41 protein-coding genes and 1 pseudogene are annotated in these 43,422 nt (G+C 59.4%); 15 read left to right on the top strand and 27 right to left on the bottom strand.

The window, feature by feature from the left end; all coding sequences use genetic code 11:
• The 5 genes from YY7_RS53970 to YY7_RS53975 form a co-directional block, all read left to right on the top strand.
• A partial coding sequence (locus tag YY7_RS53970; protein ID WP_035691865.1) for a GDP-mannose 4,6-dehydratase occupies positions 1-361 on the top strand: 361 nt, incomplete at its 5' end.
• 453 nt (positions 362-814) lie between these two features.
• Positions 815-1,552: an ABC transporter permease gene (locus YY7_RS0137020; RefSeq protein ID WP_051397119.1), complete on the top strand. Its 738-nt coding sequence runs from the start codon at positions 815-817 to the stop codon at positions 1,550-1,552.
• Positions 1,549-2,298, top strand: a complete 750-nt coding sequence (locus YY7_RS0137025) for an ABC transporter ATP-binding protein (RefSeq protein WP_028167608.1) — start codon at positions 1,549-1,551, stop codon at positions 2,296-2,298. The genes YY7_RS0137020 and YY7_RS0137025 overlap by 4 nt, the downstream gene beginning before the upstream one ends.
• 22 nt (positions 2,299-2,320) lie before the next feature.
• Complete coding sequence (locus tag YY7_RS0137030; protein ID WP_028167609.1) at positions 2,321-4,600, top strand: glycosytransferase; 2,280 nt, start codon at positions 2,321-2,323, stop codon at positions 4,598-4,600.
• Entirely contained in the window at positions 4,597-6,243 is a 1,647-nt protein-coding gene (locus tag YY7_RS53975) for a glycosyltransferase (RefSeq protein ID WP_051397114.1), read from the top strand. Before YY7_RS0137030 ends, YY7_RS53975 begins: the two co-directional genes overlap by 4 nt.
• A 55-nt stretch (positions 6,244-6,298) precedes the next feature.
• Here YY7_RS53975 and YY7_RS0137040 read toward each other — a convergent pair whose 3' ends face one another.
• From YY7_RS0137040 to YY7_RS57020, 9 genes are all read right to left on the bottom strand, one after another.
• Complete coding sequence (locus YY7_RS0137040) at positions 6,299-7,426, bottom strand: glycosyltransferase family 4 protein (RefSeq protein ID WP_028167610.1); 1,128 nt, start codon at positions 7,424-7,426, stop codon at positions 6,299-6,301.
• A 271-nt stretch (positions 7,427-7,697) separates the two neighbouring features.
• Entirely contained in the window at positions 7,698-9,791 is a 2,094-nt protein-coding gene (locus YY7_RS0137045) for a hypothetical protein (RefSeq protein WP_155255469.1), read from the bottom strand.
• A gap of 166 nt (positions 9,792-9,957) precedes the next feature.
• Complete coding sequence (locus YY7_RS0137050) at positions 9,958-10,557, bottom strand: class I SAM-dependent methyltransferase (RefSeq protein WP_028167612.1); 600 nt, start codon at positions 10,555-10,557, stop codon at positions 9,958-9,960.
• Positions 10,558-10,665: 108 nt separating this feature from the next.
• Positions 10,666-11,370: a class I SAM-dependent methyltransferase gene (locus tag YY7_RS0137055; RefSeq protein ID WP_028167613.1), complete on the bottom strand. Its 705-nt coding sequence runs from the start codon at positions 11,368-11,370 to the stop codon at positions 10,666-10,668.
• A gap of 42 nt (positions 11,371-11,412) precedes the next feature.
• On the bottom strand, positions 11,413-12,186 hold the full coding sequence (rfbF, locus tag YY7_RS0137060; protein ID WP_028167614.1) for a glucose-1-phosphate cytidylyltransferase: 774 nt from the start codon (positions 12,184-12,186) through the stop codon (positions 11,413-11,415).
• On the bottom strand, positions 12,183-13,235 hold the full coding sequence (locus YY7_RS53980) for a glycosyltransferase family 2 protein (protein ID WP_051397115.1): 1,053 nt from the start codon (positions 13,233-13,235) through the stop codon (positions 12,183-12,185). Before YY7_RS53980 ends, rfbF begins: the two co-directional genes overlap by 4 nt.
• Before the next feature lie 16 nt (positions 13,236-13,251).
• A complete protein-coding gene (locus YY7_RS0137070) occupies positions 13,252-14,274 on the bottom strand; it encodes an NAD-dependent epimerase/dehydratase family protein (protein WP_196237381.1) in 1,023 nt (340 codons plus the stop codon).
• 100 nt (positions 14,275-14,374) lie between these two features.
• Positions 14,375-15,466, bottom strand: a complete 1,092-nt coding sequence (gene rfbG, locus YY7_RS53985) for a CDP-glucose 4,6-dehydratase (protein ID WP_051397120.1) — start codon at positions 15,464-15,466, stop codon at positions 14,375-14,377.
• Positions 15,467-16,889: 1,423 nt separating this feature from the next.
• Positions 16,890-17,930, bottom strand: a complete 1,041-nt coding sequence (locus YY7_RS57020; RefSeq protein WP_028167617.1) for an FkbM family methyltransferase — start codon at positions 17,928-17,930, stop codon at positions 16,890-16,892.
• A 53-nt stretch (positions 17,931-17,983) separates the two neighbouring features.
• On the opposite strand from YY7_RS57020, the pseudogene YY7_RS0137090 reads away from it, so the two are divergent.
• A pseudogene (locus YY7_RS0137090) lies at positions 17,984-18,238 on the top strand (integrase core domain-containing protein); the annotation flags it as partial.
• A gap of 577 nt (positions 18,239-18,815) precedes the next feature.
• On the top strand, positions 18,816-19,244 hold the full coding sequence (locus YY7_RS58975; RefSeq protein WP_080664010.1) for an HAD-IIIA family hydrolase: 429 nt from the start codon (positions 18,816-18,818) through the stop codon (positions 19,242-19,244).
• On the opposite strand, the gene YY7_RS0137100 is transcribed toward YY7_RS58975, so the two are convergent.
• Positions 19,210-20,751 (bottom strand): O-antigen ligase family protein, encoded by a 1,542-nt coding sequence (locus YY7_RS0137100; protein WP_155255470.1) that lies wholly within the window; start codon positions 20,749-20,751, stop codon positions 19,210-19,212. The two genes, YY7_RS58975 and YY7_RS0137100, sit on opposite strands and share 35 nt — an antisense overlap.
• A 253-nt stretch (positions 20,752-21,004) precedes the next feature.
• Here YY7_RS0137100 and YY7_RS54000 point away from each other — a divergent pair, with 253 nt between their 5' ends.
• Positions 21,005-21,667 (top strand): acyltransferase, encoded by a 663-nt coding sequence (locus YY7_RS54000; protein ID WP_063623421.1) that lies wholly within the window; start codon positions 21,005-21,007, stop codon positions 21,665-21,667.
• A gap of 11 nt (positions 21,668-21,678) precedes the next feature.
• Here YY7_RS54000 and YY7_RS0137110 read toward each other — a convergent pair whose 3' ends face one another.
• The 4 genes from YY7_RS0137110 to YY7_RS0137125 all read right to left on the bottom strand — a co-directional run bounded on the left by YY7_RS0137110 (position 21,679) and on the right by YY7_RS0137125 (position 25,195).
• Positions 21,679-22,314: a D-glycero-alpha-D-manno-heptose-1,7-bisphosphate 7-phosphatase gene (locus YY7_RS0137110; RefSeq protein WP_155255471.1), complete on the bottom strand. Its 636-nt coding sequence runs from the start codon at positions 22,312-22,314 to the stop codon at positions 21,679-21,681.
• Positions 22,315-22,681: 367 nt separating this feature from the next.
• Positions 22,682-23,149 carry a hypothetical protein gene (locus YY7_RS54005; protein ID WP_245287533.1) on the bottom strand — a complete coding sequence of 156 codons (468 nt, stop codon included), beginning with the start codon at positions 23,147-23,149 and terminating at the stop codon, positions 22,682-22,684.
• A gap of 119 nt (positions 23,150-23,268) precedes the next feature.
• On the bottom strand, positions 23,269-24,396 hold the full coding sequence (locus YY7_RS54010; RefSeq protein WP_051397116.1) for an ERF family protein: 1,128 nt from the start codon (positions 24,394-24,396) through the stop codon (positions 23,269-23,271).
• A complete protein-coding gene (locus YY7_RS0137125; RefSeq protein ID WP_433994551.1) occupies positions 24,380-25,195 on the bottom strand; it encodes a YqaJ viral recombinase family protein in 816 nt (271 codons plus the stop codon). Before YY7_RS0137125 ends, YY7_RS54010 begins: the two co-directional genes overlap by 17 nt.
• Positions 25,196-25,492: 297 nt before the next feature.
• On the opposite strand from YY7_RS0137125, the gene YY7_RS0137130 reads away from it, so the two are divergent.
• Complete coding sequence (locus YY7_RS0137130) at positions 25,493-25,879, top strand: hypothetical protein (RefSeq protein WP_028167622.1); 387 nt, start codon at positions 25,493-25,495, stop codon at positions 25,877-25,879.
• Positions 25,880-26,019: 140 nt separating this feature from the next.
• Here YY7_RS0137130 and YY7_RS60995 read toward each other — a convergent pair whose 3' ends face one another.
• The gene (locus YY7_RS60995) at positions 26,020-26,319 is read right to left on the bottom strand and encodes a hypothetical protein (RefSeq protein ID WP_155255472.1); all 300 of its coding nucleotides are present in this window, start codon (positions 26,317-26,319) and stop codon (positions 26,020-26,022) included.
• A gap of 116 nt (positions 26,320-26,435) precedes the next feature.
• Positions 26,436-26,693: a helix-turn-helix domain-containing protein gene (locus YY7_RS0137140; RefSeq protein ID WP_028167623.1), complete on the bottom strand. Its 258-nt coding sequence runs from the start codon at positions 26,691-26,693 to the stop codon at positions 26,436-26,438.
• Between the two features lie 173 nt (positions 26,694-26,866).
• Between YY7_RS0137140 and YY7_RS0137150 the strand changes: the two genes are divergently transcribed.
• From YY7_RS0137150 to YY7_RS63760, 3 genes are all read left to right on the top strand, one after another.
• Complete coding sequence (locus tag YY7_RS0137150) at positions 26,867-27,889, top strand: restriction endonuclease (RefSeq protein WP_155255473.1); 1,023 nt, start codon at positions 26,867-26,869, stop codon at positions 27,887-27,889.
• A 352-nt stretch (positions 27,890-28,241) separates the two neighbouring features.
• On the top strand, positions 28,242-28,547 hold the full coding sequence (locus YY7_RS0137160) for a hypothetical protein (protein ID WP_155255474.1): 306 nt from the start codon (positions 28,242-28,244) through the stop codon (positions 28,545-28,547).
• Between the two features lie 8 nt (positions 28,548-28,555).
• A complete protein-coding gene (locus YY7_RS63760; RefSeq protein ID WP_051397118.1) occupies positions 28,556-28,804 on the top strand; it encodes a sunset domain-containing protein in 249 nt (82 codons plus the stop codon).
• 166 nt (positions 28,805-28,970) lie between these two features.
• Here the strand turns inward: YY7_RS63760 and YY7_RS54020 are convergent, their stop codons facing one another.
• The 5 genes from YY7_RS54020 to YY7_RS0137190 form a co-directional block, all read right to left on the bottom strand.
• Positions 28,971-30,305, bottom strand: a complete 1,335-nt coding sequence (locus YY7_RS54020) for a site-specific DNA-methyltransferase (protein ID WP_035691873.1) — start codon at positions 30,303-30,305, stop codon at positions 28,971-28,973.
• Between the two features lie 81 nt (positions 30,306-30,386).
• On the bottom strand, positions 30,387-30,830 hold the full coding sequence (locus YY7_RS0137175; protein ID WP_028167628.1) for a hypothetical protein: 444 nt from the start codon (positions 30,828-30,830) through the stop codon (positions 30,387-30,389).
• A 20-nt stretch (positions 30,831-30,850) separates the two neighbouring features.
• Entirely contained in the window at positions 30,851-31,360 is a 510-nt protein-coding gene (locus YY7_RS0137180; RefSeq protein ID WP_028167629.1) for a DUF5681 domain-containing protein, read from the bottom strand.
• Positions 31,344-31,877: a hypothetical protein gene (locus YY7_RS61000; RefSeq protein WP_155255475.1), complete on the bottom strand. Its 534-nt coding sequence runs from the start codon at positions 31,875-31,877 to the stop codon at positions 31,344-31,346. Before YY7_RS61000 ends, YY7_RS0137180 begins: the two co-directional genes overlap by 17 nt.
• 445 nt (positions 31,878-32,322) lie before the next feature.
• On the bottom strand, positions 32,323-33,552 hold the full coding sequence (locus YY7_RS0137190) for a phenylacetate--CoA ligase family protein (RefSeq protein ID WP_028167631.1): 1,230 nt from the start codon (positions 33,550-33,552) through the stop codon (positions 32,323-32,325).
• Positions 33,553-33,654: 102 nt separating this feature from the next.
• Here YY7_RS0137190 and YY7_RS0137195 point away from each other — a divergent pair, with 102 nt between their 5' ends.
• Positions 33,655-34,797: an AGE family epimerase/isomerase gene (locus tag YY7_RS0137195; RefSeq protein ID WP_433994552.1), complete on the top strand. Its 1,143-nt coding sequence runs from the start codon at positions 33,655-33,657 to the stop codon at positions 34,795-34,797.
• A 14-nt stretch (positions 34,798-34,811) separates the two neighbouring features.
• Here YY7_RS0137195 and YY7_RS0137200 read toward each other — a convergent pair whose 3' ends face one another.
• The 6 genes from YY7_RS0137200 to YY7_RS0137225 form a co-directional block, all read right to left on the bottom strand.
• Positions 34,812-35,651 (bottom strand): ABC transporter ATP-binding protein, encoded by an 840-nt coding sequence (locus YY7_RS0137200; RefSeq protein WP_028167633.1) that lies wholly within the window; start codon positions 35,649-35,651, stop codon positions 34,812-34,814.
• A gap of 141 nt (positions 35,652-35,792) precedes the next feature.
• Entirely contained in the window at positions 35,793-37,076 is a 1,284-nt protein-coding gene (locus YY7_RS0137205; protein ID WP_028167634.1) for an ABC transporter substrate-binding protein, read from the bottom strand.
• Positions 37,077-37,125: 49 nt separating this feature from the next.
• Entirely contained in the window at positions 37,126-38,199 is a 1,074-nt protein-coding gene (locus YY7_RS0137210) for a branched-chain amino acid ABC transporter permease (protein ID WP_028167635.1), read from the bottom strand.
• 2 nt (positions 38,200-38,201) lie between these two features.
• The gene (locus YY7_RS0137215; RefSeq protein WP_028167636.1) at positions 38,202-39,095 is read right to left on the bottom strand and encodes a branched-chain amino acid ABC transporter permease; all 894 of its coding nucleotides are present in this window, start codon (positions 39,093-39,095) and stop codon (positions 38,202-38,204) included.
• A 223-nt stretch (positions 39,096-39,318) separates the two neighbouring features.
• Positions 39,319-41,247, bottom strand: a complete 1,929-nt coding sequence (locus tag YY7_RS0137220) for a long-chain fatty acid--CoA ligase (RefSeq protein WP_028167637.1) — start codon at positions 41,245-41,247, stop codon at positions 39,319-39,321.
• Positions 41,244-42,065, bottom strand: a complete 822-nt coding sequence (locus YY7_RS0137225; RefSeq protein ID WP_035691877.1) for an ABC transporter ATP-binding protein — start codon at positions 42,063-42,065, stop codon at positions 41,244-41,246. The genes YY7_RS0137220 and YY7_RS0137225 overlap by 4 nt, the downstream gene beginning before the upstream one ends.
• Before the next feature lie 333 nt (positions 42,066-42,398).
• Here YY7_RS0137225 and YY7_RS0137230 point away from each other — a divergent pair, with 333 nt between their 5' ends.
• Positions 42,399-43,073 (top strand): Crp/Fnr family transcriptional regulator, encoded by a 675-nt coding sequence (locus tag YY7_RS0137230; RefSeq protein ID WP_028167639.1) that lies wholly within the window; start codon positions 42,399-42,401, stop codon positions 43,071-43,073.
• 152 nt (positions 43,074-43,225) lie between these two features.
• On the top strand, positions 43,226-43,422 hold a 197-nt coding region (locus YY7_RS0137235), incomplete at its 3' end, for a GDP-mannose 4,6-dehydratase (protein WP_028167640.1).

Below are 43,422 nucleotides of genomic sequence, written 5' to 3' on the forward strand. Positions count from 1 at the left end.
CAGGATCCTGCAGGCGGATGCTCCTGACGATTTCGTGCTGGCGACTGGCGAGACGCGCTCGGTGCGCGAATTCGTGGAACTTGCGTTTGCCGAAGTCGGCCGCGGAATCGAGTGGCGCGGGACGGGCGTTGACGAGATCGGGGTCGACACAAAATCCGGCAAGACCGTGGTCCGCATCGATCCAACCTATTTCCGGCCGACCGAGGTCGATCTTCTTATCGGCGACGCCAGCAAGGCGCGCGCAAAGCTCGGCTGGCAGCCGAAGACCGGCTTTGCCCAGCTCGTGAAGGAGATGGTTGCAAGCGACCTCGCCGAGGCCAGGCAGGAGGCTGCAAGGGCAACAGACGAAGATGATAAATGAACTGAAGCAAAGGTCCGAGCCGCGGTCTGACGCCGCCCGGAGCTCTGCGCGACGAACAAAAGTCTTATTCAGTTCATAGGCACTGCTATGAAGCTGCAGAAGGTCGCGGTTCCAGTGGAACTCGCGAGTTAGTTTCTTGAATGATCAGCGGTTTTTTGGGTCGGGAAAGATTGTCGGCGGGCATGGCCAGAGGCAAGGCTCCGCCTATAATGCGAGATGTGTCAGAGCCAGGGAGGCAGGTCCACGGTCCTTTGCTGGGGCGCCTCCCGCGTTCGACCCGAACGTCCTTTGTTAATCTGCTCCGCACGAGCTCGATTGGGGTTCAAGATGGCCATAGCGTCGTACAGCTCCGGTGATCGGTTCCACGAGCCGGCGAAGATCAAACCGTCATCTGCATCTGATTTGTCCAGTTTTGGCTACATCCGCGGCATTTGGGAGGCGCGTCATTTCTGGATGCACCTCTCATTGTCAGATCTTCGCGCCAAATGGCGACGGTCCTTCTTCGGCATCTTTTGGACCATTATCCAGCCCCTTGGTCTGACGATCCTCCTGTCGATCGTATTCGGCAAGATATTCCACAGCGATATCGCCGACTATGCTCCTTTCATATTGTCGGGAATGATCCTATGGGACTTCGTGGTCACCTCCGCCGTGGGCGGTTCCCTGACCTTCGTGCAGGCCGACTCATACATCAAGCAATGCAGACATCCTCTGGCCATCTATAGCTTGAGGACGGTCCTGACCAATCTCATCGTGTTTCTGTGCGCGAGCACGAGCCTGCTCGTATGGGTGCTGATCTGGCGTCCCCAGAATTTCGGTTGGGCGTGGATCGCTGTGCCCACCGTCATTCCGCTTCTGGTGCTTATTGCCTGGCCGCTCGCGACCTTGCTCGGTTATGTCGGTGCGCGGTTCCGGGATCTGCCACATGCGCTCGGCCTTGTTCTGCAGGCGCTGTGGTTCATTTCGCCCATCTACCTCGAGCCAAAGGTGTTTCGGGGCGGGGGGCTCCACTTATTGGTGGACGCAAATCCGATCTACCATTTGCTTCAGATCGTTCGCGCTCCCCTGCTGCAGGGCGAGTGGGCGACCTGGCAGAACTACGGCTTCAGCTTCGGCCTGGTCGCGGTGCTGACATTGCTGGCCGTCCTGGTCGGCCGCTCCGCCGAAAAGAAGGTCATCTATTATCTATGAACCGGATATCGTTGAATAACGTCGATCTCCATTATCATTCGGCGGCCTTCAGGGAACGCTCACTGAAGAGCCTCCTGGCAGGCGCAGTTACGGGAAAGAAGATCCGGCAGGGACAGATACACCACATTCACGCGCTGAAAGGCGTCAGCGTCGAGATCAAGGCCGGCGAGAGGGTCGGATTGCTCGGACACAACGGAGCCGGCAAGTCAACGTTCCTCAAGATGGTCGCAGGATTGTATCCGATCTCGGGCGGAGAGCGGATCGTCGAGGGCAGGATCAGATCTCTCTTCGATCTCAGCCTTGGGTTCGAGCCCGATGCATCGGGTCGGGAGAATATCCTCTATCGTGGCCTGCTGCTAGGCATGTCGCCGAAGAAGATGCGCGAGATCGAAGACGAGGTCGTGCGCTTCGCTGATCTTGGAGAGTTTATCGACTACCCGATCAAGACCTACTCGGCGGGCATGCAGGTGAGACTGGCTTTCGCGGTATCGACGGCAGTGGAAGGTGATGTGCTCCTGCTCGACGAAGTCATCGGGGCGGGCGATGCGGCATTCATCACGAAAGCTCAAAATCGCATCCGCGCGCTGATCGAAAAATCCGAGATTTTGGTCCTGGCGTCTCACGACTTTGCATCGCTCAAATCGATGTGCGATCGAGGGTTGGTATTTCATCATGGTGAGATCGTTTTCGATGGAAGCATCGAAGCCTCGATTGCCCAGTACAAATATATCAACGGCTTGGGTTAGCAACCGATCCTGGAGTGTGCGAGTGAAGAGCCGTCCTCTACGCGCGATGTGGTTGCTCAATCATACCACCGCCAGAAAATTCGAAGTCCCGATGCTAAAGCGGGTTGGGATAGAGGAGATATTCCTGCCAAAGAAGATACCGTCCGACCCTTCATTTAGGTCAGGCTCGGTAGATTGGTCGGAAGACGAGAATCTGACGATCCCGAAGCAAGATCTGGCGATATTGAACGCTACCGACTGGTATGATGAACCCAGCGCCGATGCCTGGCGGATCGCAAACGAGCATTTTCAACTGATCTTCTTTATCCTCCTGAACGCAGATTTCTTCAGGTCGATAATGCGCAATTTTTGCGGAGCCAAAGTTTGGCGGGCATACGGTCTCTCGGACCCGCCGCTAAGCTATGCGCGAATATTATCTCATTATGGTTGGCGTAAAGGACCAAGCTGGTCCGCTCATGCAGCAGCGTCTCTTTGGTTCGGCCAGGCGTACAGCCATCTGGCGGAAGTCGAACCGCGTTGGCTGGCCGACCGAGCCATCTACTTGCCAGCCGGCCTTGAGAGCGCAGACCTTCGGGACGATTGGATTGGCAGTGACCGGCGGATTTTCTTTGTCTGTCCGGATCTCGCGTTCAACGATTACTACCAGGACGTTTATCGAGATTTTAAGCGGACATTCGCAGGCCTTGCCTACGTGGTGGCCGGCGCCCAACCGCTCCGGGTCGAGGACGAGCATGTCCTCGGCTATGTCTCGGGTGAGCAGTATCGCCTGAACATGCGATCATTCGCTGTCATGTACTACCATAGTTCCGAGCGATACCACGTGCACTATCATCCCTTCGAGGCGGTCCGCGCCGGAATGCCGCTGGTCTTCATGGGCGGTGGCTTGCTCGACAGATTGGGCGGCCTCAAATTGCCGGGACGATGCAAGACGCCTCAGGAGGCGAGAAGCAAGATCGAGCGGATCCTGGCAGGTGACAAGCAGTTGATTGGGCAGATCAGGGAGTCACAAGCGGTCCTGCTCGACTCGATGAAGGCTGAACACTGTGAACCGATCTGGCGCTCGGGGATCGAACTGATCCTCAAGAGGACGGCGGAAGCGCGCTCCACAGCTCCGATCGTTCGAAAGAAGCGGGTCGCCGTCATCCTGCCTGTCGCTTATCGCGGAGGCAGTCTCAGGGGCGCAAAGCTGCTCGCGCACGCCGTAGCAATTGGTAGTCAACACTTCGGCTCACCGGTGGATGTTGTCTTCGGACATCTCGATGATCCGACCTCTTATCCGGATCGAGAGTTTGATGATCTACCCGATCATATTGAGCGGCGGGCATTTCATTGGCGAACGCTGCCTCAGGGCCAGGCGATTCGAGCGTGCGCCTACGCTGGCGTGGAAGGACCACTATTGCCGACGACCTATGCCGTGCCGGATGATGGAATCAATCAATTCCTTGATTGCGATCTGTGGATATTTATCTCCGACCGGCTGCAGTTTCCTATCCTTCCTGTTCGCCCTTATGTGCTCATGATCTACGACTATCTGCAGCGGTATGTTCCCATCATGGATGAGAACGCCCGTCAGCGTGTCATCGATAGGGCCCATGCTGCTGAAGCGGTCTTGGTCACGACCGACTTCACGGCGAATGACGCGCGCCAGTTTGCTGGGTTGCCAGCCAAGAAGGTGAGGAAAGTTCCACTTCTCGTGCCCGCATTCGGCGGGAAGGGCGGTTCGGCTCAAGGTGGGCCTCCGGCGTCGAAGTACTTCATTTGGACAACCAATCTTGCTCTCCACAAGAACCACCGAAACGCTTTGGAGGCGCTCCGAATCTACTACGAGGAATACGGTGGTTTATTCGAATGCCACGTGACAGGCGTGGATACGGACAAACTGTTCACGCACAAACTCACGCACCTCGTAGCGGCCCGAGAGATTCACAATGCCAGCAAAGCGCTCAAAGTAAGTTTGAGGACTGAGGGCGATCTGCCTGACCCTGTCTATCGCCGAAAGCTGCGTGATGCGGCCTTTCTCTGGCATCCCGGATTGATCGACAATGGCACTTTTTCCGTTGTTGAGGCTGCATCGTTCGGCGTTCCGGCACTTTCAAGCGACTATCCTACGATGAGGGAGATCGACCGCCAATTCGAGCTTGATCTGACTTGGTCGGACCCGAACGATCCGGTAGACATGGCCAGCAAGCTGAAGCGGATGGAAACAGCGCAGCGCAGCACGCCCCGACCGGAGGTCTTCGCGCGGCATTCCCTGGAGCAGTCGGCCGCTGAGTACTGGCAAGTCATCCAAGAGTATCTATGAAGACCTTCGGCATCTATCTTTGTTATCCCCCCAAGGTCGATTTGCGAGCTCAGGGGCTGGGACGCTATCTCGCGGAATTCCTCAAGGAAGCGAAGGTCCGCGCCGACGTGAGATTCGTGATTGCGTGTCCGAGCTGGATGCGGGAATCGCTGAAGGAATGGAGTCGGGCTGTCGGCCTGCAGCCCGACGCGTTTGAGGTGATTGGACCTGAGAAGGTCCCGACCTTGTTGCGCTTCTATGAAGCGTATCAGAAATATAGGCTCTACCGGCTCCGAAAGCGGAAGAAGGTCCGCGACTATCTGTCAAGGATGAGAGCCGCCTTTGGTGCGATCGTTACTTACGTGCCGCGTACCGCCGCTACCACGCGCAGCATCGCCGCGTTGGTATTGATAGGAGTTATCGCCTTTCCCGTGCTTCTGGTGTACTACGCCGTTCGCTCAATCAAACGGAGTGTGCCTTTCCGAAGAGCTTATCGGGCGCTTATTCGACGTTACCGTTCCCGACTGACGCCAAACGTGGGAGGGTTGGTCGCCCGTCCGCAGGATAACGGGCTCGCCCTGCAACTCTATCGCTACATGGAGACGGCCGAAGCCAGGCTGCTTTCCCTCGAGATCGAAAAACGCAGGGAGATTTCGGCCTGGTTCGCTCCAACCGCCTTCTGGCCCCATTTCAACGACATCAAGGCGCCTCGGTTGATCTGCGTGCCGGACGTAGTGCTTTCAGACTTTCCGGTGGCGTTCTCGGCGGTCAACGATGAGCGATTCCTCGAGACGTTCAGGTTGGTGGAAAAGACAATCCATGGCGGGGCTCAATTTGTGACCTACAGCCTTGATGTCAAGCAGCGGACGCTGGTCGACCGCTACGGCGTGCCGCCGGAGAAAGTCAGCGTGATCCCGCACGGCGTCAACAGGCTGGATGAATTGGTGAAAATTTCAGGGCTCGCAAACGCGGATGCTGTGACGGACGCGTTTTGCGTCAAGCTTTTCGGTTCTGCTTTGGGAAAGGCGACGACAACGAAAAGCGCGCATCGATTTGCAAAAGAGGGTATCAAGTTTATTTTTTACGCGAGTCAGTTTCGCCCGAACAAGAACGTTCTCACCCTTCTTCGTGCCTACAATCACCTGCTCAAGCGGCGTTATCTGCCTCACAAGTTGATCATGACCGGGAATCCTTACGGTCTGCCCGAGATCGCCAAATTCATCGAGGAGCACAATCTCGAAGACGATGTGCTCTGCCTGCAGGGCTTGTCGGACCGCGAACTTGCCGCCTGCTATCGGCTGGCTGATCTTTCGGTGAACCCAAGCCTGAGTGAGGGCGGCTGCCCGTTTACGCTCACGGAATCTCTGTCGGTCGACACGCCTGTTGTGATGGCCCGCATTGCCGTGACTGAAGAGCTGGTTACCGATCGCGAGCTGCGCGATCTGATGCTCTTCGATCCTTACAATTGGAAGGACATGGCCGGCAAGATCGAGTGGGCGCTTTCTAACCGGGCGCATCTGTTGAAAAATCAGCGGGCGCTTTACGATCAACTGACGAAACGATCTTGGACCAACGTCGTCGACGAATACATCACCCTGCTGGATCGCATTTCATCGGACCGAGCCGATCGCATACCTGAGCCTGTTTCAAAGCCCGCGGCTTAAGGCGCAGGACGTCATTTGAACCGTCATCCCGCACCATGGCGAGCAGACCATTCGATCAAGCCTGTTCCGAGCGCTTTGCCAGGATCTCCCTGTAGAGCTCCAGATGACGATCGACCATCTGGCCGGCCGTGAAAAAGCTCTCATACCGCTGCCTGGCCCGCTCACCCATCTGCGCGGCCAGATCGGTGTTCTCGAACAGTGCCCTTATCGCTTCTCTGAGGGCGGCTGGATCGCCAGGTGGAACGACGAGGCCGGTCTCGCCGTGAATATTGACATAGCTGGTGCCTGTGCCGACCTCGCTAGAGATGAGCGGCTTGCCGTACATTGCGGCTTCCAGGAGCGTTATGCCAAATGCTTCCGAACGAAGGTGAGAAGGAAAGATCGCCGCGTGGCAGAGATTCAACAATGCAACCTTCTCTCGGTCACTCGGTGCTCCCACGAAATGAACGTTCGTCAGGTTGAGATCAAGAGCATGTTGTCGCAGTTCTCCTTCGATTGGCCCCGCGCCCGCAATGGCGACTGAATAGTCGGTGCCGCGGAGCGCGTCGAGAAGGATGTGAAGGCCCTTGTAGTACCGAAGGACTCCCACGAACAGAAAAAAGCGCTTGCCGGCCAGGCTCGGCCACTTTGCGGCAAGCGATGGGTCATACTCGGGATAGGTCGAGCGATCCAGGCCAATCGGGATCACCTCCGTTTTCTTCCGGAAGTCGGCCAGCGTGGCGCTGGTCTCCAGGTAGTTTGGAGATGTCGCAACGATCCGATCGACGCTGCCAAGAAACCGGTGCATCAAGGGCGCATAGGCCCTCAGCAGCAGGCGCTGCCGAACGATGTCTGAATGATACGTCAACACGACTGGCTTCGAAACTCTGGTCGCGAAGTAGACCACGTCCGCAAACGGCCACGGGAAATGGAGATGGATGATGTCGGCCTGCCGGGCGAGCTCGGAGAATTTTGCGAATGCCCTGAACGAGAAGCTCGTCGAGCTGATCTCGAAGTCTCGCTTGATGCGGTGGCTGATATGATTGTCGAGCCGCGCGGTCTCGTCAACGACTTCCGCGCTCAACGAGAGTACCTCGACGTCGACGCCACGCTGACTGCTGCCATGAGCGAGTTGAAAGATAAACTGTTCAACACCTCCATAGGAGTCCGGGACATAGGTTTTGAAGAAGTGAAGGACCTTCAAGTTCACTCCCAAGATCAAGCAGAGGCACGATCTCGCGCTTTATTTCACTTCTCGAAGCGACTGCTCCAAGAATGTCGAAAAAACGACTTGTCTGGAACGCCCCGTCTGGATGGCGAGGTGGGTCAGAGCCGCCGTAAGTTGATGATATTTAGCATTCCCGGCGATGAAGGGGCAGTCTTTTTGGAGTTCCCCGGGGCCCTTGCTGCAGTACCTCGCAGTTTGAACCTACCATCGGGATTCGACCTCTTGCGAGCGGACAGGCAAGCATCTGTCAGCGCATCGGCCAGATCTGCAGATGTTGAAGTGCGATCGATAGACCGGACTTGTCATCCAGGGGAGCGCTGAGTCCGAGCACGTTAATGCGATCTTTCACCAATTCATATGGAATGCTTGCTTCGATGCGACGCGGGTCAGTCCAGACCAGTTGCAGCGGCGAGCCGTTGAACGTCAACTGAAGCTGATCAAGCGCGGGGGTGACTGCGTATTTCCCCAATTGCAGGATCATCTTGTAGGACCTGTTCGGCTCGAGCGTGTCTATGATGAGGCCGGCATCCTTATTATTCACCCAGGAAACGGGAGGCATCCCAACCCCCGTCCACTCGCCTTCGTAAATGCCGAACGTGCGACAGGGGACGGCGTAACCCCACATCGACTCGAACTTGCATTCGTAGGCAAGGCCGGAGTTGCGTACTCTGTTGAACCACGAGTCCGACGGCGCCCAATTTCCAAGGGTCAGAACAGGCGGCATTATCGTCTTTAGCGCCTGGATTGGAGGAGTGGCTTTGTTGTCATGCAGCGTAACGGTCCCATCGCTCTCGATCACAGCGAAACGTGAATAGGTCGCCTGTTTGCCATCTGCCGCGACAACGGTCAGATTATCTTCCTTAATCGTACAGCTCTTTTTCGGGAAGGGACGCACAAGCGGAAGCATTTGCCCAGTTCGTCCGTCGCATAGGATTGGCGGACCGCTGGTTGGCAGCAGATAGACAGTAACCAAGGTCACAGCGACACCCAAATCCCAAGTCCCGTTGAGGCCGCCATACATGTTGACGATCGGGATGGGCGCCCCAGGAGGAAAGGCGGCTGTGGCTGTTGCTAGCGCCTTGACAATGGGGCGACCGAACTGTGCATAATTTCGGTTGTACTGATCATGCTGATAGATTTGGGCAAGCAAGGCTGCGCTGACGGTCGGTGCGGCGATCACAGTTGCAATAATCCGAGCCGAAAGAAAAAATCGGAACGCGATGATAACTGCGGTGACCACCATGGCGCCGCCGGATGCTGCTGCGAGATAGGTTCGCTGGGTGATCGCGACGTGCGACGTCGAAAGCAGGAAAGGAGAGTAGCAGGCGACGAAGAGAACTATTCCGGCGAAGAGCAGGCGGACCGGCGACGCCTTTTGGGTCCACGGAACGTCTTTCGCCGTTTCCTCTCTGACCGCTAGCAGGAAGAAGCAAAGGGCGATGTTGGCGGAAATGAGCAAAAAGACCGTGCGGAAGCTAAGTTGTGTCCAGGCCAGCGAATAAATCTGCTCCCACGCCTGCCAAAAACCGCGATGAAGGGCAGTAAAGACGATTGTACGCGCCCAGTACGCGAGTTTCTGGAACCAGCCGCCCGTCTGGCCAACGAGTGTACCCTGATAAGAATCGCTTTGTTGTCCGATAATGGCGACAAAGACGACGCACGCGACCAACGCGGCGCCCCACATCAGCAAGACGGCAGGTTGCTTCACACACCTGGCGACGGTTGATACCAAACCGTAGCGAACATACATCGCCAGAGCCGGTACAAGAGCCAGCGGCAAGATCGCCTCGTAGATGAGGCTGCCAGCTATGAATAGCGCCGCCGCTAGAAGGCTAAGAGCGAGGCGTGCCGTCATACCCGCGACTTCCTGCGCCCTCAGTGCCAATACGCCGGCCAGTAGCGCCAGCGCGATGGAGCAATCGATATGTAGGGTCCGGAGATTGATCTGCATCGTGTCGGCCGGGTAGTGCAGCGTAAGAGCTCCAATCAAGAGCCCGCCCACCAGGCTGCGTGTCATAAAGCGGCCGACGTATGCGCTCGAAAGGAACTTTATGACAAGCGAAAGCGCAAGCAGGAGATGCCAATAGAAAAAAGTACTATGGTCCAAAGCGTAGGCGAGAGCTTGCGGAGCAAAGGTGAGCGGACGTCCGCGCAAGAAGGAGAGCGAGCCTGTTCCGTCGATGAAAAAGATCGGTCCATGTGTTACGAAAAGCCCTAGCTCTTCCCATTCCTCGATCAATCCGCCAAGCGCGAAGCCAAATGGCAGCCAGATGGCCGCCACAAGTGCGACGCCGGCGATCGTCAACATCGACCATTCAGCCACTACCGATGTGTTTTTCATTCCAAATGCCAGTCCGCGCAACGGTGACGCTCTGAAGTGTTTCATCGGACGTCGGGAGAGGCCAAATCGGTTTGAATCGACGGTTGATGTTGGTTTGTGTCGATTGCTTTGGAATAGCCGAGAACGAAGCGCATCAGGAGCATTGGGGCGATTCCAAGGTTCGCAGCTACTTGCCGGAGATGCCGATGATAAAAGTGTATGGGACGCGCGCATAGTCATCGCGAATTGTCATTTCAACTGACCTGAAAGCTGTCCGAAGTACCTGTTCATAGCCCTCCTTGGTGCGAACGAACCGTCCTCGATCGTTGTCCAGCATCCATTTCGCGAAGAGCGATTGTCCCGCCTTATAGCAGCCATCGAGCGTAAAAAGGATGCCCCCATCGTTCAAAACGTCACGAACGTTGATCAGTGTGCCTTCCAGCTCGTCATCGGAAATGTGGTGAAGCACACCATTCATCATGACAAGATCGACGCCGGCAAACTCCTTTGCTGCCGTTGCATCGAAATATCGGCAGTAGAATCGACCTTGGTGGCCGAATGTTTTTGTAGCATGCTCTATATACGATTGGTCGATATCGAATCCGATGTAGTCGATGTCACGAGGCAAGTGGCGGAGAATATAGCCGGGCCCACAGCCGATATCGATGATCCGCATGTTGGGACGTAGCGACAGATAGTCTCTGATCGCATTGACACGTGCACCGAAGAAACCGCCGGCTTCTTGGAAGAGCTGATACATTGCCGGCGACTTCAAAATTTCCTTCATTTGATGCCTTTAACTTATCGGATCAGTCGTTTTGCATCGTGCGGAGATTGACGCGACGAGCGGTGAATATCCAACTATTTGGCGAAAGAACTCGCGGCGTCGCCGCTTTCATGCGGTCGCTTTCACGAAATACTGCGCGCCAAACGGCAGGCGTCCAAGAGCGAGATCAATCGAGCGCAGCAATTTCCCCGAAGGCGGTATCGAAATGATAAACCGCTCGAGCAGGTCCTTGAAACCGGCGTCCCGGATCAAAGCGCGAGTCACTTCCGAACGAAGCAGGACTGCATTCTTGTCGAAAACGCAATTTGAAACGATCCGCTGCGTCAGTGGATTGCGGGGGTTGTGCTCGAAGACCGCAACCATGCCTCCCGGCTTCAAGACGCGCTTCATCTCTGCCGCGAACAGCGGCCACTGCGCAGGCGGAACGTGATGCATCACGCAAACAGTGAAGACGGCATCGAAACTGGCGTCGTCAAAAGGCAGTCGCTCTCCGCCATAAGACTCGTAGTGAACTCCCGGATTTCGCTCGCGGGCGTGTTCGATACTGGCCTTTGACACATCCACGCCGGTGATAGACCCGACTCGATCGGACAGCAGCTTGTGGAAGTTGCCAACACCACAGCCGACATCGAGCACCGAGACGTCGCGCGCATCCTTGAAGTGGCCCGCGATCAGGTCGCTCAAATAATCCGCTTTGACGCGGGTAAAATAATCGACTTTCAACCCTGAGAACGCGATCGCCTCGTTCACTGCCGCATTGTATGCGTGGGAATAGGCATCGAACTCGGCCTCAGTTTGATCTTGGTGTTTCATCGGGCAAGTGGCTTTCGTATGAGCACGCTGATTGGCGTAGGACTACTGCCAGATTTTCCAAGGCGCTTGACCGCTCGCCCACATATCTTCCAGTTCGTGCTTGTCGCGGAGCGTGTCCATCGGCTTCCAGAAACCTGTATGCCGGAATGCAACAAGCTCGTTGTCCGCAGCCAGGCGCTCCAACGGTCGGCGTTCAAATATCGTCGCGTCATTTTCTATGTACTCCAGGACGCGTGGTTCGAGCACGAAAAATCCGCCGTTGATATAACCCATTTCATTGTCGGGTTTTTCGTGGAATCGCTCGACGCGGCCGCTCGAACCAATGTCCAGAATGCCGAAGCGGCCAGGCGAGGGAACCGCCGTTATCGTCGCGATCTTTCCATGCGATCTGTGAAATTGCGCGGTTTCAGCGACCTTTAAGTCGGAAACGCCGTCGCCGTAGGTAAGGCAAAACGTCTCGCTGTTGATATGCGCAGCCACGCGACGTACCCGACCACCCGTCATGGTCTCGATGCCGGTATCAACCAGCGTCACGCGCCATTTCTCGTCCGATCGTCGATGATATTCGATCTTCTGCTGTCCGAGATCGACCGTTATGTCGGAGGTCTTGATGAAGTAATCCGAAAAGAACTGCTTGATCATCGCGCCCTTGTAGCCACAGCAGATGACGAAGTCGTTCAGGCCGGCCTGCTCATAGATTTTCATGATGTGCCAGAGGATCGGCAGTCCGCCGATTTCGACGAGCGGCTTTGGGCGCGTGTCGGTTTCTTCGGAGAGCCGGGTACCGAGACCGCCGGCGAGAATGACGACCTTCACCTTTGATCCTCTTCGTTGCTGGCCGAAACGAGGTTCTTGGCGGATGCGGCCGGCACGTATGACGGCGCGCCCGAACCCGTGGAATCGGAAGACGAATGTTCAATAACGCGTTCGACTATGCTCATGGGATGTCCGCGTACATTGTCGAACACGCGTCCCAGATACTCCCCGAGCAGGCCGGCGACCGCTGCGTTGACACCCAAGGTGATGAGCTGAAGGATGACAAGCGTCGTGAAGCCGGGACTGCGCTCGCCGGCGCCGAACAACCAAAGCACGGCATAGCCGAACCCGATGAGCAAGGAAATACCGCACAGAGAGAAGCCCGCCAGCGCAATGAACTGAAGCGGCTTGGTCGATTGACTGGTCACCCCATCCATTCCTAGCGTGAGCAGCTTTATGAAATTGAACTTGCTTGTCCCCTGAGTGCGCACCGAGCGCGCATAGGGAATTCCGACCGAGGGATATCCGAAGGACGCGATGAGCCCTCGCAAATAGGGGCTGCGATCGGTCACCCCTCGCAGATGCTCGATGATGACGCGATCAATCAGGCGGAAGTCACCCGCGTCGACGGGAACATGAAACTCGGTGATGCGGTCGATAAATCGATAAAAGGCCCTGCGCGCCAGACGCAGGATGAGGCTTTCGATGCGCTGGATCCTTACCCCGTAGACTACCTTGAATCCCTTTTCCCAATATTCGAGAAACTTGAGAATCATCTCGGGCGGATCTTGCAGATCGGCATCGATCTGGATCGCGGCGGCGCCGCGGGCATTGAGAAAATTTGTCAGGATCGAGCGCTGAAAGCCGAAATTGCGCGACAATTTCAGCACGCGCACCCGCGGATCTCGAACGACCTCCGCTTCCAGCAGAGCGACAGTCCCGTCCTGGCTGTTGTTGTCGGTGAAGAGAAATTCCAAGTCGTAGCGGTCGGCGACACTGTCGGCGACTGCGCGCAACCGCGCCATGAGGTTTGCGATGTTGCCTTCCTCATTGAAGACGGGAATCGAAATCGTGATGAGCGTACGTGCCGATCCATCGACATCGTTCATGGCCGATTCCTCATCGTCAATCTTCCGTCGACACCATCATGTAATGAACCACGCTCGGTAGGCCGACTTCCATGGGCAGCCGCGGCCGCCAATCCGTGAAAGCATTGCGCGCGGTTGTCGACCCGACGAGATAGGAGACCTCGTCTGGGTGGGTTGGCCGCTCCCCGAAGCCCAACAGGTTCTCGCCATGACCGATGACCTCGGCCACGGCGCGCGAGAACTGCGCGACGCTGACGGGGGAACCGGAACAAAGGTTAAGGACCGTCCCCACATTCTGGTCTCTAGCAGCAACCGCAAATGCGCACAACCCTTCGACGACATCGTCGAGGTGCAGATAATCTTTCACCTGAAATCCAGCCGAAAGCGAAATATGCTGGCCGCGCGCCAAGTGATAAACGAGGCTGGGCAACAGCCTTTGTTTCTTCTCGCCAATTCCATAGACGTTGAAGATGCGGGCGACGACCAGCGGCGGGCCTCCTTCGCGCGCCAGCGCCAACAGGGCCTCACCAGCCATCGCTTTGCTCGCACCATAGACGACGTTGTCGTTGCCCTCGCGCGATTCAAGCGGGTCGGTCTCCCGTCGAAGTGCCCGGCCTTCTTGCGGAGCGTACTCGGAACACGTTCCTGCCTGCAGGAAAATTCCGCAGCCGGTCTCGCGCGCATGAAGAAACAGGGCCTTGGCGGCATCGACGTTGACGCGGCGGGCAAGGATGCGTTCGTGATGCAGCGCCTCCGCCGATCGATCGGCAGGGCGCGTCACGCCATAGGCGGCCAAGTTGAACACGGCGTTGAAACGCCGTCCCTTTAAAGCCGCCGAAATTTGCGCATCGGCATCGTCGGCGCTGAAGTCCGCAATCAATACGTCTCGGGAGCGACCGCGTCGATCTCCCCGCCGCTGGAGCAGCGTCACCTGCACATCTTGCCCAAGTAAGCGGGACACAACCTGCTGCCCGATGAAACCGTTCCCACCCGTGACCAGGACGGACTGACCGGAGAGGCGATCAATGTACGGAGAGATGAAGTCCCTGCTCGTGATCAAGCCTCTACCTCCTTTCAACGACGCTTTGACGTCAGCCTCGTTCGATGGCTGGCAAGGTCCCGATCTGTTCTTGAAGCCTCGGGTGATTCGTCAGCGCAGGCTAAGCTCCGGCTTCTTGCAGCGCCATGGCGCGGTGACGCTCAAACAGCCAGTCAATCTGCTGCAGGGCTACCGTACGCCGTGCGGTGCCGCGCGCGGCCGCGCGATACCAATCGATCGTCAGCATGATGGCTTCCTCAAAGTTCACGGAAGGTTGCCAGCCGAGCTGATCGCGCGCTTTGGCGCAATCAAGCTGAAGATGGCCGGCTTCGTGAGGTTGCTCGCTCCCGTCGACAGCCCACGAAACGGGCTCTCCCCAGTGATGCGCCAGCCGCTCGACTACCTGCCGAACCGGGACATGACCGTCGGAAGCCGGACCGAAGTTCCAGCCGGAAGCAAAAGTCTGGCCGTGTCGAACCAGATGTTCGGCGAGCCGCAGGTAACCGACGATCGGATCGAAGACATGCTGCCAGGGTCTGACAGCTGCGGGGAATCGAATGCGGAGCGTCTCGCCGGAAGAGAAAGCCCGGATGGCATCGGGAATCAATCGGTTCCGCGCCCAATCTCCGCCTCCGATCACATTACCAGCGCGGACGGAAGCAATGGCCGCGTCGCCTGCCCGATAGAAGAAGCTTCGGCGATACGCACTGGTGACCAGTTCGGCGCATCCCTTGCTGTTGCTGTAGGGATCATGTCCGCCGACGGGATCAGTTTCGCGGTAGCCTTGAATGCGGCCGTCATTCTCATAGGATTTGTCGCTGGTGACGACGACGGCGGCGCGAACGCTTGGACAGCGGCGAATCGCCTCGAGCACATGCACGGTTCCCATGACGTTGGTCGCATAGGTCTCGACCGGCTCGGCATAAGAGAGCCGTACAAGCGGTTGCGCCGCCATGTGGATCACGATTTCAGGCCGGGCCTCCTGCATCGCGTTGGATACGCAGTTGAAATCGCGGATGTCGCCGATATGGTGATCGATGTTCTTTTCGACTTCGCTTGCGACGAACACGCCGTCGCGATGCTCCGGCGCCAGCGCTAGACCGAAAACACGCGCTCCCATCACGTTCAGGAGCATGGATAGCCAGCCTCCCTTGAAGCCGGTATGTCCCGTCAGGAAGATGCGGCGGCCGCGCCAGAATTCCGCTTCGATCACCAAACTCTCCACTTGGTTGCGCCGCTGCTTCACTGACGTTCCAGGAACTTGCGGTCGCGCACCGTATCAATCGGATGCCAGAACCTCTTGTGACATAGGCGCGCAATTGATCGGAGCGCCGACGTTTCGATCGGATAGTTTTCCACACCGCTTTGTTGCCTGAGCGCTGCAACGCCTCTCAGCCGATTGGCGAATAGGACTTTGTCCCGCATTTGCTGAAGTACCCCGAGCTCGCGTTCCCGGCTGAAACGCGTAGCCCTCTTAAATACTAAAAACGCTACCACCCACAACCATTCCGAGCAACCCCATGATCGACCGTAACGCCCGTTCCGGGCGCTCGCGCCGCCGTGAGAACTTGGTCGTTGCATCGCGGCTCTCAGCTCAATTTCGTTTGATTTGCTTGGCTGGCTCGCGATCGGTGAGAGTCGCCTGTTGCTGCTGTGTCTGCCGATCCTGCTGGTCGCCTCCCAGCACGTCGAGCCGGCGCGAGGGTTCAAGCTTCTACCTCCCCAAATACCTGAGATTACTATGGCTCAATCGTCTTTTGGCGAGGGTTCGCGATGACCATGATGCAGGCGCCGCGTCGTCGACATCTCTCACCACAACAGGGTTACAGACCTGACGGCGTGAGCAGGCGAGGGCGGCTGGGCTGCTCTGGGGCGCCTATCAACAGCGGAACGAGACCGATCGTTATGCGCTCAAGCATTGAAATGGATGTGATCCTTCAAACAAAGGAGGAAAACGAGAACTGAGTTTGGGTGGCGAAGGAGAGCAGCGTCTTGAGGGTGATCAACACGTCTCCAGCACCAAGGCGGGGGGATTTAGAGCTTCCGAAAGCGGCGATAAAGCCCGAAAACCACCAGGACCAGGATTAGCGAGACGGAAATCCACGCGCGTAGCCTGCCACAGTGATCGCGCAGATAACCCAACAAGACCAGACGACGGCTTCCGCCATAGCTTTAAGGGCTTGAGCACCTGATTCAGGAGCGCGCCATGCCGCTCATATATCAAAATCAGTTTAAGCGCTCCACAATATTTGCTCCTGGTCGCGCGCTCGGGCTGGCTTGGACGCTGTCGTCAGAAAGCAGGAGCAGTCATCAGCGCCGCCGCTGAACAGGCGAGCGCGGCAATGTAAGGCATGTCTCGGTTTCTCGCTTGGCGTTATCGATTCGCTCGTGCTAGCTGAACGGTGGGCCTAATGCTCCCGGTCACTCCTCGGTTCCATCGGCTGCGCGCTCGGACTGGCGTAGTGGTTTTAGGATTCTGGATCGGAACGAACTAAGACGACGCCGGTTACTTGATCCGCAAGACCGGAATGACCGTGCTGCTGGGGCTCCGACGTGATCCCCTTCGTCGGAGCCCTTTTCTTTTACTAGGCGTGCCGAGCCACTGGAGGCCTGTATAGGGTGGGTGAACGGCGACGCTACCGTCGACCCAAGAGGCTCCGGGTGAACTCAAGCAAACGCCAACTTCTAGAGTTCGCAATCGAATTGTGAAGTTTCACAAGTTCGATTTCCCGCTTTTGGAGAAAATCGACCCTCATGGCTAATTGGTCTGCTTTGGCGGACAGCCGGGAAACATCAGCCTCCGCCGCTTCCAGCTTCGCTAGCAGGGATGCCTCATTCACTGGGCGGGTCATCGCTTGGTGACGGAGGTTAATCACGCCCAGCGCTTCTCTTTTCACGAAAAACGCGTTTGCGTGCGAGTTCGTGTCGTACTCATAGCCAAGTTGATCCATCTCGTCACGGATGGCGTCGAAGCCGGCGTGACCGAACTCAACACACATCACTTTTGGCAGGACAGGGCTGCCCCGCATCCCTGATAGGACGGATAGCTCGTGCCCTTCCACATCGAGCACCATGAGATCGATCTGCTGTATGCCTTCCTGAGATATGAAGTCACCCCAACTCAGAACGGCAATTTCTGACGCTTCGATTTCGGAGCCACTCGCCTGGATCTGAGCGAGATGATCGGGCGCAGGATCGATAGCGCCCCAACCTATAGCACGGCCCAATTCGGGATGGATGATGCTGTTAAAAGAAGAAGTTCCCGTCCTCTCGGAGAGCCCAACATTTAGATTTCTGGTGGATGGCCGGTTCTGACACAATTTCTCAAATATCCAGGGTACTGGCTCCAGGTTGTACCCCGACCATCCCATTGTCTCTTCGAAAAATTTGCAAGAGCTTTCCAGGACCCCGTCGAATGCCCCGCACTCGACGAATGTTCCTCTAATCTGAGTGTCCGGGAAATACCGCTCGAAAATGAATCGATCTACGGGCGGATCGAACTGACCATAAAACTTCATAGGTAAACTAACCTGGCTATTGCCCAAGAGAAAAAGTGCCTGGTCGGCGCCGGCGCGCTCAGGCGACTGCCCCGGCGGAGTGATCTTCACATATGTGCCGCTCCAGTGCCAACCGCGCCTGATGGCTAGATCTCGTCCAGCACCGTGCTCGCCCGGCATTGCCTTGTCCCGGAAGAGAAGGAACTGTCTCGATTTTTGGTCTATCTCACACCGAAGAATTGTTGAACGAGACGCTGTTCACGTCGCTGGCCCAGGCCCGGGCCACGCTCGGATGTTGGCGGGCCGATTACAACAACGCACGACCACACTCGCGGCTCGGATGGAAGACGCCGTCCGAGTTCGCCTTCACCTGCCATCCGCGCCGGGATCTGGCGCTGCGCTATGCCGAGGGCTCCGCGCCAGCTCCCGGCGCTCCAACCACCCAACCGAGCAAATCCAACGACCGGGGCGAACTGAGGACTGGATAAAAGGGGCAAGGTCAGCGCTGATCCCAGTCCATGGTCGTGTGCGTGTGGATTGTGATCGGCCACACCAACATACGGCCGGAGACCTGCGTGCTGCCGAGCTAACGCTATCTTCTCTCGCGAGCAGCATTTAACTCTGCTCGTAGCCGTGCGGCTGCGTCGCCTGGGAGCTCTCGACTTGGTGGCGGCTCACTGAGGTTCTGGGCCCAGGGCGCGCCTGATCGAACTGTCGAACTCGATGTGGCTCGGTCGGCACTCGCGCAAGCAGAGACAAGAAGGCCGGTAAGCGTCATAGATCCCGTCCACGTGATCACTCGGATGGGTATGTTCATCTATTGGTCCCCTGAACTGGCAGATCATTATCGGAGATCGGGCGAATTCTGGAAGGGGCCTGCCGCCTCTCAAGCAGGGGTCTTAAAACGTCGTTGTCAGGGCTCAGGACCCATGAGCTCCAGACTTGGACAGAACCACGTACCAGGTTATGCTGGGGGACGGAAAATGGTTAAAACTGATCTGCTGATGTACCGCGTGCCAGATTTGAGGTCGCTGAAGAGGGGCAGAGCCCTCGGACGCGCGAAGAATAGTCGGCCGGCGGTTTTTTGACCGCGATGGCGTGCTCAACGTCGATAAGAACTATGTGCAAAAGATCGAGGATCTCGAGTGGATTGCCGGCGCACGGGAAGCCATCAAGCTCTGCAATGATTTAGGCTATTTGACCCTCGTGGTGACGAACCGGTCCGGCGTCGCGCGCGGTTATTTTGGGATCGACGCCGTTCATCGATTGCACGATTGGATGAATAACCAACTCGCCAAGATTGGCGTCCATATCGACGAATTCCGATATTGCCGCTTTCACGAAGGATATCTGTTCGAGGGGGGCGATCTCGCAGATTTTGTCCTCGCCCGTTGCTGCAAACGGAAGCTTGAGCACTTCCGAGCGAGCGGCGCATTGCCATCGGGTCCGCGCGAACACGTTAGGGTAGATCGCCGTGCCTTCCAAACTGCCTAACAAGCGGAGCCCGTTCTTCACGCTTGGCTGGTCGACAGGCGCCGCCGGACCCGGATACGGCAAAACTCCACGGATCTGAAGGCATAGTATAGTCTTTGAGACTGTCTCGCATCCATTCCATAGCAAAACGATGGCCGCGGCGGCTCACCGCAGCGGCGTAGCCCAACATCAGCAACAAGGGGATCTCGCGGCTGATCCGTCCATGCGCCAAGCTCAGAATGGTGGCGAAGACGACGGCGGCTAGAACGAACCGCGCCTCCGGGTTGATCCGTCCGAGCCAATACATCCGGGCCCCGATACATTTCGCGATCAAGATCACAAACAAGACGCCGGCAAGCGGACCGAACTCGACAGCGACCTGCAGCGGCGCGCTATGCACCTGCGTCCTTGGAATGCACGACATTGTCGGAAAGCGCTCAAAGCCAATACCGAACGAGTCACCCTTGGCCAGAAGCCGGATCGCATCGATATAGAGCTGCTTACGGATTTCGATTGAGTTTCGGGTGTCGACCGACGCGCATCCTGGATCCAAGGAAGTTGTGCCACTCTCGAAGGAAGTTGTGCCGCTCTCGATGGCACGATGAAGGAAGAGCTTAGTTGTTTCCCAACGCGCCGCGCTGCCCGCCAAGCCCGCCACCAAGACTGCGCCCAGAATCATCAGGATATAGACACGCTGTCGCGCCTGGTTTGCGATGCCCGCCGCGACCAGCATCGCTACGGCAATCGCGACGAACGTAAACCTCACCTGGCACGCTGCGAAGACGAATGCGGGCATCGCCGACAGTCCAGCGACGAGGACTGCCCGGCGCGAGGTAAGCTGCCGGGCGGTGATAGACAGCAGCAGAAAACCAAACAGCATCGTGAACTGGGCTGGGGCCGCATCATAGAGACCGAACACCACCACCTTGGGGTGGTTCGGATCACTCCACTGCTCGATCAGCGAAGGAATTGTTACCAGCGTTCCCGCTGCAACCACCGCTCCGATGAGGAGGATGAATCCGCGCGACGATACGCGCGCCGGACACAGCCGCGCCGCCGGATACGCGGCGAGCGTGAGCGTCAGGAGGTAGAACTCATTCTGATCGGGGCCGATTCCATTCAACGCCAGCGAAATGCCTATGGCCAGCAGCAGGCAGCAAAAGATCACGTCGCGCGTATCGATCTCGAACTCACGCCATCGCCCGAGTGCTAGCAGAGTGGCCGTTGATCCGGCCATCAGAAAGGCGGTGAACCATGGGCCGGTCGCGAACCATCCGTGCGCCAGAACTGCAAGTGGACTGGCGGCAAAGAGGACGGCGAATACAAGAAGCGCGCATTGCGGCCAGGCAAAGCCGCTTGGCCTCTCCAAAAACAGGCGCATGGCCCGGAACATGGATGTACCCTCCCGCCGATGATCGCGGTTGAGTAGCACCGCGGCCATCCAGTGAACAATCCCTTTCCGAGCGAGGATCATACAAATGAACGGCATTCCCGGATTGGTCAACGGGTGCATTTGAATTGCGCGCAATCTCTCTCCCGGATACCTCAGCCAATAGTAGAATATGGAAATTAAACAACCAAGGAGGAGCATCGGAGCAGAACGTCTTGACGACTGGCCTGATATGGATTTGGAGCCTCCTCGCGTGGAACCACAGCATTTCACCTTGATTGCCTGAGCCTTTTCCTAATATACGACCGCAATCAGTAGCGGGCGGGGTACTTGGCAAGCAGCGTCGCTCGGGTGGTGCCTTAGAGTGCAAAAGAGGGGGGAAGCATCCTGGATGAAGACGACGCAAGAAGACGGCTCGGCGCCGTTTATTCACCCGACTGCGGTGGTCGAGGAGGGGGCGAAGGTCGGTGACTTCACAAAGATCTGGTACTTCTCCCATGTCGCACCAGGGGCGGTGATCGGCGAGAACTGCAGCCTCGGCCAGAACACCTATGTCGAACGCAACGCCATCGTCGGTCACGCGTGCCGGCTTGGCAATTCGGTCTCGATCTTCTCGCATGTTGAGCTCGAGGATTTCGTGTTCTGTGCGCCGTACATGGTGTTCACCCACATCTCTTTTCCCCGTGCCGCGATCAATCGCCACGCGGTATTTAGGAAGACACTGGTGAAAACCGGGACGACCTTGGGTGCGAACTCCACCGTGGTTCCGGACGTTACTTGCGGCGTCGGTACCTTTCTTGCCGCGGGTGCCACGCTGACCAAGAGTTCGAAGGACTGGTCAATGATGGTAGGAACTCCTGCGCGCCAAGTTGGCTGGGTAAGTGCGTTCGGCGAAAAGATTGATCTACCATTATCCGGTCGTGGAGAATGGCGCTGTAAGCATACCGACGACCTCTACGTCTTGAGTGGTGCGGAGCTGACACGGCATCCGGGGCCCAAAGATATTCTGAAGTACGAGCCGGGACAACGATTGGTGAGGATGGAAGTCCGATAAAGCTTGGCCACTTACCCTCGGTCGAGGTCCAAGAGTGGCGCCAAGAATTGTGCGAGGTTGCCTCCCCTAAACAGGTGCCCTCTTATTCCCGCGGAGCGAGCTGCCTCCAAATCGGTTGGACTATCGCCGACCAGAATACTGCGAGAGACATCCACCGAAAAGCGCTTCAAGAGATCAGTGATCATGCCCGCGCCTGGTTTGCGTCTATCACTTATTCGACGGTACTTCTCCACTGTACCTTCGGGATGATAAGGGCAATACTCAAATGCATCTATATGAGCGCCAGTCTTTGCTAGCTCCGCTGCCATCCAATCATGTAGCGCATTGACGTGAGCCTCTTCATACATGCCTCTAGCCACGCCCGACTGATTGGTAACCACGAAGGCGAAGTATCCAGCATCATTGACGATCTTTACCGCCTCGTGCGCTCCCTCGATCCACCGCAATTTGGTGCTCTCAAACACGTACCCTCTATCCTCATTGAGGACACCGTCACGATCAAAAAAAACCGCTGGTCTCTTGATCACCATATCATCCACTGTCACAGATTGGCGTTGCAGTATCAATTTTGAAGACCACAGAATAGCGCTTAGGCTGTCTGCTGGCGATGGAGGCAGTCCGGAGGTGTAGCAGGCAATTTCGGACATAGTTGTCGACGTTCAAGCTTGCGAGCCGAAAAACCTGCACCCAACAATCCTAGGTAGCCGCCTTGTGTCCTGTGGGGAGCCGACGGAGTTCTCGGCTAGACGGCTCCCGCGCCGAGGGGCCTGCTAGAATTGCGTCATCGAACGTCGAGCACGCAGAGATCGAGCCGGAATAAGCTTCGATGGGCCGTGCCCAGATAGCGCGCATCTCCTGCGAAAGCAATGTTTTGTCCGGCGTGCGGTTTTTCTTTCCGCATCGACCTAGGGAACGGGATGAGCGGTCCTCTTCGCACGAGAATGGCGCCAAGAGGGGATACTGGAAAGCTCGATCGAACTCGGGATTCGGCTACGCGTAACTGGGCGATCGAAGTCAGAGCCGGTCTGATCGGTGGCGCGTCAACGGATATTTGGCGTGACGCTGATTGTTGATCTCGCGCAGCAGCGATATGCGGCGGTTTTGCGCCGTGTTGAGCAGAGCCTCGAAGACCAGGAAAATCTCGCGCGCCTGCAGATACACTTCGGCGTTGATGGCGCCCGCATCGTACCCATGTGTTGCAAGCCGCGCCTCGATTTCAGTTGCCGACGTCGGATCCGTCCGCCAAGCTTGCGCATTTTGCCGGATGTGGCATGTGGCCGCGTCCGCAAGCTCATGCGAAATTCCGGCGAGATCGATGTGGCGGAGGCTATGTTCGATCGCCTGCTGACGATGGTGTTCCAGAAGCTTGTGCCTCAGCACGCGGTAGCGCTGGATCTCCCACGACAATTCTACCACGTCGACTGCCAGCAGCCATTCGATCGCAGTGCGTGGGGCGATCTCCTCAAAGATCGCGTTGCGCATGAGCTGATACTTCTGAAGGCTCTCGCCGGGGAGCAACAAGGGCGGGGGTAACAGTGCTTCAAACTCGGGAGGCGGGACAACCGGTGCGGTACCGGCTCCTAGTGCGTTGAAGGGCGCATTCATACGGAGACTGTCCCGGAGTTGAACTCGCCCGATGCCTTCGAAGGCGTCACGATACCGGCTTGGCTATGGATCGGGCTTGCATCCCACAGCTGCTTGGCGATTGCTAACGGTGCGATCTGCATGTCGGCCCACCATGCTTTTTCGTTGCCATGGCGGTGCAGATCCTGATGGTGAGTACGGCAGAGCGGCACCGTAAACTCGTCGCTGACCTTGCGGCCCAAAGCTCTCGGTTGAGCGAACTTCAGATGATGGGGATCCGATGGCGTCTGCTCGCAGACGAGACAGGGCTGTCCCCGGATGAACGCCAAGTGTTCCTTGCTTCGCTTGCGGGTGGGCTCTTTCGGAATAGCAAGGCCGACCGCCGGAGTTGCGGTATCGGCAAGAGGGAGAGAGCCTTTGCCGCGAGGAGGACTGCTTTCGGTATCAGGAAGGGCAGCTTCTCCGAACTTGCGCTGATAGGCAGCTTCGACGGTTCGAGCGTCGGCCTCGAGTAGAGTATTCTTCCGAGGAAGGGCGTTCTTCGCCCACACGAGAAGGTCGTTTTCCTGCGTCAAGGGGTTGATCTCCTCCAGCATGTCATCCCGCAGCTTTGCCGATTGTTGCGCGGCGAGGGTTGGAGGACGCTGCAGAACGCTCTTGCGTGGCTGACCGCCGGCGCCATTGCCGGGGCGGGGCTCGGCGGGCGATGAACCGACCAGAGTATCAGGCGCATCCAGATCGTCCTCCCCGGCGATGCCGACCAGCGTAAACAGCGCGTAGCGCCGGGCATAGGTCAGCGCCGCGCCCATCCGATGGGGCGCCTCGGTATCCTTGGCGGCACAGACCGGCCAATCAGAGGAAATCCATTCGCCGGAGGAATGGGCCAGCAGGGTGGTCAGATGGACCTGTGCGGTGCTCGGCTCAATCCGGGTGGTCTGGATGGCCGCGATCTCCTGCTGGCTTAAGGCCCTGCGCACGATGTCGAGCCCGCTCGCGAGCGACGCATAGCGAAACGACCGGTCCTCCTCGCGTGGAAACGGCGAACGGATGGTGGCAACCAGCGTCTTTTCAGGGTTGGTCAGCTCCGCCTGCGCCTTGGCCAGCGCCGCGGCAATCGCGCCGATGCGCTCACTGGACCGATGCATCGGTGCCCTCCGTCTGAAGCGAATCGAAGCTGATGGCGCCCGACTTCGATCGCTTTGCCCGGATCCCGTGGCCGATGGCCTCCTTGGCGTCCTCGGGCACAAGCTTTTTCAGCTCGATCTTTGCGATCTCGTGCTCCGCATGGGCGTCGCGGGTTCTAAGGTAGGTTGCCGCAAACTCCGCCCATAGATTGGAGGCAGCCATATCCACAACCTTGACCGCTTCCAGCCGCGGGCGTGGCGTCTCGATCCCAAACAGGCGAGGCGGCTCCCCGGTCTGCACGCAGCGCCAGAATTTCTTTTCGGCCGTCAGAAGCAGGTGTTGGTAGAGCGGATCGGCGTGAAGTTTGATTTCGACCCACTTGCCGCCGCCGGTGATGATCGACAGCACGGCCGAGCGCGTGGCCATCACCCACATGTTGTGCTGCAGCTGCGCCATGTGCTTTGCGGCCGCCAGCTCTTCGGTGAAGCTCCAGGGCAGCATGAACTTGGCCTCGTAAATCGCGCCGGTTTGCTCGACGATGCCATCCAGCGTCGCTGCCATCCATTTGTGGACGGGGTGACGAGCGCGCTTTTGGACGTCCTTGACGGTTTGGCCGCTGTTGCGCTGGTACCAGGTCCGATTCAGTGGCTCGGTTGCGATGCCAAGCTGGACAATGAGATTGTCAGAAAGGTCTTGCGGTTCGATTTCGCCGCGCTTCTCGCGCCAGAGACGAACGAGGTCGGCTTCGTCATCGCCCATGATGATGCGGGCATCCGATCCGCCAATAAAGTGGCGACGCTCTGCGGGGTTGAACTTGATGACCCGAAGCTCAGGCTCGGGGACGCCATCGGTTTGAACGCTACTCACCGGTATCTCCTGGTTAAGAACAGCGGCACTGGTTGCCGCACTGCCTTAAGCCCCGCAGTTGCGAGGTGAGATACCGGGACCGTTCGCGCGCCCGGCCGAATCAGTAACGCTCCATTTGCGCGCGAAGGCCAGTCCTTTCTGCAGCAAGATTCTTGCTCTTTTCCGCTGAGACCGGTGAGCTGCTGGCGTTTCGCGGGCAGCCAATTTACTGCCTAAGGCGGTGGACCACAGGTGCATGAAGAGGGTGGAATGGCGTCACAGCAGCAAATCGAAGCCAACCGGACGAATGCCAAGCGCAGCACGGGTCCAAGGACGGCAGAGGGCAAGGCAAGCTCGCGCCAGAATGCGCTTCGTCATGGCCTGTCGCGGTCGGTGACCGCCGACGATCTGGGGGCTAAGAGGCTTGCCCAACAGATCATGGAAGGCAGAACCCTTGAGGCGCTTCCATTTGAGCTGGCAGATATCGTTCGAGCCAAACTCGAATTGGGGCGGATCCGCGCCGTTCGCCATGAGCTCCTGAGCGCGCTGTTAAAATCACCCCATGGCCGGTGGGCCAAACGGCTGCGCGGCTTGGAGCGCTATGAGCGTGCGGCCTACGCGAAGCAGAAGCGGATTCTTCGAACGGATGGGGCTTAGACGTGCGTTGCCCGCTTTCGACAAAACGAAGCCAATCGCATTTGAGCTCGCCCGAAACGACCGGAGAGGAGCAGTCGGCTTGATGTCCAGGGACAAGACATCTCGTCGCAGAGGTCGAAAACCACCTCGCAGCGTCCGAACTAAGCGCACAGGCCTCGCGCATATTGTGATCGAACGGCCGCCCAAGCAGCCAGAAGATTGCTCCAAAATGTCTGGACTTCTGCTGTCGTTGGAGCGTCGATGCGTCCGGGAATGAAAGACGGAAGCGCTAACCATGGATGCTCAATAGGATCGAGCCGGCCATTAAAGCTTGTCTTTTGGCGATTCATGCCAAGCTCAAGGAAGCCGAACAGATCGCCAGAGCGGCGGCCGCGTGCGCCGAATCGGGAAGCATCAGCGAGGGCGTGCGTGTTGCGATGGAGATCGAGCAGTTGGTCCAACGACGCGGGGCGGCTCCAGGATGCCGCGTCACTGCTCAGAACCTTTCTCCGCCCCTGAGATCCATCACGAGCCCGAGACTGCCGCGACGTGAGAGGCAAAACGCAGCGGAGAGTTCCTAGGTGCTCTTGGTTTGGCCTTTGGTTCGGACGAACTGTCTGATCAGCTTGACCGGGTCCGCGCCAAGGGCGCTCGCGATCGTGACGAATTCGATGACGTCGAGCCGCCGTTCGCCGCCCTCATATTTGGCGACGAAGGATTGCGGCTTGCCGAGCTTCTTGGCGAGCGCCTGCTGGCGGATGCCGGCCTTATGTCGCGCCGCGACAAGCAGCCCAATAAGGCGGTGGTATTCGGCGGATCTGAGAGATTTTTGCATTCGCCGCCGGGCAGTGGGATTTCGGGCGGCGGGCAATTTGATCCTGGATTCGGATTATCCCAAAAAAGGATATTTCTTAACTGTAATTGCCTACGCTGCGCGCGGCCAGCTCGACTTCGGGGCCGCGGCGAGCGAAGTGGTGCTTATGTGTAGGTGTGCGAAGGTGTACTAACATGGCGATAAACCGCAGCTCCGCAGTGACGTCCGCGAACGCGGCCATCCCACAGCGAGGATCGACCAGACGAGCGGCGAAGAAACGCTTGAGCGAAGGCCGCCTGGTGGCAGGTGCGGTTCGCTACATCAAGCTCGGCGAAAAGGGCAAATGGGCTGCCGACGCCTTGGAGAACGGTATTCTCCCGTTCGGCTATCGGCCGGTGGATCACGCGGCCTGCGCGCGGGGCGACTGGGCAACGGTCCGCCAGCAGCTGATCGCGATGGGACGGCGGAATGGCGGCATCAGGCAAGGTTTGCGTGAATTGAGGGAATTCTACGAGCTTGGCGAGGACACGCTGTGGTTCACGATCGCCGACGGCCATCTGTGGTGGACCTTTGCGAAAGGCCGCGTGATCGAAACCAGCAAATCCGATCCTGGCTCGCCCTCCCGGTTTCGGCGCACCGGCGGATGGCGAAAGACCAGCCTCAGCGGTGTTCCGCTTAGCGTCCGCAGCTTAAGCTCGGCGCTGACCAGCACCGCGAACTATCAGATGACCCTCTGCGCCGTAAGGGAGACCGATTACCTGCTGCGCCGGATCCGCGGAGAGGATGAACCGCTGCCGGCGAAAGCCGCAACGCTGCGGGCAGAGTTGGCAGCCACCTTGGAGGAAATGATCCGGCGGCTCGACTGGAAGGACTTCGAAACCCTGATCGACTTGATTTTTCATCGCGGCGGCTGGGAGCGCATCAGCCAATTGGGTGGTGAGCAGTCCGACGTCGATCTGGTGCTAAGGCAGCCAATTACGCGCGAAACGGCCTGGGTGCAGGTGAAGTCCCGCGCATCGCAGGCCGAGTTTGACGACTATCTGGCTCGATTTGAACGGGACGGGGGCTCAGACCATTTTTTCTTCGTCTATCACAGCGCGATCCGTCCGATCAGGGCGGCGCCAGCGCGTACCGTGCACCTCTGGTCCGCGGACCGGATTGCAAATGCAGCGCTCGAGGGCGACCTCACCGGGTGGATTTCCGAGCGTGTCGCCTAAATGGTCGCAAAGAATCGTTTGCAGGGATGCGAGTCCGGAGCGTCCTCCGCTATCCGAACGAAAGGAGTCCGCGCTTTAAGGCAAACGCCCGCGGTGCGATGCGGCAAGCCTTCGTTGCAGCGTTCGAAGAGCGGCTTGCAACGCTCACCGACGCAGAGCGGACGGCGACGAAGGAGCGCAAGGCACGTTTCGATACGATCGAGCCTAATCGAATGACGAACGTGGGATAGCGCGCAATAGCACCGAGGCGGGCGCGTCGCAGAAATGGTCCTGGCGACATGATCTAACCCGCCTCAAAAATTTCGGCGGGTACGCAAGCTTTGCTTAGCTTTCCATGCTAGGCTTTAGATGGTTGCGGCTCCGCCGCCACCGGACCTTGGGAGAGGGTGAGGCTTATGGAGAGGATCACCCTCTTTCTCTTTCGGCGGTGATCAATATGTCCGACCACATTTCAACTGTGCCCTTTGAAGAGCGAAGCTTCAGCGTCAAGACGGCGTGCGAGATTCTCAGCATCTCCAAATCGGTCTATTTCGAATTGATCTCGGCTGGCGCGATTGAGACCTACAAGCAAGTCCGCTCCCGCAAAATCACCGGGCGCGCCATCAATTTGTATCGTACGAAGCTCCGGGTTGCGACGGAGCAGGGTTCTTCGTCGTAATCACTCCCATGACTCGCACACGCATTTTCTTGGCAATCCTTGGAGTGCTTCTTTTGGTCCTTGCGGCTCTAGAAGTCGGGCCAATGCTTGCCGGCTGCCGAATCAAAGGAAACATCAGTGATGCGGGCGAGCGCGTTTATCACGTGCCCGGGCAGAAGTACTATCTACAAACGCGCGTCAATTGGCTCAATGGCGAGCGGTGGTTTTGTTCTGAAAGCGATGCGCGCGCCGCCGGATGGCGCAAATCGCGTGTTTAGATCAATACTCGTGCCTACGCTGTCGATGTTTAGCGTTAAATGCTATAGCGTTTCACAATTTCCGCAACGATGTTGGGATTGTAGAATCGCTGCTTCGAACTTTTTCTTGTTGCGAGGATTACATACCCCGCCGGAGCATGGCCACCGTTTTCTTTGCGGATGTGGTTCACGCGCTTTCGTCGCCCCGGAGGGCATTCGCCTGTCTTTGCTCAAAGGATTCTCCGGTCGCCTGAAGCGTGGCGTTAAGCCCGCAGAGCGATTGCAGGCGACACAGGATGACGTCGCAGTATTTCGGGTCGATCTCGATGCCATAGCCGAGGCGGCCGGTTCGCTCCGCCGCAACCAGGGTGGTCCCGGAGCCAAGGAACGGATCGAGCACGATGCCCTTGCGCTGCGAACAGTCGCGGATCGCGTCCTCAACCAGAGCGACAGGCTTGACCGTTGGATGCAACGCGAGATCGGAGCGGCCGGTGAAGGCGCTGACGCCGGCATAATTCCAGATATTAGTGCGGTTACGGCCGTGCTTGCCGAGCTCGATATTGTTGAGGTGCGCTGCGGTGCCGGATTTGAACACGCAAACGAGCTCATGCTGGGAGCGGTAGAAGGAGCCCATGCCGGCGTTGTTCTTGGCCCAGACACAGATGTTTTTCAGCTCGCTGTAAGCGCTACGGCCGGCCGCGAGCATCTCGCCGACATGGCGCCAATCGATGCATTGGAAATGAATGGCGCCGTCATCGCAATGGGCGGCGAGGTGGCGGAAGACGGAGGCAAGAAAGGCGGTGAATTCGGCGTCGGACATTTCGCCGGAAGCCATGGCGAACTCGCGATGTTGAATCTCGCCCAGGCCACAGACGTGGCCGGCAATGGGCACGTTGTACGGCGGGTCCGAGAAGACCATTTGTGCGCGCTCCTCACCCAGCAGCGCCTGGTAGGTTTCCAGCTTGGTGGAGTCGCCGCAGATGAGCCGATGCGCGCCGATTTCCCAGAGATCGCCGGGCCGGGTGACCGCGGGCCCCGCGGCCGGGAGCGGCGGCTCGTCCGCCTCGCCCGCGTCCGTTGTCGTCGCGGCCTCGCCGATCAGAATATCGATTTCGGGCAGCTCAAAACCCGTGATCGACACATCGAAGTCGATCTCAAGCTCGGACAGGTATTTTAACTCAAGGCCAAGCAGATTCCGGTCCCAGCCGGCATTCTCTGCAAGCCTGTTATCGGCGATGACATAGGCGCGGACCTCCGCCTCGGTCAGATCAGAGAGCCGTACGGTCGGCACCTCGGAAAGGCCGATCGATTTCGCCGCCTCCAGCCGGCCGTGCCCCGCGATCACGCCATTGCGGTCGTCGACCAAAACGGGATTGGTAAAGCCGAACCTGCGGATCGCTTTTTCGATTTGCGCGATCTGCTTTTTGGAATGGGTCCTTGGATTATTTGAGCGCGGCTTGAGCGCCGAAGTTTGCTGGTAGGCGAGGTTGAGCTTGCGATGCCAGCGCGGGTCTTCCAACATTTTTGTCTCTCCTGTGAGTAAAACGCACAAGAGAGGGTTTACGCATCCGACATGCGTGGTTCATTCCGAATAAAACAGCGCCTATTTTTTCGAAGAGATTCGATCCAAAAACGACTTCCAGCTCACGTGAAGTCGCCATCGCTCAACCGCGATTTTCGCAGCTCGTTGATGCGGCGGTCCCGTCCACCAATCTTTCCCTTGCAGGAGCGACCACCCTTTAAGGCCCGCCGTTTGCTGTCGATTGCGAAGCCAAGCGAGCAGAGTAGGATATTCGTGCTCGGCAGCGGCGAACCGATACAGCATCATCGCTGGCTTTTTTGGGCGGCCGGCCTTGCGCTTCAGCTCACCCCTAAGACTCTCGACGAGCAGCGCAAGAAACCAGCCAGGCAACGGTTGATCCGCGTTGGCTTCCAAGATGTCGGCGAGCTGTCCGCGTGTTGGAGCATCGCCGTTATCAAGCATGCGCCGGCAATTGTGCAGGCTTTTTTCCTCAAAGAGGTCGAAGAGCGTTGGTTGGTCAGACATCGCTTCCTCCCGGATCGGTACTATCTTCCGCTATATTTGCGTTCAAACGCCCTCATCGCCTCGCCAAGAGGCGAGGGCTCGCCTCGGACCGCTTTGAGGTATTCCTCGCTCTCGACGTTAACCTCCGTGCCGGGCTCGACCTTATCCTTGTCCCGCTCGACCATCTCGGCGACGAATTCCTCTACGCTTGCGGCCGTCGCCGGCACAACCAGGAAGCCGCCGTTATGCTCGGGTTCTTTCGCCGTTATGGTGCCGCGCAATTGGTCGAGCAAGGCGACCGCCCCAGGCTGTCCGGTCGCAGCCAAAGCCTTCAGCTTGAGGATTGCGATTTGAAGTCGATTCATCCGTTCCGGTTTGCCCGAGACCGAGACGGTCTGCGTCTTCAACGCGAAATCGCGGGTCAATCGCTCGAGGCTAACCGCGCCTTTGGGCCGGCCGCGCGGGTTGCCTGATCGTCCTTTGCGGAATCGCATTTTGGTTGGCGGCGGAACGCGCCCCTCGGCCGAGGCGCCGTTATCGGTTTTGCTCACGGTACATCGCCTTTGCTTGCTCTTTCAATTCCTTCAGATGAGCGACGTCGCGTTCATATTCGACCTTGAAGCGGCTGAAAGTCTCTTCGTCCCACGGCGGCAGGCCCACCAGGCGGACAAGGCGGGATCCAAGTTCAATCGGCACGCCGCTTGGAATTTGGATAACGCCGCTGCTCGGCTGCTGAGGGGGCGGCTCCAGCAATTTGGCCCGTTTGCATTCTTGCAGGAAGAGCTTCATCGCGCGGATTTCGCCGGCCACGGCACGGCGAAACAGGCCATGCAGCATGGCTTCATGCAGGTGAAGTTTAGTCCTTCTACCGTTGATGTTGGCCACGATTGGCCGATCGAGCAGGGCCGTAAGATCAAGATCGGAGCCCGGCCTATCGGACGTCGGAGGTCTTTTTGCGCGCAGGGGCTGTGGGCGTACCCCGAACCGGGTGGCTTTGGGCGGTTTGCCGTAGCCCACCTCATAGCCGTGAGCCGAGCCAGCTTCGCCTGCTGTATCGTCCTTACTCATTCTCCTCGCTCCTTGCGACCCGGAGCGAAGAGGGTGTTCTGAAATTGCAGAGACCCACAGCACGCCGAGGCGCGGTTATCCGCGTCCAATCGTCATCAGTTGCTTTCTGGGTTTCTGAGCTTCGCCGCCAAATCCCGTCTTGTTTCGGGAGGCCGGTTCGCTAGCGCTCATGTAGGAGATAAAATTACAGGCGTCAAACATATTTGGGGCTGCAGAAATGCAGCATGATGATAGGCCCATCCCGAGCTTTGCGTTAACCATCCCGTTTGCGCTGGCGGTAATTCCCGTCAAATTTCGTACGGGAAGATGTGCGAGAAGTCCCGAAGAACGGGGATTTTTTGCAATCACAAGGCACATGAAGACGTGCGATTTGCGCGTTTTGCCCTGTTAATTCCCGTTCGGGGTAAACAGCTCAGGTGCGGATGAAGGTCGCTCGAGACGGTCGCTAGCCGTCCCTTTCGTCCGATATCACCTTGCCATCGTTCGGCAGCGCGCCGGCGCCGACCAGTTCGACGTTGCCGCCGAGCTTGGTCACGGTCCGCAGGGTCGCTGCGAGCTCGCTCTGAAAGGCTGCACTTGCCGCGACTGCTTCTGCCTTCAGCGTCATCACGTCGGTCTCGCCGGAACGTGTCACGACCAGGCGCAGCCGCCCGAGCTCCGGATGACGCTTGCCGATCTCGGCGATCTGTTCGGGTCGCACGAACATGCCTTTGACTTTGGTCGTTTGGTCGGCGCGCCCCATCCAGCCCTTGATCCGCATGTTGGTGCGCCCGCACGGGCTTGCGCCGGGCAGCTCCGCGGTAAGATCGCCCAGTGCGAGGCGGATCCAGGGGTGGTGCGGGTCGAGGGAGGTGACCACGATCTCGCCGACGTCACCCTCCGCGACGGGGTCGCCGGTGCCGGGCCTGACGATCTCGAGGATCAGCTCCTCGTTGACCACCATGCCGTCGCGGGCCTCGGTCTCGAACGCGACCATGCCCAGATCGGCGGTGCCGAATGCCTGATAGGCCTCGATGCCGCGTGACTTGATCTCCTCCTGCAGCGACTTCGGAAAAGCCGCCCCCGACACCAGCGCCCGCTTGATCGAGGACACATCGCGTCTGGCACTCGCGGCTGCGTCGACCAGGATCTTCAGGAAATCGGGCGTGCCACTGTAGCCGATTGGCCGGTAGGCCTCGATCAGTTTGAATTGCTGCTCGGTATTCCCGGGGCCCGCAGGGATCACGGCGCAGCCGAGCGCCCGGGCGGAGGTATCGAAGATGAAGCCGCCCGGGGTGAGATGATAGCTGAAGGTGTTGAGCACCACGTCGCCCGGACGAAAGCCTGCCGCAAACAGCGCCCGCGCCCCGCGCCAGGCGTCGCCCTGGGCGGCCTCGGGCTCGAAGATCGGTCCGGGCGACGTAAACAGGCGCGCAAACGATCCAGGCGGCCCGGCAACGAAACCGCCGAAGGGCGGGGCGGCCCTGTGCAGGGCCGGGAGTTCCGACTTCCGCAGCACCGGCAGGCGCGCCAGCGCAGCGCGGCTGGTGATGGTGGCGGGATCGACGTCTTTGAGGCGGTCGGCATAGGCCGGAGCCGCCATGGCCCGCCGCAGGACCTCCGGCAGGCGGGCGAACAGTTCCGCCTCGCGCTGGGCGGGATCGCGGGTTTCGCGGGCGTCATAGTGATCCGTCATGGGTGATCCTCACGGGTTCGCGCCAATTGCGCTCCGCTTTCGACGTGCTATCAGACGGCTTCCCGCCGAACTGGCGATGCTCCGGGAAGTGCAATGGCAGACATGCAGACCGCCGCGGCGAGCGGCCCTTCCGATACCGACGTCGTCGGCAGGCTGAAGCGTCGCGTCATCGAGCACTGCCTGCCGTTGTGGTGCACGGAAGGCTGGGACGGTGGGGGCTTCGTCGACCGGCTCGACCCCGACGGCCGCGCCGATCGGCTCGCGCCGCGCCGCGTCTTCGTTCAGGCCCGGCAGATCTACTGCTACGCCAAAGCCGCGCAGATGGGCTGGTACGCCGAAGGCCGCGAGATCGCCCTGAAGGGGCTCGATCACCTGTTGACGAAGGCGAAGGCGCCGGACGGCCGCCCGGGCTTTGTCCACAGGTTGACGGCCGACGGCGGGGTGCTCGACGCGCGGCGCGACACCTACGACCACGCCTTCGTGCTGCTCGCGCTCGCCACCGTTTACGGACTTGATCGCGACGCGCAGGTGCGCTCGGAGATCGATGCGCTGCTCGCCTATCTCGACGGGCACCTGCGCTCGCCGAATGGCGGCTTTCTCGAGGGGGCGCCGGCATCCCTGCCGCGGCGGCAAAATCCGCAGATGCATCTGTTCGAGGCGATGATCGCCGTATTCGACGCGACGCATGATCTGGCGTTCCAGCAACGCGCCGGCGAGTTTTTCGCGCTGTTCCTTGCCAATCTCTATGACAAGCAGACCCAGGTGCTTGGCGAATATTTTGAAGACGACTGGTCCAAAATTCCGCCCATTAGCGTCGAACCCGGACATTTGGCCGAATGGGTCTGGCTCTTGAAGGGATTTGAACGGATCACGGGCTGTCCGACGGGGCGCTATCGCGGCGAATTGCTGGCGTCGGCGCTGCGCTACCGCGACGAGGCGACCGGCTGCCTCACCGACGAGGGTAGTGTCGAGGGCCGTATCCGGCGTCACTCTCGGCGCCTGTGGCCGCAGAGCGAGATTGCCAAGGCCTGGATCGCGCAGGCCGAAGCCGGCGAGGCGGCTGCCGCCGACGAGGCGCGCGCCGCATTGGCGCGCCTGGAGCGGCATTATCTGAGCCACCCTGTTGCGGGCGGCTGGTACGATCAGTTCGACCGCGACGGCAAGTCGCTGGTCGACACCATCCCTGCGTCTTCGTTCTATCATGTTCTTTGCGCGGTTACGGAAGCAGAGCAGGTGCTGCAATAGGCACCCGGCTGCGCTCACAGCCACCGCTTCCGCCGCTTGAAGCTCTTGAGGTTCTTGAAACTCTTGCGCTGGTCGCCGGCGCCGCCGAGGTAGAATTCCTTGACGTCCTCGTTGTCGCGCAATTCGTCGGCGGTTCCGTCGAGCACCACCTTGCCCTGTTCCATGATGTAGCCGTGGCTCGCCACTGAAAGCGCCGCGCGCGCATTCTGCTCGACCAGAAGGATGGTAACGCCGAGGTCGCGGTTGATCTCCTTGATGATGGCGAACACTTCCTTGACCAGCAGCGGCGACAGACCCATGGACGGCTCGTCCATCAGGATCATCTTCGGGCGCGCCATCAGCGCGCGGCCGATCGCCAGCATCTGCTGTTCGCCGCCGGAGAGATAGCCGGCGAGCCCCGTGCGCTCCTTCAGGCGCGGGAAATAGTTGAAGACCATGTCGATGTCGGCATTGACCTCGCCGTCGCTGCGGGTGAAGGCGCCAAGCCGCAGATTCTCCAGCGACGTCATGTCGGCGATGATGCGGCGCCCCTCCATGACTTGAAAGATGCCGCGGCGGACGATCTTATCGGGATCGATGCCGTTGATGCGCTCGCCGTCGAAGATGATCTCGCCGCGCGTCACCTCGCCGTCTTCGGTCTTGAGCAGCCCCGAGATCGCCTTCAGCGTGGTCGACTTGCCCGCGCCGTTGGCCCCCAGCAGCGACACGATCGAACCCGCGGGCACCTCGAGGCTCAGTCCTCGCAGCACCAGGATGACGTCGTCGTAGACGACCTCGATGTTGTTGACGCTGAGGAGGGGCGGCGCAGGGACCGCAGTCGGTGCCGGGTGAGTTGCTTCGACGGTTTGGGTCATTTTGGGATCACCTCAGACTGTCGTCACCCGCGAAGGCGGGTGACCCAGTATTCCAGAGACGCCTGCGATCAGATCCGATGCCACGGCGTACTGGATCCCCCGCCTGCGCGGGGGATGACGCTCGCGTATGGGGGATGAAGTTTACCACCCCAGCCATTCCGGCTTGCGCGGCAGCTCCACGGTCTTGACCTTCTCGAGCTTGATCACGCCCTTGCCCATCAGGTCGTTGAGATCGCCGTCGGTCGAGCCCGTGACCTTGGAGCGGTAGAGATCGACCTTCGTGGTCGGGCGATGGTCCTTCTCGGTCCAGGTCGAGGCGTTGCAGACGCCCTCCATGCCTGATGGCACCCAGTCCTTCTTCTGGTGGAAGCCTTTCGCGACGTTCTCGCCGGTGGCGCCGCCGTTCTTGTCGGCCCATTCGATCGCCTCCTTCATGTAGAGGGCGGAGCAGACCGCGGCGATGTAGTGCACGGGACGGTAGATCTTGCCGGAGGGATCCGACATTTTGGAGATTTCCATCACCGTCTTCATGCCGGGCGCATCGCCGCCCCAGCCGACCGCGGTGCGCAGCGGGAAGATCACGCCGTCGGCGGCATCGCCGGCGGTCTTGGCCGCGTTCTCATCCATGCCCCAGACGTTGCCGAGGAATTGCACGTCGGCGCCGGCCGCCTTGCAGGCTTTCAGCACGGAGATGTTGGAGGCCGCCGTATTGCCGAGATAGGCGTAATTGGCGCCGGAGCTCTTCAGGCTGAGGCATTGCGCCGAGTAGTCGCCGGGGGTGAGCGCGAACACCAGCGGCGGCAGGACCTCGAAGCCGAGCTCGGTGGCCATCGCTTCGCCGGCCGCCTTTGGTGCGTTCGGATAGGGGTGGTTGGCGCCCATATGGACGAATTTGGGCTTGCCCGGCTTGCCCTTGGCTTTCCAATCATCCGCCGCCCAGATCAGCATGGCGCGCAGCGAGTCAGAATAGCTCGGACCATAGAAGAAATTATAGGGCGCGGGCTTGGCCTTGCCGCTGCTGCCTACCGGATCGGTCAATGCTGCCGCATAGGAGCCGGAGATATCCGGGATCTTGTCCTGGGCGAGGAAACCGGTCAGCGCCTCGGTATCGGCGGTGCCCCAGCCCATGATCGCCGCGACCTTGCTGTCGGGCGCCGACCATTTCTTGTAAAGCGCGATCGCGCGCGGCACCTGATAGCCGTAGTCATTGGTATCGACATTGAGCTTCTTGCCGCCGATGCCGCCGTTCTTGTTGACCCAGGCGAAGGTGTCAGCGACGGCCTGGCCGTAGGGCGTGCCGACATCAGAGGTGCCGCCGGAATAATCGGCGAGGTGGCCGATCGCAATCTGGGCCTGCGCCGCCACCGATGCGCCGCCGATCAGCAGTGCCAACGAGGCCGTGCTCAAAAGGGATCTAATCGTCATGGTCTTTCCTCCTGTTATTCGTTGATAGGTTTGTAATTCTTGCCCGACCTTAATGCGAGAACGGGTAAAGTTTCCAATATGCCTTGATCTGCCGCCAGCGGTGCGCGAGCCCGTCCGGCTCGAACATCAGGAACGCGATGATGATCAGCCCGATCGCGATCTCGCGCAGGAACGTGATGTTGTTGTTGAGCTCCAGCGCCCTGTCGATCGCGCTCCCCTTCAATTGCAGGCTGAGCCACTCCATTGCCTCCGGCAGCAGCACCACAAAGGCCGTGCCCATCAGCGTGCCCATCACCGAGCCGGTGCCGCCGATGATAACCATGGCCAGGAACAGCACGGAGCGCTCGATGCCGAAGCCTTCCTGCGAGACGACAAGCTGATAGTGCGCATAGAGCGCGCCGGCGATGCCGGCGAAGAACGCGGCAATACCGAACGACAGCGTTCGGTATTTGGTGAGGTTGATGCCCATGATCTCAGCGGAAAGATAATGGTCGCGGATCGCGATCAGCGCGCGGCCGTCGCGCGTGCGCATCAGATTGGTGACCAGAAGATAGCTGACGATGAGGTAAGCCAGCACGACATAAAAATACAGGCGGTCGCCGCGCAGTGTGTAGCCGAACATCGAAAATGGCTCGGCGCTCGCCGGCACCGAGCCGCCGGAGAACCATTCGGCGCGGGAGAAGAAATCGAGCAGGATGTATTGTGCGGCGAGCGTGGCGATGGCGAGATAAAGTCCCTTGAGCCGTGCCGCCGGCACGCCGAAGATCAGGCCGACCAGCGCGGTGACGAGACCCGCAAGTGGAATGGCGAAGAACACCGGGATCGGCGCATTGTTCGAGATATAGGCCGAAGTGAAGGCGCCAAGCAGGAAGAACGCCGCGTGGCCGATCGAGATCTGCCCGGTGAAGCCGACCAGCACGTTGAGGCCGAGCGCCGCGATCGCGAAGATGCCGATCTGGATCGAGATGCTGAGCCAGTAGTTCGAGAAGACATAAGGCGCAAGGCAAGCCAGCACGATGCCGGCGATCGCGAAATTGCGGCTGGTGATGGTCGGAAAGATCGTGGTGTCGGCCGCATAGGTGGTGCGGAAGTCGCCGGAGGGGATTAGGGAACGCGTCGCCATGGTCAGACCCGCTCAATGTCTTTGGTGCCGAACAGGCCGTAGGGCTTGATCATGAGGATGATGATCAAGACGTAGAACGGCGCGATCTCGTAGAGATTACCCCAGTGCAGGTACTGGCTGTCGACATATTGCGCGACATTCTCGAGCAGCCCGATGATGATGCCGCCGAGCACTGCGCCGCCGACCGAATCGAGCCCGCCGAGGATCGCCGCCGGAAATACCTTGATGCCGTAGGCGGAGAGGCCGGAAGAGACGCCGTTGACGACGGCCACGACGACGCCCGCGACCGCCGATACGGTCGCCGAGATCGCCCAGGCCATCGCGAACACGCTTTTCACGGAAATGCCGAGCGACTGCGCGACCTGCTGATTGTAGGCGGTGGCCCGCATCGCCAAGCCGTATTTGGAGGCGCGGAAGAACCAGGCCATGCCGATCATCATCGCGATGGAAACCACGAGACTCATCACGTAGACGGTCTGGATCTGGAGGCCGAACAGGTGGACAGATTGGCTCTGGAACACACGCGGGAACGGCTGCGGATTGACGCCGAACATCCATTTCAGCGCGGCCTGGAAGACCGTGGAGAGCCCGATCGTCACCATGATGACGGAGATGATTGGCTCGCCGATCATTGGCCGCAGGATCACGATCTGGATCGCGATGCCGAAGATGAACATGAACACCAGCGTGAGCGGCATACCCAGCCAGAACGGCACCTGGTATTTGGCGAGCAGTGCCCAGCACACCCAGGCGCCGATCAATAGCAGTTCGCCTTGCGCGAAGTTCACGACCTGCGTCGCCTTGTAGATCAGCACGAACGACATCGCGACCACGCCGTAGAGCGTGCCGACCACGAGGCCGTTGATCAGGAGCTGGAGCAGGAATTGGGTGTTCATGTTGATTTGCGACTAACGAAACAGAGGAACGTCGCTGCACCCTCTCCCTTTGTGGGAGAGGGTGGCTTCGCGAAGCGAAGCCGGGTGAGGGGTCGTCTCCGCATCGGAAGTGTGGAGAGGGAACCCCTCACCCTGTCGAGGCCTTGTCTGCCTGCGGAGCAGCCCTCTCCCACAAGGGGAGAGGGCACCACAACTCGCATCGCGCGTTGCTGTTGCTGATCGCTCATTCCGCAGCCTCCGCAGTCGCCGCAGCCACCATGTTCACCACCTTCAGCGTGGTCCGCACGCGCTGGGTCGTGCCATCCTGGAAGCGGATCACGGTATCGACCGGAATATTCGCGTCGCCGCGATAGATCGCGTCGATGATGTCGGCGTATTTCTCGTTGATGACGCCACGGCGCACTTTTCGGGTGCGGGTCAGTTCGCCGTCGTCGGCGTCGAGTTCCTTGTAGAGCAGCAGGAAGCGGGAAATCCGTTGGGCCGGCGGCAGCGAGGCGTTGACGGTCTCGACTTCCTTCCGCAACAGCGCATAGACCTCGGGACGCGAGGAGAGGTCGCTATAAGTCGTGAACGAGATCCGGCTCTTCTCCGCCCATTTCGAGATGATGGAGTAGCGGATACAGATCATGGAGGCGAGCGCGTCGCGGCCGGCGCCGAGCACCACCGCTTCCGCGATATAGGGCGAGAACTTCAGCTTGTTTTCGATATATTGTGGCGAGAAGCGATCGCCGCGCGAGGTCTCGGCGAGATCCTTGATACGGTCGATCACCACGAGCTGGTTGTTATCGTTGAAATAGCCGGCATCACCGGAGCGCATCCAGCCATCCTGGATGTCCGCCACAGATGCCTCCGGGTTCTTGTAATACCCTAAGAACATGTTGGGGTGGCGCACCACGATCTCGCCGACGCCGTTGACATCGGGATTGTCGACCCGGATCTCGATCGTCTCGGCCATCGCGATGCCCGTGGTATCGGGATCGACTGCGCCGGGCGGATGCAGCGTATAGGCGCCGAGCAATTCGGTCTGGCCATAGAGCGTACGCAGCGGCACGCCCATTGCCCGGAAGAATTTGAAGGTGTCGGGGCCGAGCGCGGCGCCGCCGGTGGCTGCCGAACGCAGCCGAGTGAACCCGAGCCGGTCGCGGAGCGCGCGGAATAGAAGCTGGTCGGCGACCACCGAGCGCTTGCCCTGCTCGAGCGCGGCAAGTCCCGTCTTCATACCGAGCTCGTAGAGCCTTTGCTTCAACGGCGACGAGTCCATCACGTCGGCGCGCACGTCTGCCGCGATCGCCTCCCATACCCGAGGCGCGAACAGCACGAACGTCGGCGCGATTTCGCGGAAATCGTGCATCATGGTGTCGGGCTCTTCGACGAAGTTGACCTTCATCCGGCAGAGCAGACCTTTGCCGAGCGCGTAGACCTGCTCCATGATCCAGGGCAGCGGCAGCACCGACACATACTCATCGTCCGGTCCCTTCGGATCGAAGGAGAGATAGGTCGCGCAGTGCTTGAGCACGCGGCCGGCCGCAAGCATCGCCAGCTTCGGATTGGCCGTCGTGCCGGATGTCGTGCAGAGGATCGCGACATCCTCGCCGCCAGTGGCATCGACCAGCGCATCATAGAGGCCCGGCTCGGACGCGGCGCGCTCGCGGCCGAAGCCGGCAAGCTTGCTCGCTTCCATCAGGCGCGGGTCGTCATATTTCCGCATGCCGCGCGGATCGGAATAGATGATGTGCTTCAACTGCGGCGCGCGGTCGGCGAGCCCCAGCAGCTTGTCGACTTGCTCCTCGTCCTCGGCGAACACCAGCTTCGCCTCGCCATAGTTCAGCAGGTAGGCCGCTTCCTCATCGAGCACGTCGCGGTAAAGTCCAAGGCTCATGCCGCCGATCGCGTGGGTGGCGATCTCCGCGGCCACCCAGTCCGGACGGTTGTCGCCGATGATGCCGATCACGTCGCCGTGGCCCAGCCCCAGTTCGATCATGCCGAGCGCGAAATCGCGCACGCGGGCCTGGTAATCGTCCCAGGTGAATTCGCGCCACAGGCCGAGATCCTTCTCGCGCAGCGCAATCTCGCGGCCATGCTCCCTCGCATTCAGCCGTAATATCTTCGGGAAGGTGTCGGCCTGCGCGGCGCGTCCGGCATAGTCCATCATGCCACGCTCTCCCGCGCTAGCGGCACGTGATCAGGATCGATCAGTGCCTCGTCCTCTTCGCCGAGATAGGCGCGCTTGACATGGGGATCGGCGAGCACGGTCGCCGGATCGCCCTCGGCGATCTTGCGGCCGAAATCGAGCACCATGACGCGGTGGGAGATGTCCATCACCACGCCCATGTCGTGCTCGATCATCACGACGGTCATGCCGAACTCTTCGTTGAGATCGACGATGTAGCGCGTCATGTCCTCCTTCTCTTCGAAGTTCATGCCGGCCATCGGCTCGTCCAGCAGGATCAATTGCGGTTCGAGCGCCATCGCGCGGGCAAGTTCCACGCGCTTGCGCAGGCCGTAGGGAAGCGTGCCGGCGGTCGCCTTGCGCACTGACTGCAGGTCGAGGAAATCGATGATCTCCTCGACCTTGCGGCGATGATCGAGTTCCTCGCGCCGCGCGCCGGTCAGCCAGTACAGCGATCCAGTGATGAAATTGTTCTTCAGCAGGTGATGGCGGCCGACCATGATGTTGTCGAGCACGCTCATGTGATGGAACAGCGCGAGATTCTGGAAGGTGCGGCCGATGCCGAGCGAGGGGCGGGCGTTCGGATTGAGACCCGTGATATCCTTGCCGCGATAGAAAAGCTGACCTTCGGTCGGCTTGTAGCGGCCGGAAATGCAGTTGACGATCGAGGTCTTGCCGGCGCCGTTGGGGCCGATGATGGAGAACAATTCGCCGGGCTTGATGCCAAAGCTCACTTCGGTCAGCGCACGGACGCCACCAAAGCGCAGCGACACCCCGCGCACCTCCAACGTGTAATCCACCTATTCCCTCCAGAAGCGGCGCTTCACGCGCTCTGTGTCTCTTGTTGCAAAGACAGCGATAATCTTACATCGGCCGTTCCGGCTAAGCCATCCGACTAATGGTGCCTCGTTCCACTGCGGACCCCACCGTTCATGCGCGGTAACGCCGCAGCCGGCACTTTGCCCCGTCCGCACTTCCACGCGTGTCGTGCAGATGACATTGCGCCGGTAGCCCTCCATAGGGCAAAGCGATACGGTGAAATGTCTTGTGCCCGACAATTGGCCGCCAAATTTCGTTCGGCCTGTGTATTGTTGCGACGCAACATAACGAGACGGACGACAGTCAACGGGATCATGATTGCTGCCGATTACCTGAAGCGCATCGCGGCCTGGTCCCGTGAGCTGGATGACCGCGAGATCGAGGTCGCGCGCAGCGGCATTACCGAGAAATCCTATGGCACCAATGAATTCATCTTCATGCGCGGCGACCGTTTTGACTATTGGACCGGCGTGGTGACGGGGCTGGCGCGGATGGGCATCGTCTCCCGCGGCGGCAAGGCCGCAAGCTTCGCCGGATTGACCGCCGGCGCCTGGTTCGGCGAGGGGTCGGTGCTGAAGAACGAAGCGCGGCGTTACGATGTGGTGGCGCTGCGTGACACGCGGCTGGCCATGATGGACCGCAAGACCTTCGTCTGGCTGTTCGAGAACAGCGTGGCGTTCAACCGTTTCCTGGTGGCGCAGCTCAACGAGCGGCTTGGCCAGTTCATTGCGCTGCTGGAATATGGCCGTACCCTGGATGCGACCGCGCGACTGGCGCGTTCCATCGCCTCTCTGTTCAATCCAATTCTCTACCCCGAGCTGTCGCGCCATCTCGAGATCACGCAGGAGGAAATCGGAGCGCTTTCCGGCATCTCGCGGCAGAATGCGAACCAGTGCCTGAAGCGGCTGGAGAAGGAGGGGCTCCTGCGGCTGGAATATGGCGGCGTGACCATCGTCGACCTCGAACGTCTCCGCCACTACGGCGAATAGTCCAGCCGGCTGGCCCGGCGCAGTGCTTGCCCGAAAGCTCGCGCCTAAGGTCCTGAATCCAAACGGGGTTATGGCATTAGACTTCGCGGAGGCCGGATGCTACAGACCGGACCATTCGCAACCTGGCGCAGTTCCGCGCCCTCGGAGAGGACATGCCGGTTCAGGACTCCAAGCGACGTGTCGCGCTTATCACGGGCGCCACCGGTCAGGACGGCGCTTACCTCGCTGAATATCTGCTCGGCCTTGGCTACACGGTCCATGGCATCAAGCGTCGCTCGTCGTCGTTCAATACGGCGCGCGTCGATCATCTCTACCAGGATCCCCATGTCGGCAACGTGCCGTTCCTGCT

This window comes from Bradyrhizobium elkanii WSM2783 (assembly GCF_000472865.1).
In the GTDB taxonomy this organism is placed as follows: domain Bacteria; phylum Pseudomonadota; class Alphaproteobacteria; order Rhizobiales; family Xanthobacteraceae; genus Bradyrhizobium; species Bradyrhizobium elkanii_A.

Bases quoted from the DNA above. Each gene is read 5' to 3' on its own strand.
- YY7_RS54010 (WP_051397116.1), bottom strand. From the start codon at position 24,396: ATGCATCGGTCCAGTGAGCGCATCGGCGCGATTGCCGCGGCGCTGGCC.
- YY7_RS0137050 (WP_028167612.1), bottom strand. From the start codon at position 10,557: ATGAAGGAAATTTTGAAGTCGCCGGCAATGTATCAGCTCTTCCAAGAA.
- YY7_RS0137055 (WP_028167613.1), bottom strand. From the start codon at position 11,370: ATGAAACACCAAGATCAAACTGAGGCCGAGTTCGATGCCTATTCCCAC.
- YY7_RS54005 (WP_245287533.1), bottom strand. From the start codon at position 23,149: ATGCGCAACGCGATCTTTGAGGAGATCGCCCCACGCACTGCGATCGAA.
- YY7_RS0137215 (WP_028167636.1), bottom strand. From the start codon at position 39,095: ATGAACACCCAATTCCTGCTCCAGCTCCTGATCAACGGCCTCGTGGTC.
- YY7_RS0137175 (WP_028167628.1), bottom strand. From the start codon at position 30,830: ATGTCTGACCAACCAACGCTCTTCGACCTCTTTGAGGAAAAAAGCCTG.
- YY7_RS0137200 (WP_028167633.1), bottom strand. From the start codon at position 35,651: ATGACCCAAACCGTCGAAGCAACTCACCCGGCACCGACTGCGGTCCCT.
- YY7_RS0137210 (WP_028167635.1), bottom strand. From the start codon at position 38,199: ATGGCGACGCGTTCCCTAATCCCCTCCGGCGACTTCCGCACCACCTAT.
- YY7_RS0137150 (WP_155255473.1), top strand. From the start codon at position 26,867: ATGGCGATAAACCGCAGCTCCGCAGTGACGTCCGCGAACGCGGCCATC.
- YY7_RS53975 (WP_051397114.1), top strand. From the start codon at position 4,597: ATGAAGACCTTCGGCATCTATCTTTGTTATCCCCCCAAGGTCGATTTG.
- YY7_RS63760 (WP_051397118.1), top strand. From the start codon at position 28,556: ATGACTCGCACACGCATTTTCTTGGCAATCCTTGGAGTGCTTCTTTTG.
- YY7_RS61000 (WP_155255475.1), bottom strand. From the start codon at position 31,877: ATGAGTAAGGACGATACAGCAGGCGAAGCTGGCTCGGCTCACGGCTAT.
- YY7_RS0137020 (WP_051397119.1), top strand. From the start codon at position 815: ATGCACCTCTCATTGTCAGATCTTCGCGCCAAATGGCGACGGTCCTTC.
- YY7_RS0137230 (WP_028167639.1), top strand. From the start codon at position 42,399: ATGATTGCTGCCGATTACCTGAAGCGCATCGCGGCCTGGTCCCGTGAG.
- YY7_RS54020 (WP_035691873.1), bottom strand. From the start codon at position 30,305: ATGTTGGAAGACCCGCGCTGGCATCGCAAGCTCAACCTCGCCTACCAG.
- YY7_RS0137195 (WP_433994552.1), top strand. From the start codon at position 33,655: ATGCAGACCGCCGCGGCGAGCGGCCCTTCCGATACCGACGTCGTCGGC.
- YY7_RS53980 (WP_051397115.1), bottom strand. From the start codon at position 13,235: ATGAACGATGTCGATGGATCGGCACGTACGCTCATCACGATTTCGATT.
- YY7_RS0137190 (WP_028167631.1), bottom strand. From the start codon at position 33,552: ATGACGGATCACTATGACGCCCGCGAAACCCGCGATCCCGCCCAGCGC.
- YY7_RS0137130 (WP_028167622.1), top strand. From the start codon at position 25,493: ATGGCGTCACAGCAGCAAATCGAAGCCAACCGGACGAATGCCAAGCGC.
- YY7_RS0137045 (WP_155255469.1), bottom strand. From the start codon at position 9,791: ATGAAAAACACATCGGTAGTGGCTGAATGGTCGATGTTGACGATCGCC.
- YY7_RS0137025 (WP_028167608.1), top strand. From the start codon at position 1,549: ATGAACCGGATATCGTTGAATAACGTCGATCTCCATTATCATTCGGCG.
- YY7_RS57020 (WP_028167617.1), bottom strand. From the start codon at position 17,930: ATGCCGGGCGAGCACGGTGCTGGACGAGATCTAGCCATCAGGCGCGGT.
- YY7_RS0137220 (WP_028167637.1), bottom strand. From the start codon at position 41,247: ATGATGGACTATGCCGGACGCGCCGCGCAGGCCGACACCTTCCCGAAG.
- YY7_RS0137110 (WP_155255471.1), bottom strand. From the start codon at position 22,314: ATGTCCGAAATTGCCTGCTACACCTCCGGACTGCCTCCATCGCCAGCA.
- YY7_RS0137140 (WP_028167623.1), bottom strand. From the start codon at position 26,693: ATGCAAAAATCTCTCAGATCCGCCGAATACCACCGCCTTATTGGGCTG.
- YY7_RS0137205 (WP_028167634.1), bottom strand. From the start codon at position 37,076: ATGACGATTAGATCCCTTTTGAGCACGGCCTCGTTGGCACTGCTGATC.
- YY7_RS54000 (WP_063623421.1), top strand. From the start codon at position 21,005: ATGAAGACGACGCAAGAAGACGGCTCGGCGCCGTTTATTCACCCGACT.